General features: G+C 39.8%; 37 protein-coding genes and 2 pseudogenes (2 of these 39 cut by a window edge). 4 read left to right on the top strand and 35 right to left on the bottom strand.

The features are described 5' to 3' along the window. The 32 genes and pseudogenes from NXX38_RS18325 to NXX38_RS18165 form a co-directional block, all read right to left on the bottom strand. On the bottom strand, window positions 1–1,568 hold the 5' portion of the coding sequence (locus tag NXX38_RS18325; RefSeq protein WP_258980604.1) for a hypothetical protein. Its footprint begins 145 nt before the window's first position; 1,568 of the gene's 1,713 nt are visible here — the first part of the coding sequence; it begins with the start codon at window positions 1,566–1,568; the stop codon falls past the left edge of the window. A gap of 13 nt (window positions 1,569–1,581) precedes the next feature. After that, the gene (locus NXX38_RS18320; RefSeq protein WP_258980602.1) at window positions 1,582–3,264 is read right to left on the bottom strand and encodes a hypothetical protein; all 1,683 of its coding nucleotides are present in this window, start codon (window positions 3,262–3,264) and stop codon (window positions 1,582–1,584) included. Window positions 3,265–3,280: 16 nt separating this feature from the next. Next, window positions 3,281–5,029, bottom strand: coding sequence for a RagB/SusD family nutrient uptake outer membrane protein (locus NXX38_RS18315; RefSeq protein ID WP_258980601.1), 1,749 nt, complete (start codon window positions 5,027–5,029; stop codon window positions 3,281–3,283). A gap of 20 nt (window positions 5,030–5,049) precedes the next feature. Further along, entirely contained in the window at window positions 5,050–8,298 is a 3,249-nt protein-coding gene (locus tag NXX38_RS18310; RefSeq protein ID WP_258980599.1) for a TonB-dependent receptor, read from the bottom strand. 356 nt (window positions 8,299–8,654) lie between these two features. After that, window positions 8,655–9,410: a creatininase family protein gene (locus NXX38_RS18305; protein WP_258980597.1), complete on the bottom strand. Its 756-nt coding sequence runs from the start codon at window positions 9,408–9,410 to the stop codon at window positions 8,655–8,657. Window positions 9,411–9,436: 26 nt separating this feature from the next. After that, complete coding sequence (locus NXX38_RS18300; protein WP_258980595.1) at window positions 9,437–10,429, bottom strand: FecR family protein; 993 nt, start codon at window positions 10,427–10,429, stop codon at window positions 9,437–9,439. Window positions 10,430–10,434: 5 nt separating this feature from the next. Beyond that, entirely contained in the window at window positions 10,435–11,055 is a 621-nt protein-coding gene (locus NXX38_RS18295; RefSeq protein ID WP_195650314.1) for an RNA polymerase sigma factor, read from the bottom strand. Between the two features lie 193 nt (window positions 11,056–11,248). Beyond that, a complete protein-coding gene (locus NXX38_RS18290; RefSeq protein ID WP_258980593.1) occupies window positions 11,249–13,453 on the bottom strand; it encodes an alpha-L-rhamnosidase C-terminal domain-containing protein in 2,205 nt (734 codons plus the stop codon). A 143-nt stretch (window positions 13,454–13,596) separates the two neighbouring features. Beyond that, window positions 13,597–15,454 (bottom strand): annotated as a pseudogene (locus NXX38_RS18285) (right-handed parallel beta-helix repeat-containing protein). Between the two features lie 28 nt (window positions 15,455–15,482). Continuing rightward, window positions 15,483–17,579 (bottom strand): glycoside hydrolase family 127 protein, encoded by a 2,097-nt coding sequence (locus NXX38_RS18280; RefSeq protein ID WP_258980591.1) that lies wholly within the window; start codon window positions 17,577–17,579, stop codon window positions 15,483–15,485. 127 nt (window positions 17,580–17,706) lie between these two features. Further along, window positions 17,707–18,456 carry a DUF5131 family protein gene (locus NXX38_RS18275; RefSeq protein ID WP_148366746.1) on the bottom strand — a complete coding sequence of 250 codons (750 nt, stop codon included), beginning with the start codon at window positions 18,454–18,456 and terminating at the stop codon, window positions 17,707–17,709. 729 nt (window positions 18,457–19,185) lie between these two features. Beyond that, a complete protein-coding gene (locus NXX38_RS18265) occupies window positions 19,186–20,124 on the bottom strand; it encodes an N-acetylmuramoyl-L-alanine amidase (RefSeq protein ID WP_258980589.1) in 939 nt (312 codons plus the stop codon). Window positions 20,125–20,152: 28 nt separating this feature from the next. After that, window positions 20,153–20,503, bottom strand: coding sequence for a hypothetical protein (locus NXX38_RS18260; RefSeq protein WP_143260142.1), 351 nt, complete (start codon window positions 20,501–20,503; stop codon window positions 20,153–20,155). An 84-nt stretch (window positions 20,504–20,587) separates the two neighbouring features. Next, window positions 20,588–21,106: an HU family DNA-binding protein gene (locus NXX38_RS18255; RefSeq protein ID WP_258980584.1), complete on the bottom strand. Its 519-nt coding sequence runs from the start codon at window positions 21,104–21,106 to the stop codon at window positions 20,588–20,590. A gap of 310 nt (window positions 21,107–21,416) precedes the next feature. Beyond that, window positions 21,417–23,366 carry a cytochrome c biogenesis protein CcdA gene (locus tag NXX38_RS18250; RefSeq protein WP_234132188.1) on the bottom strand — a complete coding sequence of 650 codons (1,950 nt, stop codon included), beginning with the start codon at window positions 23,364–23,366 and terminating at the stop codon, window positions 21,417–21,419. Between the two features lie 58 nt (window positions 23,367–23,424). Continuing rightward, window positions 23,425–23,916, bottom strand: coding sequence for a hypothetical protein (locus tag NXX38_RS18245; RefSeq protein WP_032848910.1), 492 nt, complete (start codon window positions 23,914–23,916; stop codon window positions 23,425–23,427). A gap of 2 nt (window positions 23,917–23,918) precedes the next feature. Continuing rightward, on the bottom strand, window positions 23,919–25,103 hold the full coding sequence (locus tag NXX38_RS18240) for an RHS repeat domain-containing protein (RefSeq protein ID WP_258980582.1): 1,185 nt from the start codon (window positions 25,101–25,103) through the stop codon (window positions 23,919–23,921). Then, entirely contained in the window at window positions 25,081–26,358 is a 1,278-nt protein-coding gene (locus NXX38_RS18235; protein WP_258980580.1) for a hypothetical protein, read from the bottom strand. The genes NXX38_RS18240 and NXX38_RS18235 overlap by 23 nt, the downstream gene beginning before the upstream one ends. Beyond that, window positions 26,315–26,998, bottom strand: a complete 684-nt coding sequence (locus tag NXX38_RS18230; protein ID WP_258980579.1) for a hypothetical protein — start codon at window positions 26,996–26,998, stop codon at window positions 26,315–26,317. The genes NXX38_RS18235 and NXX38_RS18230 overlap by 44 nt, the downstream gene beginning before the upstream one ends. A 73-nt stretch (window positions 26,999–27,071) precedes the next feature. Then, on the bottom strand, window positions 27,072–29,951 hold the full coding sequence (locus NXX38_RS18225; protein ID WP_258980577.1) for an FG-GAP-like repeat-containing protein: 2,880 nt from the start codon (window positions 29,949–29,951) through the stop codon (window positions 27,072–27,074). 102 nt (window positions 29,952–30,053) lie between these two features. Continuing rightward, window positions 30,054–30,587 carry a hypothetical protein gene (locus NXX38_RS18220; protein WP_234132190.1) on the bottom strand — a complete coding sequence of 178 codons (534 nt, stop codon included), beginning with the start codon at window positions 30,585–30,587 and terminating at the stop codon, window positions 30,054–30,056. A gap of 121 nt (window positions 30,588–30,708) precedes the next feature. Continuing rightward, complete coding sequence (locus NXX38_RS18215) at window positions 30,709–32,553, bottom strand: S41 family peptidase (RefSeq protein ID WP_258980576.1); 1,845 nt, start codon at window positions 32,551–32,553, stop codon at window positions 30,709–30,711. Window positions 32,554–32,585: 32 nt separating this feature from the next. Beyond that, window positions 32,586–35,078, bottom strand: a complete 2,493-nt coding sequence (locus NXX38_RS18210; RefSeq protein WP_258980574.1) for a DUF4988 domain-containing protein — start codon at window positions 35,076–35,078, stop codon at window positions 32,586–32,588. Between the two features lie 129 nt (window positions 35,079–35,207). Next, window positions 35,208–37,424: a hypothetical protein gene (locus tag NXX38_RS18205; RefSeq protein WP_258980573.1), complete on the bottom strand. Its 2,217-nt coding sequence runs from the start codon at window positions 37,422–37,424 to the stop codon at window positions 35,208–35,210. Window positions 37,425–37,445: 21 nt separating this feature from the next. Next, on the bottom strand, window positions 37,446–38,510 hold the full coding sequence (locus NXX38_RS18200; RefSeq protein ID WP_234132194.1) for an Omp28-related outer membrane protein: 1,065 nt from the start codon (window positions 38,508–38,510) through the stop codon (window positions 37,446–37,448). A gap of 9 nt (window positions 38,511–38,519) precedes the next feature. Continuing rightward, the gene (locus NXX38_RS18195; RefSeq protein ID WP_258980571.1) at window positions 38,520–39,638 is read right to left on the bottom strand and encodes an Omp28-related outer membrane protein; all 1,119 of its coding nucleotides are present in this window, start codon (window positions 39,636–39,638) and stop codon (window positions 38,520–38,522) included. A gap of 5 nt (window positions 39,639–39,643) precedes the next feature. Then, on the bottom strand, window positions 39,644–40,738 hold the full coding sequence (locus tag NXX38_RS18190) for an Omp28-related outer membrane protein (protein WP_258980569.1): 1,095 nt from the start codon (window positions 40,736–40,738) through the stop codon (window positions 39,644–39,646). Between the two features lie 35 nt (window positions 40,739–40,773). Continuing rightward, on the bottom strand, window positions 40,774–42,378 hold the full coding sequence (locus NXX38_RS18185; RefSeq protein ID WP_234132197.1) for a DUF6029 family protein: 1,605 nt from the start codon (window positions 42,376–42,378) through the stop codon (window positions 40,774–40,776). A gap of 32 nt (window positions 42,379–42,410) precedes the next feature. Continuing rightward, window positions 42,411–42,899 (bottom strand): TlpA disulfide reductase family protein, encoded by a 489-nt coding sequence (locus tag NXX38_RS18180; protein ID WP_143260131.1) that lies wholly within the window; start codon window positions 42,897–42,899, stop codon window positions 42,411–42,413. A gap of 38 nt (window positions 42,900–42,937) precedes the next feature. Then, window positions 42,938–43,831, bottom strand: a complete 894-nt coding sequence (locus NXX38_RS18175) for a Calx-beta domain-containing protein (protein ID WP_234132198.1) — start codon at window positions 43,829–43,831, stop codon at window positions 42,938–42,940. A 38-nt stretch (window positions 43,832–43,869) separates the two neighbouring features. Continuing rightward, window positions 43,870–45,453 (bottom strand): RagB/SusD family nutrient uptake outer membrane protein, encoded by a 1,584-nt coding sequence (locus tag NXX38_RS18170; RefSeq protein WP_258980566.1) that lies wholly within the window; start codon window positions 45,451–45,453, stop codon window positions 43,870–43,872. Between the two features lie 20 nt (window positions 45,454–45,473). Beyond that, complete coding sequence (locus tag NXX38_RS18165) at window positions 45,474–48,443, bottom strand: TonB-dependent receptor (protein WP_258980564.1); 2,970 nt, start codon at window positions 48,441–48,443, stop codon at window positions 45,474–45,476. 940 nt (window positions 48,444–49,383) lie between these two features. On the opposite strand from NXX38_RS18165, the gene NXX38_RS18160 reads away from it, so the two are divergent. The 4 genes from NXX38_RS18160 to NXX38_RS18145 all read left to right on the top strand — a co-directional run bounded on the left by NXX38_RS18160 (window position 49,384) and on the right by NXX38_RS18145 (window position 54,248). Then, on the top strand, window positions 49,384–49,872 hold the full coding sequence (locus NXX38_RS18160; protein ID WP_234132201.1) for a hypothetical protein: 489 nt from the start codon (window positions 49,384–49,386) through the stop codon (window positions 49,870–49,872). Between the two features lie 68 nt (window positions 49,873–49,940). Beyond that, window positions 49,941–50,810 (top strand): PD-(D/E)XK nuclease family protein, encoded by an 870-nt coding sequence (locus NXX38_RS18155; protein ID WP_258980561.1) that lies wholly within the window; start codon window positions 49,941–49,943, stop codon window positions 50,808–50,810. A gap of 368 nt (window positions 50,811–51,178) precedes the next feature. Then, the gene (locus tag NXX38_RS18150) at window positions 51,179–52,801 is read left to right on the top strand and encodes a phospholipase D family protein (protein ID WP_258980556.1); all 1,623 of its coding nucleotides are present in this window, start codon (window positions 51,179–51,181) and stop codon (window positions 52,799–52,801) included. 7 nt (window positions 52,802–52,808) lie between these two features. Next, window positions 52,809–54,248: a hypothetical protein gene (locus NXX38_RS18145; RefSeq protein ID WP_258980554.1), complete on the top strand. Its 1,440-nt coding sequence runs from the start codon at window positions 52,809–52,811 to the stop codon at window positions 54,246–54,248. 54 nt (window positions 54,249–54,302) lie between these two features. On the opposite strand, the pseudogene NXX38_RS18140 reads toward NXX38_RS18145, so the two are convergent. The 3 genes and pseudogenes from NXX38_RS18140 to NXX38_RS18130 all read right to left on the bottom strand — a co-directional run. Continuing rightward, window positions 54,303–55,193, bottom strand: a pseudogene (locus NXX38_RS18140) (AAA family ATPase); the annotation flags it as partial. Window positions 55,194–55,406: 213 nt separating this feature from the next. Beyond that, window positions 55,407–57,170 (bottom strand): helix-turn-helix domain-containing protein, encoded by a 1,764-nt coding sequence (locus NXX38_RS18135; protein WP_258980552.1) that lies wholly within the window; start codon window positions 57,168–57,170, stop codon window positions 55,407–55,409. Between the two features lie 387 nt (window positions 57,171–57,557). After that, window positions 57,558–57,671 carry the 3' end of a DNA polymerase ligase N-terminal domain-containing protein gene (locus NXX38_RS18130; protein ID WP_217722579.1) on the bottom strand. It continues 501 nt past the right edge of the window, so the window shows 114 of its 615 coding nt (coding positions 502–615); its start codon lies off the right edge, out of view — the gene reads right to left on this strand; its stop codon occupies window positions 57,558–57,560.

The raw sequence follows: 57,671 nt of genomic DNA, 5'->3' as shown, positions 1-57,671 counted from the left end.
TCTTTAAGAGAGGCTAACGAAGTATTGCCGGTCCATTCGATCCTGGCTTTTACATTATCACCTTTAAAGACTTTGCAGTCGTCTTTGGAGAAGCCTTCGATTACTTTATTATCGGAGTCTAAAAGTTCAACTTTCATTTCTCCTGCAACGTTGGCATTCACAAAGAAGTAAGAACCATCAAATTTCAGTAAGGAGGTTTGCAACTCCCCTGTCCCCTTCATAGATGCAAATCCATCCCGGCGAAGCATAGCCAGTCCGGTGGTAGTGATTTCTTGTGTTCCTCTCAAACGTCGGCCACTCAAGTAGAAATAGAGCTTATCGCCCACAATCAACGGAGCTCCGGCCACAGATTGTAAGTTACCTTGATTCCAGGCATCCGATGCGGTCGTGTTCACTGCATGGAAAGGATTCATGTCTTCACGGAACCAACTATATCCATCCCGGCTATACCCTACCATTATCTGGTTTCTCTTAATCACATTATCAGATGCACAGACATCATTTTCCGGACCTTGCCAAACAGAGAAGAATCCCAGCATAATACTTTCATAAGGAGTGGCATCCTGATTGTATATTGCAGGGGCGATATCCGGATAGTCAGGATGACGTTGTTCATTGGCCCATGGACCGAACCAAAACGCACTCAATAGGGCTTCTGCTTTCTTTGTACCAGCCTGTGGATCGATATTTTCATTATAATCTCTGGCACGTACTAATTTGTTTGCATCTACCCGGACATTGTGCCGCATACTATATACCCATACGTTTCTGAACGGATTTTTATAGACTGTGGAACGGTCGGCAATCGGTTCCGATTGGGTTGCAGCACGCCACACTTTACCATCTGAAGAAGTTTTATAATTATATCTCCATTTTCCGGCTTCCCTCGCCACTAAAAACATTTTGTATCTTTTCGAAGCATTACTTTCCTGTTTGTCTACCCAAACAACAGATGCATCACGTTCCGAGTTATAATCAACAATATTGGTTCCGGGCACGACCGAAAGAACCGGTTTTGTCCAGTTAATACCATCCGTCGATTCGGCATAACAAGTCACTCCTGCTCCGCTGGTTGCATAGGAACCACCACCTGCCATATACCACATCTTGTATTTTCCCTCCTTTTCGTCATACCACACTCCATCGCTGAATGGAGCGGCAAAGGCGGCACCTTTTGTTCCGGTTTTCTCCCATTCCTGATCCGGTGTCAATATCGGATTGCCCGAATAATATTCAGGATAATAGAAAGTACGTTTCAGATTGGTGGATTCTATCAGGAAATTATCTACGAACAACTGGCGTCCTATCGAAATATGGATGACAGAAGGTTTGTCCGACAGATAAAAAGGAGACATCCCTTTTTCCAATTCGGACGAAGAGGAACGTACCGGAGGCCATTGCTCGGGTAAACGAATCCCATTGTATAGTAACCGTGGGTCGGTCGGTTCTTCGTCAGGCGGAACTACTACCGGCGGATTGTCATCTCCACCCGGAGTATCATCGCTACCACCACAGGCTATCAGCATACAGGGTAGCCAAAAGAGTAATGTATAAAATAAATATTTCATAGTCCTTTATCCTTTATTGATTCGCAGGGACATCTATACCACTGACAGACAGTCCGGGTCCGCCACCGCTTGTATATCCACGACTTTCACCTGTTTGCCATGGAGAAATCCAAAATGCGTAAATATCAGCATTATCCAAGTAGAACTTCAATCGGATGGGTTTCCCGATGAGCGATGCTATATCCTGGTGTTTCTTCCATGTAATCAGTTGTTTGGTTTTATCTGTCTTCTTCACGGGGACGCAGTCTTTCCGGGTAAATCCTTCCAATGGATTTCCATCTGCATCCAAGACTTCGACGAACATACTCCCTTTTACGTCTGCATTGACAAAGAGGTACTTGCCATCAAAACTAAGATTCTCGGTCAGCAGGTATCCGCCTTTGTCTCCATGCATGGAGACAAAACCATCCCTGCGCAAAGTTGCCAGTCCCGTAGAAGTATAGCTGTCCCACATAATCTCGTTTTTTTGTCGTCCACTGGAATAGAAATAGAGTGAATCCCCCACTACTAAAGGCACACCGTTGATAGACTGCATATTGCCCCAGTTCCACGCTCCATCCGTCTCATTCACTGCCATGAAAGGCTTGAAAGAGGGACGGTAGAAATGGAAACCGTCACGACTATAACCTAGGAAGATTTCGTTCTTCTTCTGGATACCCAGTTTGGCACAAACTCCATTTTCCGGGCCTTGCCATACACTGTACAGTCCCAGCATAATGCTTTCATAAGCGATGGCATCGAAATTATAGATGCCCGGATCTACTTCCGGAAACTCCGGGTGGCGTGGCTCCTTATCACTTGGAGTAAACCAGTAGACTATATTTTTATCGGGTACTCCTTTTCGGATACGATGTGCAAAACTTATTGCTTCTTCAGGGTTTTTGTTTTCCAGATAGCTACGCGAGCGGGAAGATACGTTGGTTCCATAACGCATACTTAATGCCCAGACATCACGGAAAGGATTGTAGAATACGGATGAACGGTCGTATAAATCACCGGATTGCGCCACTCCTTCTCCCCAATGAATTCCATCGGACGAATATTTCAGGACAAACTGCCACCGACGGTCAGTGGGACGGCGTTCTACATTGAACATTTTATATCGTTTAGACGGATCTCTTTCCCGTTTATCCAACCAAATAGTGGCTGCATCACGATTACAGGTGTCTACGATATTGGTTTGGTCCCAAATATCCAGTGTTGGTTTTGTCCAGTGTTTACCGTCTTTAGATTCGGCATATCCTGTATAGAATGTCTGATTGTCTCCTTTATGGAGAACACCCGCACCTGCCAGATACCACATTTTGAACTTCTGGTCTTTTTCATCATACCATATCCCGTCACTGAAGGGAGCTGCATAGAGTCCCCCTTCGGTTGTCTTCTCCCATTCTTTGTCTGGTCCGAGTACCGGGTTTCCTTCGTAGAACCGGGGAGTATGGATAATCCTTTCCAGGTTGGTTTCTGCAATCAGAAATGAGTCAACAAATAACTGTCTACCTACATTTACAGAGATAACTTCAGGTTTCTGCTTTAGATAAGGCACTGGCATATCTTGTGCCTTTTGTGGCTCCCCATAACGGGGAGGCCACTGTTCAGGCAAGTGTATACCATTGTAAAGTACTTCTGTTTGGGCAATAGTCAGGCCCGGTACTAACAAACTGAAGAGTAGTACCGCCATATTTTTTATATTTATCATGCTAGTTCTTTCTTATTTAATATCCCGGATTATTTTCTGTGATATAAGGGTTAGAATTCACTTCATTAATAGGAATCGGCAACCATTCATGTTTGTTGGTGACAAATCCTTTGAAATCATCTGCAGATACGAATTTCTTGAAGTTAGGATCGGATTCCTGCAACTCTGCAAAGCGGCGGGATAGTTTGCCCCAACGGAGTAAATCATAGAAGCGATGTCCTTCTAAAGCAAATTCAAGGATTCTTTCATTCTCAATATCAGTCATGGTTACAGAAGGCAAATCGCTAAGGTTGGCACGTCCGCGTACTTTATTCACTGCCTGCAAGGGAGTCATGTCCGACGCTTGTGCGCCACCGCTTACGACGGCTTCCGCATACATCATCAATACATCTGCATAACGGATATACCGCCAGTTCACACCGTGCGCGCGAGGCTGATTATAGACATATTCTTTGACACCCGCACCTACCCCTATCAGTTTGGGAGTACCATCCGCTTCTGTCTGTGTAGGCATGGAACAATCAATACCTTTCTTTATACCTGCTTTAAATGGATGTGCCAATGGATTGGATACGGTGGCAAACCCTTCTTTTCCGTTCTTTGCCGGGTAAAGTTCTTCCCATTTGTAGCCGCCGGGACCTTTCAGACGTACCGACTGTCCGCCGGCATCTTTTCTCAAATGTATATTCGCGTCCAAGTCATTGAATATCATTGTAGAGAACATACGGATATCAGTGTTACCGTCCTTATCTATGGAATTTACAAATGCATTGTAAAGCCAATTATGCACTACTCCTTCATAACCTACTCCTGCTCCCGGCAGCATCAAACCACGTGAATCGAATGCCAGACCGGAAGTGGCAAGTCCCGGATTGAATCCCGCATTGTCCACATCGCCCAGGAACTGGAATTCAAGAATGGATTCTTCGTTATTCTCGTGGGCAACATCGAAATTATCTGCATAATTATTGGTCAGGTCATAAGCTCCATACTTTCCATCTATAATATCGGCAAATTCTTTGGCGGCTTCACTGTAAAATGTAGTCTTATCTTCACCATAATATGATTCGATTCCACTACGATAGAGGTAGGCTTTTCCCAATAAAGCGGCTGCAGAAGCTTTTGTTACACGACCTGCATTTTTGCTGTCCCAGTATCCTTTTGCGGGTAGCAATTCTTTGGCATGTGACAGGTCTTCCTGAATAAAATTCCATACAGCGGCAGGTTTCTCCAACGGACGTACATAGTCATCACCATTTCGCGGCATCTGTCTGATCGGAGATATATTCCGGAAATTAATCAATAAGTAATAGTGCGCAAATGCTCTCCAAAAATAGGCTTCCCCCATGTATGCATTCCGTAGTTCCTCATTACCACTGAAGTCAACAGACGGAGCTGTTTCAATGATATATGACGCTTGAGATGCAGTAGTGTACATCAATGTATAAGGCTGTTCGATAGTGTAGTAACTGGCATTGAGGTCTGCCCCGAACATACCCGGTTTCCCATAATCCGAGTTGGATGATGCTTCATCAGAACGGATAATCGTTGTTTTGGAGCCGGAAGCTCCCAGGCAACGCTGCGTAGACATATACCCGTACATAGTCATCACTGCGTCATTTACAGCAGACGGACTGGTGAAATAAGCTCCCATACTCGGCTGATTCGGATTAATTGCCAGTTCATCGAAGATGCCATTACATCCGTGTAATATCAAGCCGCCTGCCAAGATTAATGCGGCATATACTTTCTTATAGTTTTTCATATAAATCATATTTTTAGTTATCAGAATGATGCGTTAAAACCAAAGGTAAATGTTCGGGCATTGGGATATGAACTGATGTCAATACCACGTGAAAACAATACGTTCGAACTAACTTCGGGGTCGTAACCTGAATATTTGGTAAGCGTAAACAGATTCTGTACGCCTGCATACACGCGCAGTTTGTTGAATCGAATCGCTTCCAACCACTTTTTAGGTAATGAATAACCCAACTGAAGGTTCTTCAAGCGTAAATAGGAACCGTCTTCCACATAAAATTCACTGGGCAATGAATTTCCGCCACTTGTATTTTGAGTTTTCATAATAGGTATACCTGTATTCTTATTTGTCTTTGTCCATCCATTCAAGGCATCCTTGACTACGTTGTTAGAGTAGTCGAAGTAATAGGTATACTTTTTCTGATTGAATATATCATTTCCTTGTACTCCCTGGAAAAAGACAGTCAAGTCAAAGTCTTTGTACTCCATATTGATATTCAGACCGTATGTGAAATCAGGGATAGGACTACCCAAAATCACTTTGTCATTGGCATTGACTACTCCATTCTTGTCCGTATCCGCAAAGATGAAGTTTCCTTCCGCATCAAAGCCTTCTATCTTGTAGCCATAAAATGAACCGATAGCTTCTCCCGGCATGGTAATGGAAGGTGCATCGCTGAAGTAACTGGACATTGCACCGGAAGTAATCGGCTGTACGTTTTCTCCCAATGACAACACCTTATTTTTCAACGTTGCGATGTTGAATGTTGCGTCTATATGAAAGTCTTTCGTCAACTGTTTCCTGTAATTCATCATAAACTCCCAACCTGTATTCTTTACGGAAGCTGTGTTTACATACGGTTTCTCACGGGAACTGTTAATCTCAAAGATTTGTCCGGAAGACAGGTTCAAGTCGATTTGTGCCAGCAAATCCACATTTTTCTTCACGAAATAGTCCAGAGATAAAGTCAGGTCATTATTGAAGAAGCCCAGTTCGATACCAATATCCGTAGTCTTTGCAGTTTCCCATTTCAGTTCTTTCGATTTCAGATAGGCAGCGCGTCCTGTCACATAGCGTTCTCCGCCCACAGTGTAAGGAATAGGTCCATAAGCTATGGCATCGAAATTATAAGGGTTGAGAAAATTAGCTCCCAATTCACCATAACTGGCTCTAATCTTTAATTTACTCATTACGGGATTTTGGAACCACTTTTCCTGATGCACATTCCATCCGGCAGAAACAGAGGGGAAGTAACCTACTCTATTATCTTTGTGGAACTTAGAAGACTCATCGCGACGAACGCTTAGAGACAACAGATACTTATTGTCATAGTCATAGTTCACACGGGCGAAGAAAGAAAGCAATGCCGCATTACTGTCACCTGCCGAAATTTTACCATCCTCATTCTGGAATCCGGTAATATCCGTTCCTCCCAAATCGTTAATCGTGGAGTTGGTCATGTAGCGATAATATTCTCTCATCCAACTTGTACCCAGTAAAGCGTCTATGGAGTGACGAGCTATTGTCTTATTGAAAGTCAGTAAGTTGTCAATCGTGTAAGTGAATTCTTCACCCCTTGTTTCGGATACGCTATTGCGTGTGTTTCCATAATCTTTATCAGGAGTTCCATCTGAATTCCATTTGGTGTAGTATTCAGGAGTATGCGTGTAATTATGCTTATTACTATAATTTCCACTTAATGATAATTTATATTTTAATCCTCCCCAAATATCCAGTTGGGCATTCAAAGAACCGATCAAATCCGTTACTTTATTAAATTGATCCGTATAATGCAATGGAGCTATTTTATTCTGCGCCTTGCCATCTTCAGGATTGATGTAATAATCGGGGCCACCGGAAGTAAATCGTCCCTGCTCGTCGTAAATAGGTAGCGTCGGCAATGCGATGTTGAAAGCCGTTGTAGGGGTCTTGTCCTTATGGGTTAATCCGAGAGTTTCGGTAAATGAGAACCGACCTTTTTTATAAGAGGTATTCAAGCGGAAGTTATAACGTTTGTAATCCGAATAGATTGTCATACCTGTTTGGTCAAGATATCCCAAGCTTGTGCTGAAAGTTGAATTATCACCACCGCCTGCAATACTGGCATTCAAGTTCCATACCGGAGCAAATTGAATCCATTCTTTTGACCAGTCAGTATTCAGGTTCGGATTCGTCGGATTGTCATTTTCCGGTGCATGGGGCAGACCGCTATTATCCGCTACCATATTCGCAAAATTTCTCCATTCTGCTGCATTCAGAAAATCCGGGATGTTGGTAGGCGTTTGGAATGCAAACGAGCCGTCTATCTGAATAACGGGTTTACCGGATTTTCCTTTCTTTGTAGTAATCAAAACTACACCATTGGCTGCACGTGAGCCGTAGATGGCAGCTGCCGCACCATCTTTCAGAACTTCGATGGATTCAATGTCATTGGGATTTAATGAGCTTAATCCGGCATTACTGAATGCACCGTCAATCACATACAACGGTTCGGTAGCACCAAAAGAAGCGGCACCACGAATCACTATATTTACATCTGCTCCTGCCACACCAGCTTGCTGCACGATGTCCACGCCCGGAGTACGTCCTTGCAAGGTCGAAGCAACATTGGAAGATACCTGTTTGCTGATTTCCTGGGAAGAGATGGAAGCGACGGCACCTGTCAGGCTCGATTTCTTCTGCACACCGTAACCAACTACCACCACTTCATCCAGCACTTCCGTATCGTCTTGCAACTGAATAGAATATGAATTCTTACTTCCTACCCTTACTTCCTGTGTTTTATAACCAATATAACTAACAGCTAAAAGTGCATCTGCCGGGGCATCTAGTGTAAAGTTACCGTCCACATCTGTCACAGTACCTGTCCCCATTCCTTTTATCAAAACACTGGCACCAATCACCGGTTCTCCTTTGGCGTCTGTCACTGTTCCTGTTATCTTCTTTTTTTTCTGATTTCCCACTGATGCAATGGAGGCTTCTTTTGCTTTCAGGTATATCTTCTTTTCCCCAATTTCATAAGCCACATTTGTACCCGCAAATAACTCATCTAAGACTTTAGAAAGGTCTTTGTCTTTTGCTTGGACGGAGACAATTCGTTCGGGATTGACAATCGTACGACTGTAAGCCACCGTAAGTCCTGTTTGTTTGGTAATGAGCGAAAATACTTTCTCCAACTTGACTTGCTGAAGATTCATTGTTATTTTTTGAGCTGATGCCGCAAGGCTTACAGCAAAGCTCAATAACAATACAAGCAATACTCTGTTCTTCATACTTAGTTTGTTTAAAGTTATAAATTGATTCTTAATCTCTTTGTATTTAGTGGACACACGAGATTAAGAAGCGGGTGAGGCAATATACGTTTTTTTTCGAAGTTTTTTTGTTTATCAAAAAGTTAATCTAGCTAGTTTGCTTATTTCCAATGAGATACCATTCATTATTTATGGATAAGAAAAAAAGAAATAGAAACAAAAAAGTCCTTCCGGTTTTCATTCGGAAGGACTTTTTATAATTATTAATTATTATCACTTGGGATGATGTCACTATCCCGATGATATAGTGACGCTATCAGTCGGCAATACTGACACTATCACAACAGGATAGCGTCACTATGTTTTTTCTCGGAAATCTAATAAATTTCCTTATGTACCAACTCGTCAAAAAGCTTTGCATACTTTTCTGCAACCGCTTCAGCGAATATCTTTCCTCTCTCGGCAGAAGCTCCTCTCGGGTCGCCTACACCAGTATCTTCAGATATCTTTTTCCAGTTTCTGGGAATCCATGCAACTTTTTCGTTCAAAGACTCCACGGCAAATGTTTTATATTCACCTGGTCCGGCTTCTTCCAAATTGACCAGTTCGGGATGATAATACATCATTACCGAAGTTTCGAGTTCGTCCGCATGGTCGCCCGGATTTTCAAAATAATCTTTGGCTTTCAATACGGTATACCATTCGCTCGATGCTATCAGGAAATCGGGATAGTCTACGGACAGGTCACGAATCATACTCTTGAATGTATTTCCGCCGTGGCCGTTGATAATCACTAATTTCCGGATACCTTGGGCGTAGAGGGAAGATACAATATCGGTCAGTATGGCTTTCTGAGTTTCATAACGGGTATGGATGCAGAATGGCAGTTCCCGTTGTCCCGGATTTTGAGAACCCATACCCACAGGTGGCATCACCATACAATTTACATTATACTTATTTTGAGCTATCAAGGCGGCATCTACTGCTACATCGTGAGAAAGAATACAATCCGTCATGTAGGGCAGATGCAAGTTATGAGGTTCAGTAGCTCCCCAAGGCAATGCCACGATGTCATATCTCCTGTCTTTTACTTTTCCATAACAAGATACGGACAAATCAACTTCTTTATTCATATTATCTTTTTATTTGAGTGTTTTTACTATTTCATTCTTACTATAACTTCTTTCTTATCTTCATTATAGTCGAACTTCACCGGAGCAATCTTTTCCAAATCCATCAATACTTTTTCCAGTAAAGTATTGTCGGATGTCAAAGTATACACATAGGTCAAGGCACGTTCATCTTCTATCTTAAAATCCACGTCATACCAGCGGTTCAACACTTTGATTACTTCCGGCAGCGGGGTGTCTTTAAATACGATCACATTCTGTTTCCACATTGACAAACGGCGCATATCATCCATTCTGGAAATAGTGCATTCATTGCTCTCCTTATTATAGATCAATCTTTCGCCGGGACGCACCGGATATTTCTTTTCAGTAGGAAGAGCCAGATTTATGTTTCCTTCATCCAGGCATACCACAATGTCTTTGTTTTCCGGATAATCCTGTACGTTGAAAGAGGTTCCCACTACCTGAATCGCAGGACCATTCAGATTGACAATGAAAGGACGGTTTTTATTCTTGGCTACCACAAAATAGGCTTCTCCTTCAAGAAAAACTTCGCGGGTGTTCAAAGCAAATTTCTTTGGATATTTCAGCTTCGAATCAGAATTGATATACACCCTTGTTCCATCCTGGAACATGATTTGTATCCGTTCTCCTTTGCCTACAACGACTTCTTCATATTCAGAAGTTCCGAACAGGTCAACTTTAGAGTTCAGTTGTATATAGAATCCGATAATAAATAGTACGGGTATCAACACTGCCGCCACTCTGAAGCAAATGCGTTTCAGTTTTTTCACCCGAATATTCTTTCGTATCTGTTCTAACATATGCCTGGAAGGAATATCATGATTCACATACAAATCTGCTACTTCATTTTTTATCAATTCCGAATCCCGTGTCATTGCAGCTTCCAGATAGTCACTGCCTTCTTCGGTGGTAAACCATTCGGCTACTAACTTTGCATCTTCCGGGGTAGCAATTCCTGCCAGTACTTCTTCTATTTGTTTATCTGTAGGTCTATTCATCTTTATCACTTTATTAAATGGACACTCAAAACAGTCATCAGAGTGGTAAATACAACAATTATTAACATCTTACTTAAATGAATACGGAGAAGTTTCAAGGCTTCCGAATAATGCGTTTTGATGGTATTTATGGATAAGTTCATCCGTTCCGCTATCTCCTGATTCGTCAGTTCCTCCTGAACTTTCATTAAACAGATTTCCCGTTTCTGTGCAGGAAGCATATCTACTGCCTTATAAAAGCTGGACATCAATTCTTTCTTCTCTAAATTCTCTATCAGATTATCTTCGTAAGGTGAAGCAGCTTGTGCCATCTCATAGTTCTTTGCAATCGCACTGTTTTCATTACGAATCAAGTTTAAGACATAATTTTTTGTCATAGTGAATAGGTAATTCTTCAGGCTGATTCCAACACGCAGTTCTGAACGGAATTCCCACAAACGGGTGAAGACATGCTGTACTGCATCTTCTGCCATATCGGAACTCATTAAATAACGGTAAGCCAATACATACAATAGTTTATGGTATCTTTCATAAGCTTGGGTGAAAGCTCTTTTATCGCCTTGTTCGATCAAGGCAAAGAGTTTTTCATCATCTGTATTAGTATATGGAACAATCTTGTTTTGCATTCTTCGGATTTTGTTTATTTGTTTCCAAAAGAACAAAAAGTGTATTACTTGCTGCTATCTTTATAAAGAGCAAATGTAGCAAATAACTTAGAAAACCTAAATGTATTTACGAAAAAAGTCCCTGATTAACAATCTCCACTATAAAAGAGGATCCGTTAATCAAGGACTACTCCACTAACTAATTAACAATGAATTATAAATGATAGGTAACAATTCTTTCTTCGGGTGAATCAATCCAGAGACGCCACACTCCTTCCGATACTTTCTCCGGTGTTCCGATATTTGCTTTGGGCGGACGACGACTATTGATTGTCAGATAGCCTTTCCCTTCTGTTGCTTTCACTTTCATCATTTTGCCATTCATATAGATATGGATATCGCCATTCGGAGTGGGTACAGTACCCTCCATCCATTTCAGTCCTCCCAATACAGGAGCGATAGTAAACTCCTTATATCCTTCTTTCACTGGTTTCACACCCAAATAATATTTGCCGAGCAGATAGATAGGACTTGCTCCCCAGGCATGACACAGACTCTTGCCATAAGGACGGCCGTACATGGCAAGATGTTGCGTTCCAGTTTCTTCAGGGTTGTATTTTTCCCAGAAAGAGGTAGCACCCTCCTTCAACATACCGCCCCAATAAGCTTTCATTTCCTTCATGACAGCCTCCTGTTCACCCAGAGCACAAAGAGCTTCCAATTCATAAAAACGCATATAAGGCGTTGTGATTTTCAGAATGCTGTCATTCAGAAGAACAGAGTTCTTGATGGCTTGCTGCTTATCTGCGTTCAGATACTGGAAGAATACAGAAAACATATTGGTATAACGCGTCACAGCATCACTTTGCTGACCATTCACACGATTATGTACAAATGCCTGTTTTTGATTGTTCCAGAAAGTAGGTTCTAACTTTGCTTTCAGAGCAGCAGCCAGCTTCTCATACTTCTGCTTCCCAATCTCATCCCCGACTAAATCAGCACACAAAGCCATTGTTTCCAGACTTCTGCAAAATAAAACTTGCTCAAAAGAAAGTTCTCCTTTTTTATCCAGATAGCCGTCCGCCCAGTCCACAAATACCCAGTCACCGGTCATACCTTCCACCATGCCATTTTTATTTGTACGTCCCAATACATAATCCATCATCGTTTGCATACGTGGATACAGTTGGTTGACAAAGTGGCGGTCGCCACTATACATATAATAATCATATACGCTAAGGAACCAATAGAAAGTATAGTCCATGATCGTATTGCTGTGGCTGGTCACAGGATCTTTGCCACGAAGCAGCCAGATCGTACGTTTCACGGATTCACTATCGAAGAAAAGATAATAATTCATCAGATAACTTTGGATAGCATCACCACTCCATACCCAGCGGTCACGTTTGATACCGTCAATAAAGAACTCGCGCGTAGTGAGATGCATAGTATAAGCCCCCACTTCCCAGATACGGTTCAATTCTTCATCATTGCAACGGAAACTTCCACGATACTCTTCAGGAAGATATTCATATTGCATGGATACTTCTCCTATTTGTACACCCGGTTCGTGGGTAACATAGACATATCGAAAAGCTTTACTGTTCTCCAACGTATATTCGTTATCAGAACTATTTAAAGGAGAAGTGCTGCGGATGGCGAGGTCAGTCACTTGTCCCGGCTCTAACAACAGTTTGTCCAAAGTTTCACAATATGCTTTATCTTTTGCTTCTTCCGGACTTTCACCATAATAAATCTCTATTTTTCCTTTTCCGGAAAGATTCTTCAATGTGATGAATCCGAATGTCTCTTTTCCAAAATCATAAAGAATACCTCCTTCAGCCTGTACTGTCTTCGCAACAGGTTGCTTCGGTTCACGCATCAGACTGAATTGGGAAGGAAGTTGGGTAGCCCCGTCAAAGTTCCAGCATCCGGCATCCATATAGATCGTAGCAGATGTGTCACTGGCTTTTCCGCTCTCATCAATCCATTCTTTATCTTCGTAAGTCACTCGCCAGGAGGAATCAGAATTCACCGTCTTCCCTTTCACATAAATGGTGGGAGGAGTAGCCTGATTCCAGACTTTGATGTTCAGGTTATGCTTACCGGCAGGAAGAGTCATCGTCTCCGGCATACCGAATTGAAGCTTTCCATCCAGCTTGACATTATACTTTCCTTCCGCAGCAATAAAAATCTCTTCCGGCTCGGAAAGATTCAGTTGCTTGCTGAATTCAACAACTACATAATGACTGTCCGTTTTCCAGAAAGGAGGGAAGAATGCACCCCGTTCCGTACGACGGTTGTTCATTTGATTTCCCAGCCAGATTTCATAATCTCCCGGATACCAAATCCAGGTCTGGGCAAATGTGCTACTTGCCAGAGACAAGACACCAAGCAATATCATATATTTCTTTTTCATTATTCTTTCTATTATTAACCGACTGTGTTATAAGAAGTAATTCGTTCCACAGTCGTTGTTGTTTAGTTCCACCTAGGTTGTCTTTTCGTTCGACCTAGGTGGAACGAACCGCATTTTACAATAAGATTATTTATTGACCGCTACTAATGATTCAGCAAATCCTTGTATTCTGCTTCCAATCCTGCACGTTCACGAATAGCATCATCCACATTCGGACCATTATTCTCCCATACATTTCCCGGACCATTGGCATTTTGCAGATACTTCTCTCCCTCCGTCCAATTGTCACGAACAGTGATGAAAGAAGAACCCTCATCCGTATAAAGATAGAACCAATGATTAGGATCGTGCACGTAACCCGGTTTATAGATACTATGCACACAATTCTCCGTTACATAGCTTTTAGGCTGTGAACCGAGCGTGTAAACACCCGCTACATCATACATGTGTTTCGCATAATGATGAATCAGATTTGCATGAACTCTGTTATTACGCATACAATTCACAGTTTGTGTCCATCCCCAACCAAGACTGATGCCACTATAAGGAACTTCACAGATTTCATTATGCTCGATATTAATATCACTCACATACCCCGCAGCAATGGCGAGACATCCCCAGTCCTCAATCCCAACTTCCGTGAAATAGCAATTATTGATTTGCTGGTGTGTGCATACTTCCCGGCGGTCAGCAGGATCATAAGGCAAATGCGTTTCGTGAGCAACCGGAGAAAAGCTACCGGCCAGCAAACCATTTCCTGCAATATCGCGAAAGAAACAACCACGAACAATACCGCCCTGCACCGCTTCCTCATAATCCAGTCCGGTAGAACCCAAATGTTCAAATCGGCAACGCTCAAAATCAATCTGCCTGGCAGCAGCTATCCGGACAGCAGCCGCAGGACGACCCAACCATCCTTGATTATCCAACGGATGATTCAGATAATCCCGTTGCATCTTCGGATCAATCCGGTACCCATCCGTCAGATACATACCTGCCTGAAGAGGCACATGTCCTTTCTCTGACGGACGCATCCACGTAGTATAAGAAAAAGTAATTTTCTCAAAACGAATATGACACACAGGACGAACCAAAGTACCTTCTACCTGCACTAACGTCTCAACGGCGGGTACCATCACTTCCGCCTCCTGCATCTTCTCTCCTTCCCGTGGATAATAATACACTTTGCGGGCATCCATATCGTGATACCATTCACCCGGTACATCCAATAGCTCACGGGCATTCGTCAGATAGAAAGCAGAATTATGTCCGTCCGTCGTCACCATTGGACGCGGCCAAGGATGTTCAAACTGAATCCGGCTTTCCGGCTGATGGAAACGTACTGCCGCACTATCTCCCTGCACCTCAATAGACCGAATCCGAAGATTGGCCACACACCACATCTGATGGATTACCATTTCGGCATATTCAGCCTTCATTTTTCCCTTATGATCCATAAGTCTGCGCACCGCAACCGCAGGAACATAAAGAATTTCATTCTTTTCATCCACGCTGCAAATACGGTTCATCTTTTTCGAAATCCTCTACATCACGGGCACGGACAGCCTTTTCTCCATTCACCCACAACTGACGAAAATCCAATGGACGCCCATTAAATGCCGGCACATCTGCCACCCAGAGCTTTCCTTGTCTCTTCCAATTCTTAATACGGATTCCTCCACTCAATACTACCTTTTCATCGACTGCCGAACGGATCACCGTTGGTGATTCCTTTGTCCCACTATCTTCCGGACGGATAAAAACCGGCTCATACAGAGCATACATTCCACCCTCCATATAAACTGTGATTCCTCCCTGCACACGGTCATCTTCCGTCCTCCGCCACTCACGCGCCTGCCGTAAAGCAGCAGTCAGCGTTGCTTTGGGAGACTGACGGGTTCCATCATTCAAGTCATTACCTTTGGGAGAAACCCATATCTCACCGGACCATAACCAATGACTGCACAAAATACATATAGCCGTTAAAAATAACTTTCTCATCCTCATTTCTTCATTTCTGTATCATGATTTATCTGGCAAGAGGCATCCATACGGTCATTTCTCCTTTTCCTCTATTTCCCCAGGCATAATAAGGAATCAAACGAATATCCACCGTCTTTTCAGCCTGAACTACCGGACGATAAAGTACTCCTTCCCAAGAAGTTGCAGATGCCAGACGCGCTTTACCTTCGAGCGCTACAACCGGACTGCCTTCAATCGTAATCTTCTTCGGAGTCAATTTTATATCAGCAGGGATCAATACATCATCAATCTTCTCTCCATTCGCTATGTCCATATTTTCCAGACAATAAACCAACGGTCCGCGCTTTACGACCACCTGATTACGAATCTCCTCTGCCAACGGATGAGCTTCAAGCAAGCACACAGGCATATCCATTGCCAGTTCCACTACATCTCCCTTCTTCCATGCACGATTTACTTCCGCATACGAATTTGCCCTCGCATTGATTTGCAGCGGCTGCCCATTCACCGTAAGCGTAGCCTTTTCGCACCATTCAGGGATACGTAAGAAAAGCGAGAAACTACCCGCCTTACGAGGAACTTTATTCAACGTTACACGTACATTTCCATCCCAGGGATAATCCGTCTCCTGCGTCAGAGCTACTTCTCCCTTCTCTTTCCAAGTCGTTGTCAATGTATTTGCTCCATACAGATTACAATAAATCCCTTCCGGACTCAATGTATATGCATAGTTTTGTGCCTGGCACAGTGTACGCAATGTGTTCGGAGGACAGCAGAAACAACTGATATATTCCGTCCGTTCCTTCGGCCAACGAAGCGTGTAAGGAAGATCGGCACTGATACGAAGCGGATTCGTGTAGAAATACTTCTTTCCATCCAGACTAATACCGCTCAATACACTATTATAAAGACAAGTCTCCACAAGATCGGCATATTTCGCATCTCCTGTCACCTCCAGCATCCGCCAGTTGAACAGCATATTACCGATATTGGCACACGTTTCATTGTGAGCAGTGCTATTCGGCAACTGATAGGGACGTCCATAACTCTGATGCACTTTCTGAATACTATCCGGCTCATAACACGTACCATCAGGCGATGTACCATCATAAAGAGCACCGCAAGCACCGGTCACATACATTTTCCGGGTCACGATATCATTCCAGATACTAGTCAGATTCTTCATTAATTGCTGCTCACCGGTTTCTGCATATACATCCGCTACTCCGGCATACAGATAGTTGGCGCGTACGGCATGTCCCATCGCACGATATTGATCGCGGAAAGGAATACGGTCCTGATTATCGTCTGTACCGTTCTCCACCATACCACGGATATCAATCAGATTCTTTGAAAGTTCCAGATAACGGGGATTTCCGGTAGCCCGGTACATTTCAACTACCCCCATATAATGAGAGGGACAAATAGCATTGCGAGCCAGTTCGGCAGAAGCCGTTTCATAAAAATGACAGAGGAAATCCGTCGCTTTCACAGCAGCATCGAAAAGAGTAGTCTTTCCAGTGGCACGACGATGCACAATACCCGCCATCATCAAGTGTCCCAGATTATAAGTCTCAAAGTTCAGCCGATTGGCAAAAGCTCCTTTTTCATTCTCGTCACCTACTTTCGTTCCAATGACCGTTTGTTTATGCTGATCTCCCAATGCATGAGAGTCAATCCCTTTATTCAGTTCTTCAATAACAACAGGCGTATGTATATAACCGTCTGCACGCTGGGCTTTTACGACACAAGTAATAAAGTTATCCATTAACTTGTCCAGCTCCGGATCTTTATTAACTGCATAGACAGAAGCCACACCTTCCATCCATTTATACATATCTCCGTCATGAAATGGAGGTCCCCAATGCTCTCCTTTGCATACCCCGGCAGCAATCTCAAAATTACGGAAACCGTGAGAGATCTCCGGCGCGTTCCAAGTGTTCCACATACTTTGCAGAGAAGTCCGGCTAAATACCTGAAAGCGATCTCCCCAGAATCCATCTGTCCAATGTACTGCGCCGATTCCGGTATTCGCCATCTTCGCAAAACGGCTCTGACTCATATCCGTCAATCCATTGCTTTGCGCAAGTGCTCCCGTAACGGAGGCGGAAGCTAAAAGAAGTAACAGTTTTATCTGTTTCATTAATATGGATAATTTAAAATTTACACAATATCTTTATAAAAAGACGTGATTATCCGTATTTTGTACTCAATAAAACAAAAAGCGAAGATTGCCAAGCAACCCTCGCTTTCAGTAAAAAATATCTGAACTAACCTTTTATTTCTTGTTTATCAGGCATATAATTCAATCCTGCCTTCCTCGCCTGCGAATGTTGAAACTGTCGGGCAATCTTGTATTCATGTCCCTCTTTCAGCAAATAACTCCCAGTCTGCTTGAACCAAAAGCCGACATTCGCATCTATACATTGCTGCCGGATATCCAGCACCCACTCATAGTCACACATCCGGGCTTCCTTCCCCGACTCCCCTCCGGCAACCACCTGTTCCACCCAATCTCCCAACTCGCCTCTGAAATCAATCCGGCTAAGAAGCGGTTCGCAGATAATGATTTTATGTTTAATAGGACTTTCTTTATAAATAGGCAGACGATAATCCACCCTATCCTGATTCTCCATTGTGCAGCAGATTGTTACGTTCTCATACCCATCACCCCAATCCGGAGGCAGACACTGTTGTAATCGATCGATTCGTTTGGTGATAAAAAGGAAATGCAAGTCCTGCCGTATCCGCATCATCTCCCATGCTTCGGCACGCCATTCGTCGGCATCTTCTATCAGAAAATCCGAAGTAAAACAAGTATATACCAGATTTCCCGAAGGTATCTTATACGTACCGTTCTTTTTTCGAAGCAAAGGTAAATCAAACTTCTCCGTCTTTGTCACCACCGAACTGTCTTTTCCATATTTACCATCCGTCCGATACACATAACAATGGCGGCAGCCCTCACTCAATTTGTGACAGCCGTGCCAGAGATTCCACATTGAAGCCTTTTCACCCATCTTCTTTTTTCTTCAAAGATATATTTAATCTATTATATAACCATAAAAAGAGTGCACCTTATTCTTCAACAGAATAAAGGTGCACCAAAACACAAACAAAACAAACAATAGAGCGACCTTCACAGGCAGCCGATCCACGAGGGATCTTTATCTTAGTCAGCCCATCTTGACGATGGCAGCTTTCTTTTACAACGATACTCCTACTGCCGGCACAAGTGTAGGCAAAAAGCATTCCGTGTATTGCCTTACATGAATCCGGTTTTCCATTTCCTCCCAAAATTCTAATTGCTTATAACGGGTAAAGTAGCACCCAAAAATCATAAAAGAATGTTTCTTTTTATCGAGAAGCCATTTTGCTAATCGACTATTATATATAATCATTAATCCCTAAATATTGTTTGTTAGTTACCTTCTGCAAAAGTCCGCATAATCACGAATATGGCAAATTGTATTCATGTCTAAGAGAACAATATCTGTTTACAAACAAGACTAATAGCAAATATTTTAAATAGCCTGTTTCGATATATGCAAAATTCAAACTCAAAAGCTACCACTTTTACGTTATTCACACATTTAGGGCTACACAATCAATTATCACAATAAAAAATTTCGCCCTCATTCTCATTGTATATCCCGATGATGAATATGAATATTATTGAACAATCACTCCATTAAGCCCGATATACCTCTACAAAGATAGTATTATTCTATATATTTCTATGCAAATCCTCAAAAAAGAATTCTCCTCTTTTTATAAATAAAGTAAAGTAACATCAATGCCGATATACTAATTATTAGCATCCAACTTATATTTTTCCTATAATATAAGCTATTCTCTTCCTCCTCACCAACCACTTTATGACGATTCGTGTCGATAAAGGATGATATTTGAGTATCTTCTTTCTCATCTATCCTCTCTTTCTTTTCAAAAACCTTATTCACCGTCTTTCTGCTACCTGAAATAAAACAGGTGGAAGAGAAATCCCCTGTCGCAGTATCTTTCCCCAATACTACCAATATTTGTTCGGTAGACTCCTCCATCCGTTCCAGCATCTTCCTTTCCTGATTAACATCATACGAAGCCACATGGGAAGAATGCCCGGAAAAACTTGAATCCATCTGCACCTCACTGCTCCTACTGATAACTTCCTTCTTAGTCCTACATCCCGAAAGCACCCCCGGAAGAACGAACCCCAATAATAAAACAAACAGCAGCTCTCCCCCACTCTTCATAAACTCCCTCACATCAAAACAAGGACACGCTTTCACATATTCATAAGGTTCGATCACCCCGTCTCCATTCAAATCCGGCGAAGTATCCCGGTGTCCCAATACCTGAAGAATAGTATATTCCCGTTGCAAATCCATTATTACTTGATAAAGCACCCGTTTTTGAACATTTGTCCGAGTATCTGCCGGATGTCCGTTCTCATCCAATCCCCCGATATAACAGAGCCCGATACTTCGCTCATTCCAACCTTTGCAATGTGCTCCAGGCAAATCAATTTCCCTTCCTTTCTCCAGTCTTCCGTCCAGACGGATAACATAATGATATCCGATGCCGTTGAACCCACGTTCCCGGTGCCAACGGTCAATATCTGCGGCGGTAAAGTCCTGTCCGGCTTTTGTTGCCGAGCAATGCACTATAATAGAATCTATCTTTCTCATGACATTTTATTTTTATCAACTAACCTCATTAATATTCCGAAGGAGGAATGCGCTTCACACACCCTCTGATCTCACACTTTTTCACCTCCGACTCTTTCTGTGCCAACTCCACCTCATGGCATTTATGTATCCAGTCGATCTTCTCTTCCTGCTCCTTGCGAAGCTCGATATAAAGCCCGTCTATTTTCTCGTCCCGCTGTGTCAGGCGATCTTCCAGCCAATCCACCTTTTTACGACGATTTTCTTCTTCCAGACTGCTCACGTCTGCCTCTTCTTTCCGTGCATCCGTTTTCCGGCAAGAGATATATCTCACCATCCATTTCACCGCTTCCAAACCACCCATAGCAGTAATAAAAGCAAGGATTGTAGTTATTTGCATATTGATCTATTTATGTAGTTATAAAGAAAGAATGAGGCCGAAGCCCCATTCCATACAAAGTCGCTAATTTTCATTTCCCGCTTATCAAGCTGCCGGATCGGGTGCTTCACCATTATCTCCCGAACCACCGTCAGGATTCGGTGTTTCCTCTCCTTCACCTGCCCCACCATCAATGATACTTGAGTCGTTGATATGATCCAAATCCTTAAACTTCAATCCATCCGAACGCGTCGAAGTTCCCGTAAAGAGACGGATATCCGAATTAGCACGAAAACAAACCCGCAGGCCGCTGATGTCAGATACAGTAAAGTCTTCTGCCTTTTCTGTTCCTTTGCTTTGAGCCGCAAGAAAAAAGTAACCCAATCCCTTAATGTTCACTGAACGGCCCGAAAGTAATGTCTTACGTAGAAGTGTACGAAAATCTTTCAATACACTAATCGTTTCACCCTCACTGACACCGGAAGTAGAAGAGATTTCTTTCGCAAACTCATCCAGTGTAGCGCTCGTATCGTATTGATAAGAAATTACTGGATACACTTTCTTTCCTGCCTCTTTGTTTGTCGGATCACACAGACGTTGAACCCTTTTAAATCTAATTGCCATAATACTTTTCTTTTTTAAATGAATACTGTTTAATTATTACTTCGCTAACGTTAACGATGCAAAGATGCGGCATATTCAACGGACATGAAACGACAAGCGATTATCGGCACTACAAGGCCTACAAACAATATTTATAGCAAATAATCAACCCAATACCTTGAAAAAAGCGACAAGCAGGGAGACAAGGGAGCATAAAAAAGACCGGCAAACAAAGTTACGCTTTGTACGCCGGCCCCACTACCTAAAAACAAATTCCTTTTCTAATCCTATCGATCACGAGTCCAGGTTAAAAGAGAATCAATGACTAAATTCATTTTACGTAATGTTCCAATCCTTTCTGTAAAAACTCAATATAAGAAGTAATATCTTCATTATATGCATACGACTTATTCAACGGATTCCCGTCATTATCCAGCAATACATAAAAAGGCTGTGCATTTGCTCCAAACTTCACACGTTGCAGATAGCTCCATTTATCCCCTACCGTGCGTAAGGTACGTTCCGTTCCATTTTCCGTTACTTTGAGCGGCTCATTCAATGGAGTCTTATCATCTACATACAACGAGATAAGCACATATTTATCATTGATGATACCGCCTACCTTACTATCTGTCCATACAGCCGCCTCCATCTTACGACAATTCACACAACCATATCCGGTAAAGTCGACCATCACAGGCATTCCCTGTTGCCGTGCATACTCCATCCCAATATCATAGTCCTTAAATTGGGGATGAACCTCATTCGAGTATAAATTGAAGTCCTGTGTCATCACAGGAGGAGCAAATGCACTGACAGCTTTCAAAGGTGCTCCCCAAAGTCCGGGGATCATATACACAGCAAACGCTAAAGAGACAAGTGCAAGAAAGAAGCGGGCTACGCCTACCCTACTTTCATCACCGTCATGCGGAAACTTGATCTTTCCTAACAGATATAACCCCATCAGTCCGAAAATCACAATCCATAATGCAAGGAAGGTTTCCCTATCCAGAATTCTCCAACCATAGGCTAAGTCCGCAACCGATAAGAATTTCAAGGCAAAAGCCAGTTCCAGAAAGCCCAATGTCACTTTAATTACATTCATCCACCCTCCTGACTTAGGCATTGATTTCAGCCACGAAGGAAAAAGAGCAAACAGTGTGAATGGTAAAGCCAAAGCGATGGCAAAGCCTAACATTCCGATAGCAGGAGCAATCACGCTACCAGTTGTAGAAACCTGTACGAGCAGAAAGCCGATAATCGGCCCTGTACAAGAGAAAGACACCAGAGATAACGTAAATGCCATCAGAAAAATACTTAGCAGCCCACTCGTCGCTTCCGCTTTGCTATCCACAGCATTACTCCATTTAGAAGGCAAAGTAAGTTCAAATGCCCCAAAGAAAGAAGCTGCAAAAACAACCAACATCAGGAAGAAAAGAATATTAAATACGGCATTTGTTGATAAAGCGTTCAATGCACTGGCACCAAATATTAAAGTAATTGCTAATCCCAGTGTTACATAAATCACGACAATTGAAGCACCATAAGTCCATGCATCCCGAATCCCTTTCTTCTTATCCTTGTTTCTTTTCAGGAAAAAACTCACAGTCATAGGAATAATCGGCCATACGCAGGGAGTGAACAAAGCCAATAATCCGCCAAGAAATCCAGTGACAAAGACATACAACCAAGATTTATCCTCTTGAGAATGTTCTTCACCTAACACTTGCAATTCATTGATTACCGGTTTCCAAAGATCACTTTCCGATTGCTTCTCTACCACATTTACCGGAGCCTCTTCCTCCCCTTTTGTAACTATTATATCTGCTTCTGCTTTTTTCCCATATTGAAAAGGAATTTGAGTCGGAGGTAAACAGCTCTCATCGTTACAAGCTCCAAACTCCAGAAACCCATCCATAAAGTAATCATTTCCTGTAAATCTCACTTTTTGGATAAACTGTACCGTATCTTCAAAATAACGCACGTTCATCTCGAACATCTTATCATAGATGCTGATTTCTTTTCCAACAGGTTGCAATTTACCCATTGTTTCTACATGATTACTCGCATTGATGTTGAAAGTAGCGGAAATAGGCCCATCATCCCCTAGCCCGGTCGAATACACATGCCATCCTTTCTCTATCGAAGCAGTAAACACGATTTCCGCTTCCGTTTCAGATGTCATTTTCAACTCATTTTTGAACTTTACAGGCTCTTTGATTTGTGCTTGTATATTTCCGATTGTGTACCAACCCAATAATAAAAATAAAATAATTCTCATTTTTCTAAGTTCTAAATTATAATCTATTATACAACAAATTTATTTCACTGTTTATATTCTATTGTGCTCGTCGGTCTCTTATATCTTTCAGCATCTCTATATATTCTGGAGAAGGATTCTTATTAGAGGTATCTGCATTTGATGGCGGGGGTATCACTTTGATGAATAAGAAGATGCAGAATATTACCCAAATAAGATTTATTGCTAAAAAAATCCAAACTTGCTTCATACGTTGTCGTTGTTTTTCTTTAGTTTCATTACGATATTTATCAGCAATAGACAAATATTGTCCATCGCTAATAAATAATCTATGAGCAACAAAAGTGAATATAACAGCCAAAAGTATACCTAACTCTTCATTGTTTGGTACTTCCAATGAATGTAATACTCCAACTATTGGGCCAACAAAAACAAAAGTAAACAATGAAGTCGGTAGTAATAACCCTGCCACTTCTGGCGACCGCTTTTCTCCCCACAATCTAAGCTGCCATATATATGTTCGATAAAACAGATATTCATATATCTCATATATTTGTTTAAGTATATTCATTCTCAATATATTTTTTTATATGGTTCAACATAAGTATTATCAGATGAACAGAAAGTCGGTTCTGTTATCGGACAAAATATAAATCCATGAGGAGCAAAAGTCATAGAATAATACATTGTTCCCACAATCATTCCAGGAGGTCCACCATAAGTAGAAATATATCCGAAAACAATATTTGCCGAAGATTGGAATATAAGTTCGTAATTATTTTCAGAAGCATTGTTCCAAATTATAACTCCATTAATTACAGCATCAAGACAGAACATATATTTACCAATTTTCTCTAAACGTAAAGCCTTTTTCATCACAGTGCTACGAGCCCCTGTATACTGATTACCTCCCCAAGATGTTTTGTACCATTTACCGTCCATTCCACGCCACATTCCATCATGTACATGCGAGTAAGCTTTTATTCCAGTATATGTCCCTACTGCATAATTTATCATAGAATAAGCATCACCTACACTAGGAAAGCCAGTTTCCTCTTTTTTCGGAAGCTTCCCATGAATTGTGATTTCCCCATCACTTACAGTCCCATAACTACTCAAGTCATAGCTACCATTGTAAGAAAATACAGCAACTCCATATACTGCATAGGCTCTAACAAACTCATCGTGAGTTAGATAAAACCAATCATTACTTACAGAATATGGTTTGCCAAACATATTCTGGCCATCCTTGTATAAATTAAACATCCGGTCTATCAAGTCAGGGTCAGACGTACTCCACATATCTTCTCCTGTTAAATCAATCCATTTTAATGGATTTCCATTACAATAAGTATAAGGATTAATTATATAATTCATGGCAGCGTGAGGATCAACACTAATAAAGCAACCAATTAAAGGATCATAGATTCTCGCATTCATATTAATCAGGTTCATTTCATCAATATGCTCATGAGTTGTAAATCCACGTCGCGTAATACGATAAGAATCTATCAATTCTATAGAAGTCAATTTCTCGCCAGTCAATGGATTGCGGCGTTGCCCCCATGCGTCATACCCCAACTGCTGTACTACATTCCCTTGAAAATCAGTCAAGCATCGAATAGAACCTAAATTATCAGAATAGACAAAATATATAGTCGCCTGATTTTCTGTAGTCTTTCTTAAAGCTACCAAATTTTCACCTGCATAAATATAATCAATATCAGTCGATTGGTTATCTGTACATTCTTTTTTCATAATTAGAAAAATAATATTTAGTTAATCGTACAATGCCATTTTCTTCCAACACCGCTTTTGCACGCATCTCATTCACATCATAATCATAAGTCCATATCTTATCTTTTTCTTGTATTGTAGCAATACGATTATTTGTTGAAAATGTTAATATCTGTGAAGGATAATAATCTCTTTCTGACACTGTGGATATGCTATGAATTCGAGATTTATCGCTAGTATATAAATAAGTCCCCATGTCGGATTTTGATGCAATCCGATAACCGGAAGAATATGAAACCTCTTGGCCTGTTTTTCCTTTTCTTTCAGATGCAATAAGCCTTTCATAAGTATCATAGCTGAAATACTCATCAAATCCTTTCCATAAATCATCCGTATAAAACTTTTCTTTACGTGAAAGCATCAAATCACGATGATCATATTGATATAAAAAATCAATAACTCCCGGAGAATAAATATGTGTATATTCTCCACGATTATTATACGTATAATCTACTGTTCGATTATCTCCATTAATAACCTGTGAAATATATCCCAAAGAATCGACCTTCGTGCGTTTCCATAGAATTTTTGAATCGCCTGTAGTTATATCACGAATCTCAACCAATTCACAAAATCTATCATCATATACATTCTTTTGCTTGAAACCAGACGGAGAAGTATACACTGATAAACGTCCAAAGTTGTCATACTGATATTTCTTGACCATCGGTATCCCTAATGTCGTTTTCTTTTCTTCAATAACCCGTCCTATATTATCATATAAATATTCCAGTTTATGTGACAAAGATTCAATTCCTTTTAGCCAACCAGTAACTGCGTCATAAATATAATGAACAGTATTTTCCCCTGTCGTTTTTGTTATTATTCTTCCCTCTTTATCGTAAGCATATTTAATCTTATTTCCTTGACTATCAACCTCTTTAGCTAATTCATTGAAATTGTTATATTCACATGTCGATTTACCTGTAGAATTATTGAAATGAGAAATTCTCAATCCATAATCTGTATATTTATCCTCTGTCGGATATCCTACCGTTTGTACCTTTATTAAGTTATCAGCACTATCATATTGGTAAACTATTGAATCACTATTTTCGATTCTTAATACAGGTAAAGCAGTACGATTATATATCATTATTGTAACAATAGAATCAGTGGTAGATGCATTAGTTATTACAGTTTTTACCTTTTTCCCTCTCCTGACATTTGGATCATAATAAACATAGTCTATAGTTTTTCCATTTTTTGCCCACATCTACTGGAGATGATATTTTCTCTTGTATAATGCGATTCTTATTATCATAATACATTTCTTTCGAATTTACTAAAACTTTCCCTCTATATGAATACAACTTTTCTGACAACCCTTTTTTGTTATAATAAATATCAACATGTTCGCATATTCCATTTAATAGAACTTTTTCTTTTCGAATTTCTCTCCCCAGACAATCGTAGTGTATGGCATTATTAAAAATAATACTTTTTTCTGTATTTCCATTCAATATAACATAATTCGCAACATAGAATCCTTGTTTATCACGTCCCCCTCTTATTGCTTTCCGGACTGAAACAGTACCATCGGGAGCCTTAATTTTATAAGGTCTGAATAAATCATCATAAGTATAATATGTTTTCAGATTTCCCGGTCCGGTATGAATAAGAATATTGCCATAGACATCAGTTGTATAAGTTGAGATTAAACCTGTCGGAGATATAGTCTTACTTCGATGTAGAAAGTTAGTATCATATTCATAAATAAACTGTTTTTTAGTGATAGAATCTTCTATACTCTCCGCAACCAAAAGCCCACAAACATTATATTGGTATCTTTTAAAATATGAATTAAATGATTCTAAAGAAATTTTTCCTTGTGGTGTATAATCGTATCTTTTCACCTGAGTGATACTATTAGCTTCATCTCTTGTGTAGACAGTTGTAATTTTTGAAGGTTTCTTCTTATATAATAGATTATCCGGACGTACATATTGATAATTGGTTAAAACTCTTTTTTTCTGGTATATTATTTACCCTAGCAAATCCTTGATAACTAACATCAGAAATTATGATATTATCTACTTCATCATAAGTATATTGCTCCACTTTTTCACATTGCTTATCCAAGTCTGTTTCAAAAACGGATGTATGTCTCAAATAATAGCTCCCTGACAAATCATGTAATTCAGCTCCATAGTTAGTAGACGAAACGATTTCATGTCCAACACGATACTCGCTTTTGGCAAGATATAATATACAGGGAGATCCTAATACATTATAAGTATTAACCGTGATAGTATTTAAAAGAGAATCTGTTATTATTTGTTTTTCAAATCCAACAAAATTACCTTTATCCTTTCTATAAAAAGGAGTAGTATATGAATATGACTTCTTACCAATATGAATGTTTTTATGCAAATCGGATGTTAGTACATAATTTACATTTCGAATTAATGCATATTGCTTATTCCAATGAGTATATAATCCTTTTATTAGCGGATTCTTACTCACACGTGATTGTACATGACTATTATATTCAATAGAGCGCCTACCCGCATTACCATCTATGATATCAATCACCACATCAGAAGAACATTGTTCATCAAAAGTTACCAAACTGTATTTTACGTCACGAAAACGTGTAATCACCCCTGGCCCTGTTACTCTGGATTGAGAAATGGCTAATACATCAGCTCTACCATCCCCTGTAAAATCACCGGCAAAAAGATCGTGTTTTATAGGATAAACATAAGATTTTCCCTTATATGAATACACATCATCTAATCTTGTAGTTCCAGGAGAGATATCAGGAGATAGAAATAAATCCGTAACATCAATATTGTAGGTATTACTCGTAAAATGACATCCAGGATAACTAACAGTCGCAGCTTTGGTCTCTTTATCTTGGTCAATTGTATAATAACAAGACATTAACTCTGATATACCATCATTATTAAAATCTGCAACTAAGAAAGATAAATTAGGATGTGATTCCGTAATTTCTCCCTTAACAAATTCATTTCCGTTGTAATAATATATAAATTGTTTATATTGTTCCCCGGATTTACAATAAAAAAAGATATCCGCATATTGATCATTATTGAAATACCCGAATTTAATATCCTCGATTTCCCCCTCATTACAGGTAAAATGTGTCAATTTACGAAGATTCCCACTATAATCAATAATAGCATAAGCTGTAAATTCTTTCTTCTTTTTATCATATACAACAATATCATCGTATTTATCTCCATCAACATCTATGACTGCATAACTCCCATTATCTGGTAAAGTTTCTATATTTAGAGAAGTATATTTAACTAATTCATCATCAAAAGAGTAGTATTTATTTCCGATTAGAAGTTGATCTTTTCTATTTCCCTCAAAATGCCCAACTAATACAGGACTAGCAACTCCCCCCAACCTGGTCGTTGTTTTATAACCTAATTTTCCTTCCTCATTCAGATACGCTTTCATAATTGTGAAATGCGTATCATCCTTAGTTAACATAGCTAAATCCAATAAACCATCTCCATTAAAATCCCCGGGAATTACAGTAAAAGAATAGTTTTGGTCATAAATGGTTGTAGTCCATACTTTTTCACGATTTCCTTTTTTATCTATTGTTTGGACTTCTAATACAATATTTATAGAATCCATATATTCTGGAGGTCTCATTATATATTGTTTATCTATTGTCAGAAAATCCTCTATTCCATCACCGTTAAAGTCTCCTTGAATCACATCTGTCGGACGATGTTCAAACGCATATTTTTGCAAACATTTCTCACCTTGATGATTTCCCCAACCTATTATAATAGGATTATAAGCAACATTATTCTTTCCAAACTCTTGTATGCTATTAAGTTTTGGATATATATCTTTCTCATCTTTTATATACTTCATTTTATAGGTACGTACCTGTTCACTTCCTGCAAAAACGGAAATTTCTTTCAATATCTTATCACGTTTAATCCTGAAACCATTCAGGAAACCAGTTGGAACATCTTTCACACGATTATATAAAAAATCAATTCGATTGGTTTGTGTATAATTACATGAATTATTAAATGTATATTCAATTGACTTTAACCATATATCTGCATTTTCAATATCTTGTTGATAATTATACAATATATAATTTCCATAAGGATCTTCTTGACAAGCCAAATACCAGGAAATAATAGTAGTCTGGTCAGCATTAGATAATTGGTATGCTTTGGTATCTTTGTAATCACCATAATAATATTTCATTCCATCTTGAGTGGTCAATACAAAGTAACGTGTAGAGTTATCTCTGGTTATTAAGGAATAATCATTATTTTCTTTATAATAGACTATTTTTCCATCCACCCATTTCTCTATTAGAGGTATACCGTCCAGATAATATTTATTCCAAGAATGTAATTCATTAAATCTAGACTCTTCATTACTACGAGTAATTGAAGATAAACATGACAAATTTATTCCTGTACCTAAAACTCCATCTCCACTATAACTATTGTATACAATTTCCAAATTAGGTCCTATTCCACCATTGCCAACAGGCAACGAGAGAGGAATTGAAAAATTAGAAGCACCATTTGCTGCTATATCAAAAAAATAAGGAGTAGATCCTACTGCTAAAAGTGTATCAAGAGTATGATTATTTACATCAACAGCTACATCATATTCCAAATATGGAATATCAACAGAAGCAGCAATCATTATTCGACGATCTTTACTCTCAATATTATTTGTCCGTGAAATTCGATTTCCATTATTATCATAGTCATAAAACAATCGATTATTCTGTGATAAAACCGAATTGTTTCCTAATAATAGACTTACTAGTGCAATTTTCCAGAATCCCATAATATGTCATAATTATTATATGTGATTTGTATCATACCCATGAGCTGCTAATATTGCTTTATCAGCCTCAAGAATAGAAGAGTACCCATTCTTTTTAGTTAATTAATTATTTACCTGCGTAATAGAACGAAACCACTTATACTCCCCCTCTACTCCTTCTCTCCATACTTTCAATTGATATGGCTTGGTTACAAAATATTTGTTTAAAGTAGGATTGTAAATTCTTACAGCAAAATTATATGTTCCTTCACCACCATATAGTACTACAACAGTCGTATACCAATCAGAATTAAATATTTCCTTCATAGACCCATCGGCAGGTACAGGTCTATATATCCAATGTCCATATTCATAGTATTGATAGACCCCTCTCGGTATGACTATCGGATATTCAGAATCATAATTGACTATTGATATGTATGTATTAGATAAAGGACATTTATCACTCTCCCCAATACATAACAATTCGCTTGAAGGTACTGTTTTTTCGTAATGAGAGGGTGAATACCAACTAGTCACCACATTATCCACCACTTCATATTGTGATTTACTTTCAGAATCATCATCCGAACAACTGCTTATTAATCCTAACATTCCAATGAATATGATTAATTTATATAACGATTTATTCATCATAATATTCCATTTTATTTCTATTCATTTATAGAGCAAAATGGGGATGCCCTCACTAACACCTTACCGAGAAGCATCCCCTTAAACTTAAGAGAAAATTTATTTTACAAGAGATTTAGTCTTACTAATATAAGTTTTCTACTTCCGGCTTGTTATAAATGAGCGAGCCAAAAGTTCCCACAGGGCGTTTCAACGGTACAGACGGTACTCTAATGATTTCATCTTGTTGCGAACGGGTCATTCCTGATCTTCCGCTACGTTTCACCGGTTCACCTGTCGTCGGATCCACCCCTTGAACATCACATAGTGCCCAATATAATGGATAATTGAAATCAAAGTTATCCCAATCTCCGAAAGCATAAGGAAATACGTTATCAATATCATCCTCGTAATCTGAGTTTTGATTGTTCAGCATGACATCCGGATCCATGCCAGTAGCATAATCTCCCCAATCTTTTGCATTGAAAGAACGGAAAGTAATCGGAGCAAATTCATAATATTTATTTCCATATTTATACTCTTGCACTTCCATTCCCACGTTCTTTCCCTCCGTGCGGCTACCAAATAATTTCACAGGAAAATCTATTCCTCTTAGTCCATTAATTATCAATTCACTGGCAGAAGCCGTTTCTTCCGAACAGATGATTCTTACAGAATTAAGATTTAGATCATCACCATCTCCAAAACGGATATACTCATCCGCACCGGAATTACGTTGCATTTTCATAAATACATCCGAACGATGTGATGTACCGGCGATAGAAGCGGCTAAATAACGAGCTAACTCAACTGAACCTCCATTGTTGAAACGTAAATCTAAAATCAAATCTGTAATACCTTCCGCCTTGAACTGCTGAATCACATATTTCAAGTCTTCTTCAAAATTCAAATCAAAACTTAGATAAACTAAATAACCGATATTGAATTTATTCTCTTTTTTATCTTTTATAAACATTGAATTCAAGATAGGGCTATTCTTATAACTACCGGTAGTTAATGTAGTAGCTCCATCCACTAAATCGTAGCCGCCCTGTTTTTCATCAAAGATTTTACGCCTATAGCCGATCTTAAAAGTTTCACCTCCACCTGCATAAAACAAAGTGCTCATGTATTGCTGATAATTATTCTTGTTCAAAGTAACCCCATCAACAGAAACAATCACGTCGCCCCGTCTCAATCCGGCTTTGGCAGCCGGAGATTCCAAATACACATAACCAATGGATAGTCCAATAGTTGTTCTATCCGGCATATAAGAAGAGAAAAACGTACCAAGTCCCGATCCTACAACACTTGTTGCACGAGTATTCGCACGGGTTCTACTGGAACCTGTTTCCATAATATAAGAATAGATATAGCGCTTGCCTGCATTGGCCGAAAATGCACGATAAGTTCCACCATCTTCCATATTGGTTTTCATCGGTAAAAGATAAGTCGGCAGGAAATTTTCATAAGATACTGATGCATAATCTATATCCAACGTATTATATTCCTCATTGAACAAATAATGTTCCTTCAAATATTTATCCATATACTCATTCAAAGCCAAGTCCACTGCCGTTCCGGAGCCTGCTCCTTGTGTGATAGTACATACTGTAACGGGAACCTTATATCCCTCCACTTGCACAGCTACAGTCAAGACCCGTTCTTTTCCGGATTCATTTTTATCAACCTTTACCTTTAATCCGCCTTTACCTGCTGTAGCATTACCACTGGTATTAGTGATGGAAGCCCAATCCGCTCCTGCAGAATATTGTAAAGAAGGAGACCATTTTCCTGCCGCAGTAAATGAAATCTCGACAGTTTCCCCATAAAGAGACACGGTCATTTCTGTTGCACTGGCAATCGCAGTGATTCCATTATCCGCACCACCTACTTCTCCGCCGTCATCACCATCCGAACAGTTACTGAAAGCAACCAGACACAAAGCAAGTAATACTACACTATAAAAACTATTAAATAAATTTTTCATCTATCATTTTATTAAATTAGAAAATTAAAAGATTATTGCGCAGGAACGTTTACCACAGTTTTAGAAAGCTCATAAAGCCGTCCCTCCGCATCTACCCAAGTTACATTGATATTAGTTGGCAACGGTCCGTAAATACTTCCAGAATAAGTGGTTGTTTGTTTGACTCCATATTTCATCACATACTTGATTTGTTCATCAAACATACCCGTCAGGTAGTCTGCAGATCCGGCAAATACATAAAACTGTTTGCAACCGGCTTTAGGCTTCACGGTGTACGTAACCGTATAGAACTTATCCTTTTCTATCTTGTCAATCGTTACCTCCGGCTCACCGGCTTTCCACAAATCCGCATCTTTCTCTATTCTGACGAAAGTCGGTTTTGCACTGGTATACTCCTTCTTTGTCATAGTTGTAGAAGGATTACCGTCTGCATCAACTGCTATCATGAATAATACATAGTCAGCTTTAAACTCTATGTCCTCAATAACCAGTTGATTCTTTTTCAAATCAGCAACGGTAACCTCTGTTACATCCTGATTCATTACCAAAGCCTGCTTTACCATTTCATCATCCCCCCAATATGGATAGTTTCTGAAATCATTCAATGGCATATGGACATAACGGTATTTTACCGGACTACCGGTCGGGGTCAACGTCAACGTCGTGGATAAAGCGCCAGGTTCTATCGATACATCGACCGAAATAGAAGAATTATAGGATATTTCCTTAGAATCAGCCTGCACTTTAACCAACGAACCGAGCTGCCCTTTTTTATCCAAAGCTACTGCAACAAGAAAACCTTTCGTGCCTGGTTCCAAAGAAGCCCTTTCAAAATTTTCAGCCTCTTTGGCAGACTTGCCGTTTTTGATAAGATAGGATATCACATCTCTGTCGGTAGCATAATTAGCCAGAGCCGTTTCCTTCATGTAAGAATAATAATACTTATAGCAATCCGTTCCGGGAGTAAGAGGCGCACTTACACTTGTAACCGTAGCAACCACATTACCCACATTTACCGTTGCCGTTCCGTCATATGTCAGCGCAGGAACAGGAATTTCAACCGACACCAGTTCTTCTGTCTTATACTTTCCTTCTTCATTATAAGGAATAGCCCAAAGCACATACGTTGTTCCCGGCACAACTGTCGGAAGGAAATCCAGCACCTTACCCTCCAGCGGTCCGTTATAATCCGAATACTGTTTGGTTCCGCCATCATAAAAAGACACGTCTTCGATGACTGCATCAGGTGAATAATTAGACTTATCCGTGATTCCTGTATAATAAATGTCACACCCCTTTCTTGTTGCAGAAACCGTTGCACCTTCAAATGTAATATCCGAAACCTTCAATTCCACAGTCGCAGCAGTCTTAATTGCAGCAGCAATTACATCATCAGACTGATACTTGTCGCCTGTTTCAGATGGAGGTACCGCCCAAATCATATACGTCTTTCCGGGTTCTGGATCCTTGCCCAACAATTCCGCCAAGGGCATTTTTTCAAGAGCGGCTGTTTTCATGTACATACGGGCAGAATATCCATTTACTAATTCAGCTACCATTTCTGCGCTGTATTGATCTATTTCCATCACTCCCAAATAATACATTTCTATTCCATTTTTCAAAGTGGTAGAAACCATCTGCCCTTCAACGGATATAGCCACAGGAGCTTCCCCTATTACTACCGGAATCTCCGAAATAAGACTCTGCCCGTTAGATGCAACAGCTACTATAGCGACCTTACCACCTGCCTCTGCATACTGATTTTCTGCAACAGGAGCAATAATAGTCAACCCCTTTCCAGTCAATGAAACTTTCCAGCCGTCAGGTTTGGTCACGGTATATTTCGAAATACCACTCATTTCAACCGGAAGCAATTTCTCCTCACCGTTCGCAAAATACTGTTTTCCTGTCAATATCTCACATTTCAGTTCTTTGGATTTTACAACCTTCAATATCGTACCATCTTTCAGAGTAAAATAAGCATAATCATCATCCTGGCTTACTCCGCTGAAAAGTGAAGTGTCCCCCGTCCCTTCTCCGGAAGCGTAAACACCGGTCGGTTCCCAGTTTTTTCCATTATCGGTAGAGATTTCCCATTCTTTCGTGTTCGTATTAATACGAACCTTAGGAGCGGCAGCCGTCACAGGCATCATATTCCCTTCTCCATCTTTCAAGAGTGTTTTCTTACCGTCCGTACCGGTGATTCCCCAATAATAAATACCATCTTCTTCATTCTTTATAACGGTTATTTGTGGAGCATCCTCTCCATCTTCACCATTATGAATGGTCACTTCTGTCTGGTCTGAAAATTTGATAGTATAACTTCCATCTTCGTTCTCCAGCACAGAAGCGATCGATTTATTTTGAGACAGGGCATCGGTCAATGTCTTTAATGTAGAAATATCACTTTGTATACTCTGCAATGAAGCCTCCAATTTAGCCATACGATCTTCCAGACCGGAAATCGAATTCTTTAAATCATCGTCATTATAACATGACGAAAACATCACAACACATACTGCCATTAGGAAAAATGTACATTTTCCCATGCTACATAAAAATTGATTTCTTCTCATATCTAAAAAAATTAATGATTAGAGAAAACCGCACGATAGATAACACACTATCGTGCGGAAAAATAGTTCTGCCGATATTTATTTGGCGTGAGGATGTTTTCCTAATCTCTTCAAATCAAGATAAATAGTACTTTCACTTTTCATAGCTCCCGGAACATTCTTTTCCACCTGTTCATTAACAATCAGGTTTGCAGGTATCCGGCTATCTTTCTTCACTACTTGAGACTTAGTCATTCCCATTATTCTCTTCTGCGATTTCGGGGCATCCGGGAATAACACGGAAGGATCGGTAACAATACCCTTGTCTTTATCCCAGAATACAGCATAGAGGTCACCAATCACTTCATTGCCGTCAGCATCAGCACCAATAGGTACACATAAAGCAACCAGACGTTTGGCTTCACTTGTCTTATCATATGATTGAATTGTAGAATTAACAGTAGTCAAACCAGACTCTAAACATTTTTCTTTCCATACTTTCATACAATCCTCATAGCTATAATCGCCACTTGCCGAATACTCATCCTCCACTATCATATGAAAGATCTTGGCTACATCCTTTACCATTGAGAACTGAACAGTAAAATTCCCCAACTCACTCATATAAGCACTCAGTTGCATAGTCGGGTCAGGACCTGCTATAATAGCTTCGGTTGAAGCTTTCACTATTTTCACATCAGTCAGTACACCGTCCCAGTCTTCTGCCATATAAGCAAATATATATTCAGTAGCAGGGTCCAAACCGGTAAACGTATAATCTTCAACCCCTCCGTTTGCATTTGCAGGCCACGTATTTGAATCCTCTGATAACAGATATTGAATCAATTCAGCTTTATTAGCCTCTTCCAGCAAATCAGGCGTCATGATATACTGATGATAAAATACTGCCGCTTCCTGATTATATTTATAATTCAACTTCAGACTTGTCCTTCCCGGATCGGAAATAGTAATATCTATTGTAGCCTTGGATGCTCCCGGATTATCAGTCACACGTTCCTGTGTTGAAAAACGGCTTGTTTTCACTTTTGACAACTCCCCATATTCATTACGACCAATATAAGCGACAACATAGGAACCATTCGGAGCAAGATCATATTGGAATTCGGACTTTGTATACGAACCTTCCTGACCGATATTTAGATTCTTAATACCCCATCCTTCCTGATCCAGTGCCTGTGCCAATGCTGTCATCGTAGCCTCGTCCGCATTTTCATAAGGGGCATAGTCTGACTCACTGAAGATACGATAGAACATGGCATAACAGGTTTTTTCCAGAGTTACATCCATATTAACAATAGAAGCACCCGTTTTAGTGATTGTCATTGCACATTCTGCTTCGGGCGCATTATCAGGAATCTGTTTTAATTGAAAGTCCTGACGTACATAATCCCCTTTATTCTTGTTTGCATCCAAGCCGATAGTCGTAGCCGTAATTTTTCTTGTTGCATCGGCAGTATAACCAAAGTCTACGACATAGTACATTTCTTCTTCAGGCACCTGTGCATCTCCTGCCGTCTGCGTCCAATGTCTCATAAAGTCAATATACATATCCTTTCCGTAAGCTTCGATAAACGCATCGATAGGTTCAGCATCTCCGCAAAACTGATAGAAATACTTACAGTCCTCATTCGGAAGGTATTGTATGCCAACCGCCTGATAACTGGGATCAACATCAATATCCACACGAGGATGACCTACTACATCTCCGGAAGGAGTCTTGAGATGACAGATTTTCATATCGGCCGGATTTTGTCCGCCTTCATCATTACAGCCTACCGTTATAATCAGATATTCTGCTCCCGGCACAATCTCCGATTGGGAATACTTGGAATTCGCCCAGTCAAATTCCGCATTCGGATAACTATCCCCTAATGTACTCCTGCTGAAAGTGTAAGCACCGGCACCTTCCGAATTATAAAGAGCTTCCAGAATCAAATCTTCAATTTCTTCTTCGCTTGCACCTACACCTCCACTTTCAAATAAGTAGTTATACATACGGCATAAAGGATAAACATCCAAACGGTAAGATTGCACCTTATCCCCCGGAGTACATTCAAACACAAAATTGTTGGCAGTTCTGCTGGTCACCTTGATGCCCACTCCACGTTCACCGCCATCCACTTCGTTTTCCACCCATTTGATAGGGGTCGGTACAGGAGGAAGCGGAGTATCCGGCTCTTCAGGAGGCGCGGGATCAACTCCCTGTTCATCCTTATCCGAACATGAAATCATCATAGGGCTTATAACTAAAAACAGCCCTAGCAAAAGTAATAAACTAACTAATTTCTTCTTCATAATTAAAAGTGATAAATGTGATTAATCATTTACATATTCATAATCGGCATTGCCGTTTATAGCTTCGCAAACAGCCAGGTTATTCACATAGCCGTTTTCGTCCGTTACTAATGCATAGAAAGAAAGTTTTTCAGCTTTCCATGCATTATCCAATATCACTGTATACTCTTTCATTACTTCCTTATCCTCCGGAAGCTGCCCCAGCTTGTCACCATCAACCGAAGCAGAAAGTAATTTCCTCACTACATGATTGTGCGTATAGTCACGATAGTTGCCACCATCATTCTGTTCATACTTCAAACCGTCTTCCACAGCATATACTATCAGACGATAGTCAGCCGTTTTCTCCGGAGTCACCCTCACCGTAACTTTAGCTTCGGAACCGGCTTCATTATAAAGAGAGCTGATAGCTACCCCACAATGGACAGGATATTTTTCCAAAGACTCATTGAATATTGACCGCATGACAGTATAGTTTTCGGATAATCCCATTTCCTTACGCATATCGACAACACATGAAGGGTAACCGGGGATAGCAAACTTTTTGGAAAGAATTGAGGACTGTTCGATTGCCATCGGATCAGCACTCGTTCCATTTACATGAAAGGACATCAGATAAACAATCCCTTCATAATCCGAATTTATCAGGTAATTCAGGCGAGTCATTCCTGCCGGACACATGGCGCACCATGTTCCGGTAAACTCCATCGCACAAATACGCCTTACAAATCTGGATAGTGTGCCCGACGTACTTTTCGCAACCACTGTCATCAATTTGGATACGTACTTGTCGTAAGATGCTTCAAAAGCATAGGTTCCTGCTTTAGAAGTAGAAAAGGTGCTTCCATCCAAGGTTTGCCCGTCCATCACGGAACGGATGACTGCATCGGCAGTTACATCTATTCCTGCATACATGACCGTAAAAGTTATAACATCCTTTCCGTCGGCAATCAAGGAGTTTTTGCTAACGCTCAAAATCACTTCCGTCTGTTCCGAATCATCGGTATTGCCCGAACAGGAAATCCCGAAAATCCCAATGCCGCAAATGCAGACCAGCAATGCTATTTTATAAATATTTATATACATAAGCCCTCTTTATTCATTATACAGATAATCTACCGATTCTCCAAGCTTGCACTCATTTACGTTATTACACGTATAAGTCTTTCCGCCGTCCAATGTTGTCAGCATCGATACAATCACACGCATATTTTCCACATTCCATCCCGGTTCCAACTGATAAGAACGCTGCATGGTAGACTCTACTCCTGCATTTATTTCACCAGTGAAGCGGTCACCGTTCAACGATGTGGAAAGTACTGCGCGAACTACATTGTTATGGGTATAATCATTTCCACCGTTCGTCTGGAAATATTTGATTCCGTCCTCCACCAGATAGATCAGGCAACGGTAAGTGTTTGCTACATTAGAGGTTAATTTGCCTGTAACTGTCACCGTACGGTCAGAAGCATTATATACAGATTCAATGGCTACCCCACATGACGCAGGATAGTTCTTCAGTTCATTCTGAAGTTCCTCTTCAATCTGACTTTTTATACTGATCATATCTTTAGTACCTTTACGCAGATTGTAAAATAAACGGGGCAATCCCGTGAAATTACCAAGAATATTGGTCCGGTAGTTATTGGTGGCCGCGATAGTCATAGGGTCTGTCATTCCCCCGAAATCCATGTGAAAAGAAGCTACCGCCAATCGTCCCGGCTGTTCTGTCTGGATGGCCTTCAATGTAGTACTAAGTGCCGGACAAGCCTGACACCCGATAGAAGTGAACTGCATCCCCAGCAACTTATGATAATAACTTACCCCGCCTGATGTCGAATTAGCCTGAATAGTCACTTCATTTTCACTGACTATCGACTTACCCTCATAATAACGGGCTTTAAAAACATAAGTACCCGGCACCGAAGTACTGAAAGCACGGATACCATAATCCAGGTTTTCCTCCCCTGATTCTTTTACCAGAATCAGGTTCATCGTACTTTCTTCACTTACATCTTTAGCACCTAGTCTGACTGTAAAAGTCACCCTCTCCACACCGTCTGCCTGCATGACTGTCTTATCAGCAGTAATACGCAGAATACCGTCATCCGCCCCTCCGTTCTCTGTTTCGTCCGAACTTCCGGAACAGGATGACAGCATTGCTAAACAAAGGATCATTACAATTGGTAGAATTGTCAGGTATAATTTCTTCATAAGCCTTAGTCATTATAAATATAATCTACGCTACCGTCGATAGAACATTGGGTTATATTATCCACCATATATGCGTCATCAACCTTACGTAATGCATAAACCACTACACGTGACGTTGAAGAGTTCAGGTTCGTTGCTCCGGAAATCATAAAAGTACCGGCAGTATGTTCTTCATTCGCTTTTACAGTAAATCTTCTATCGGTTGACATCGCCATGTAATTGTTGGAAATAGCTCTGACCGTATAATCATACGAGGTTTCATTTCCTCCGGATGCGGTCAAGCCATCAGTAACCAAGACATAAACCAGATCATATTCTCCTCCCTGGCTCGACTTTAACGCTGCATTTACCGTAATCTCACCACTTGAAGAATTATAAGACGTATTCACTTTGATGCCGCAAGTGGCCGGATATTTTCTGATCTGGTCTTTCAAGGTTTGTTTGATGGCACTTACATTTCTGTCTATCGACATCACCTTCAAATCATAGATACAGGTAGGAAAACCGGTTGCTCCAAAACGGGTCATAATAGTGCTTGTCTGCGACAAATGGAACGGGTCGGTAGCAGAACTGCTGGAAGCATGAAAAGCCATTTTCACCATACGATCCGGCATTATCTCTTCTACTTTCTTCAATGCCGAAGTCATAGCAGGACAATAAGTACACCAAGTTCCGGTCATTTTGAAAACACCCACCTTACGGTAAAAAAGTTCATAGTTTTTCCGATTCTGTACAGTCACGGAGACTTCTTCCGACTCCCAGTCCAGATAATAGGCCTTAAAACGATGTGATCCGTTTTCTACAGCCGAAAATGTGTTGGTTCGTCTATCTAAATAATCACCGGTATTAACATCTTCAAAATACACATTTTTAATATATTCAGAAGTTGTCAGCACTTTTCCATTCGCATCGGTCACCGTGAAAGTTGCCATATCGGTTCCATTGGCTTCAATCTTAGCTTTATCCACAGTCAAAGTAATAGGTCCCGTCACTTCACCGCTATCCGGCACCTCAGTGTCGTCAGAATTGCCGCTGCATGACACCAAACATCCGCACAGGCACATCAGGCCCGGCATAAAAAACATTGCAAATTTTCTCATATTCTATATTCTAATTAATAAATGATTCACTGACCTCAAAACGAAGTGGTAATAGTCAGGTTAGCACCTGTGTATTTAGGAATCGTCCGGCAAACTCCCCCGGAACATACATATCCTTCCCTGTTACGACCATAACTCAACGCAATACGCGTACGTGATTTTGCATAGCTGGCCCCCACATTGTAATAATGGATTTTATCTTTGCCATGATTATACATATCACTTCCGTAAATGCTCCATGCCGGAGCAAAATTCAGTTCCAGCAGAGCTGCCATCCAGTCCTTTTGATCTTCTTTTGTATTAAGGTATTGTAACTCCATACGAGTGGAAAAAGAAGGAGTGAATTTATATTGCAAATCTGCTACAAAAATATTCGACAGCGAGGTCGTTTTTTTCGCTCCGTAAGAAGGACTATATTCCTGCATGGAATAAAGCAGGTTCATTTTGAATGACTTTGTCCACTGCTTTTCTACATCGAAACTAAAATCACGGAACGCCAAGTTACCCATCTGGGCTGTGCCTTCTTTTTCTAAAGCGTAATAGGTAGAGAAGTTAGCATGTAATTTCAGACCGCGCTTACCTCCAATCACCGTTCCTCTTTTGAAATGATAAAAGACATCCAGTTGTCCCCCCATCTCACCGCTGATTGTATTCGTCACATCTCCCACTTGTGGAGTATGAGGATGTAAATTGGTCAGCATATAGGTATATTGCGTACTCATCGCCGGGACGTAATTCAACAAATTCGAAGTAGAACCATTACCAGCAATAATTTCACTGTTCATCCATTCCAGACGACGTCCAGTCAGATTCACACCTAATCCGCTGCCACTATAGCCCAGTTCCAGCAATTGTGCATTGGCACGTTTCCTTACAAAAGCCTTGTCATCGTGGATGAATCCATAATATTTATCACCGCCATCTACATATTCCCCCTTCATTGTAAACCCGGAACGTTCAAAATTCACCCGCCCCGAGAAGCCATTCGAATAAGGCTTTCCTCCTTCTTCTTCGAGGTCGATACTGATCTTCTCATACCGGTTCAATGCCCCTCCTTCGATACTCAAGGAGGTATTTTGCCATTTAAGCATTTCAGACAGGGAGAAACTTACATCTACACCACGTACTTGTGTATCAGAAAAATCCATACCAAAACGTGGAGTTCCCCAAATAGCCTTCAACCCTACAATATTCTTGTAATTGTAGGTAAAACGTGCTCCCATCACCGCATTATTTAAACCAAGCATACGGTCCTCCCAGCTACGGAATAGCAGTCCACTACCGAACTGCTCATAAAACGTACCCGCTGTTATGGAGAAATCCTTGTCGGCCCAAGATACGTAATAGTTGGTCAGCTTTGCCTTTTCCAATTCTTTCGGGTATCCCACCAGTACCGGTTCATAGGCTTCCAACTGTACGCCTACGGCAAACTTGCCCTGATAGTAATCCAATTTCAGATAATTATTCGAACCGAAATGATCTTCCGGAGATTCTGCTTCTGTTTTACTATCATCCTTATAGTAAGTCGTATTTGTTTCAAAGCTCCCCGTCAGATAACCCTTCTTGTTATCTTCCTGTGCATAGGTCAGAGTTGATGCTAACGCTAATAAAGCAAACATCCGAAATCTTATTCTAGTCATGTCATTGCGTTTATCTATGAATAATAACAGATTTACTTCTGTAATTTTTTAATCGCTTTCAATAGTTCCAGTTCACTTCCCGGAGCATAGCCGGTATGTGAATAGACAATTTTTCCCTCCGCATTTACCACATATACCTGCGGGGTCAGGCTCACATTCATAGCTCGCATGAACTCCTGATTCTTATCATACAACATGATAAAATCATCCCATCCATGCCCCTCCGCCAGCGCACGCGCTTTGGCTGTAGAACGGCTGTCATCTGTTGAGACAGCTACCACACGAAACTTGGCTTCTTCCAACCAGTCGGGCAACAGTTCATTAATAGCATCCAACTCACGAATACAGGGTTTGCACGTTGTTGCCCAAAAAGAAATAATCATAGGCGTCTTGTGATTAACCAGGGAAGCGGTGTTCACCTGCGTTCCTTTGGAATCTTCAACCTTGACTGACGGTATTTGTGCCATAGCACAAGTTAGAAAAGCAAACAACAGGGTAATGCAGACAATTAATGCTCTCATAAATTCTTTTATTAGTGATGTTTATAATTTTGTTTTTTTTATCTGATAAGTTCCATCTTACAACCAAAAAGCCTGAATTTTTGTATCTGTATCTCACCTTCTTTATACATATCGCCTATCAGGTTAGCATTCTCGAAAGTGACCGTTTGTGTTTCAGCATCGTATTCTCCCCGGTAAACATCGGAAGAACTTCCATCCAGAGCAAGTCTCCTGAAACGAATGGTATATAAGCCATAGGAAGCAACATCTTCGTCCGTCACGATAGACAGATAGGTTTTCTGCTTAGCTGCATCATATTCATAGTGCAACCGCCAGTTAAATTCCCACTCAATATCATTATCCGGATCAAACCCATTCTTATTTGAACAAACCATATAGTGTCCGTAAGCCTCCGTACCTTCTTCCGCCGTATTTACTTTTACAGAGAAGCCTATCGGCACATTGGACACATTGGTGGCAGATGCCGTTCCGGTAAATACCCAAGTTCCTGAAAGAGTTTCATAAAGACTGGAATCATTGTCTTCAATAATCACCGTCAACCGCTTGTTTTCACCAATGGACGCCCCTTCCGCACTAGCTATTTCAATATCAAAGGAACGGTCATCATTGACTATTTTGTCATCTACAGTTTTAAACTCAAAATTTATAGTCTCCTGTCCGGCAGGAATAAGTAGTGTTTTGGTGGTGACGATGTAATTTTCATCTTCTTTTGCACTATGATCCTTTAACTCGAATGTCACACGGATAGTTCCGGTATGTTCACCTGTCACTACGACAGGTACAGTGCACAAACCTGCAGATTCTTTCACTGTCATCGCTGTCTCCTGCAAGTTTACCGTAGCCGCTCCGGAGTTAAGCTGTTCCTCGTCATCCGAACAGGCAGTTATTAGAACAGCACACAGAAGAAATGCATATATTTTCAGATAGTTCATTTTACTCAAGTGTTTGATAATTTACTTTATTCAATTTATTAATATCCCGGATTCTGTTGACCTGCCAGTTGAGGATTGGCGTCCATTTCAGCTTTAGGAATAGGCCAAAGCATCCGCTGGTCATCAGCAGGTTTATCCAGTCCGTCAGTGCTTGCCTGTCCCGGGAAAAGTATCAACCCTTTGCTTTGTGCTTTTCCGCGTTTCACACCTTCTCCCCAACGTTTCAGGTCCATCAGCCGGTAGCCCTCACCCACCAGTTCACGTTCGCGTTCGTTCATGACTTCATTAAGCAAAGCCTCCTGATCGTAGGTCGCATCAGCCAGTCCCTCGATTCGTGCTTTCTTTAGTGCATTCAGAGCATCATTCGCTTTTTGCACAGATGCCGCAGTTCCGATCCTTGCATTGGCTTCAGTGGCAATCAGATACATTTCAGCAATGCGGAATGGTTTCGGCTGATTCAAATACCGTGTTTCACTTCCTAATGCATTGTAATACTCATTACCCGGATATTTATTAAAGAAATATATATCCGCTGCATTACCGGACGATACGGTTAAATGATACTTCCCGAAATAAGTGGCCAACCGGATATCTTTCTCATTATATAAGTCAATCAGTCTTTGTGTAGGAATATAATCCTTCTTTGTGGTCGGATAACCGATAAAAATAGTTCCTAAAGGGACACCGGCGTCATCAGCACTGGTCATGGCAATCTGCCAGATGGTTTCCGTTCCTTTGTCATCCTTCCATATACTTTCAAAATCCTTCGCTGTATTCGACAATGGATATCTGTTTGAATTAACCAGGTCACCCGCATACTTCGCAGCATTTTCATAGTCATCCATCTGCAGGGCAACGCGTGCTTTCAGAGCCGCCACCACATCTATCGTAATATAATTTCCGCAATTCTTGGGAGCTGTATTCACGGTCACATATCCGCCGTTGATATATCTGTCATAATCAGCAATACCATTTTTGGCCGTTTCTATGCGCTCTTCAGCTTCTTCCAGATCATTTAATATCTGTTTATAAGTATCCTCCAGTGAAGAACGTCCCGGATATTGGGTAGCAGAAAGTTTGGGTTCATATTTCACTTGAAGCGGCAGTCCCTGAGTGCTGCTTGCAGTAGCCACATTGTAATCACGACAAAATAATGTTGCCAGATAAAAGTAGCAGTATGCTCTTGTGAAATAAGCTTCCCCCTCGTAGACATTAATCTGCTTTCTTTGGATTTCAGTCAACTCAATCTCCGGATTCTCATCTATCTTGTCTACTCCGTCGATAAAGAAATTGGCACGTCCGATAGCAGCGTAACAGTTTGCCCAAATTGTTTCTATAGCAGAGTTGGTACTCTCGAAGGTCCAACGGTGCAACTCACCATATTTATTAGAGAAATCCGCCACTGCATTAAAGGCATCCGCCTGAACTTCGGGCACCAGCACATAGCTGCCGCCAGTCAGTCCCAGATATACAGAATAGATACCGGCACGCGCTTCTTCAAAACCGACTATGGTTGTCAATGCTTCCTCTGTCGGAATAGCATCATATGGCATTTTATCCATATCACAGGAAGTCATTCCAAGTGTCAGTACAGTCAATGCTATTATAGATATTTTCTTCATATTCACCATTCTTTATGTTTTTAGAAAGTTAGTTCGACGCCAAAAGAGTATTGCTTGGTATTGGGGTAGTTACCCAACTGGATATTACTGTCCACTTCCGGATCATATCCTTTATATTTAGTCACAGTTAGCAAATTACGTCCTACAAAATAGATTCTGGCATTACTGATTACTCCGGTTTTCTGAATCAGCTTGGTAGGTAAAGTATATCCGACAGTCAGATTTTTCATACGCATAAATGAGGCATTTTCCAACAAATGCGTGTCAAACTGCATCGGAGAATCCGGAGTAGAGATTCTGGTTACGTCTCCCGGTTTCTGCCACATATTAAGCATTTCCACGGTTTGATTGTCCGAACCCGCGAAGGTCGGATTTTCTGTAAAGAAGCGTTCATTATTCAACATATACTGGCCAAGCATAAAGGAAAAGTCCGCGCTGACGGAAATCCCTTTCCATCCGAATTGGGTGCCAAAACCACCTGACCAAGGTGCGTAACGTTGCTTACCGATAAAAACGGCATCTTCTTCGGAATAACTTTTCGTCAGATTTCCATTTTTATCATACCACATATTATATCCGTCACGCGGATCGACTCCCGCCCACTTTACATAGTAATATTCTCCCCAAGGTTTACCGACTTTCATTTTCAAACCGGTATCGGGTAAGGTATATTCATCCAACCCGTTAAACAGTTTGGTTATTTCATTCTTATTATAATTCAAATTTCCGGAAACACTCCATGAAAAGTCTCTTGTTTTCAGAATATCCACTCCCAGTGTAATATCAAAGCCACGATTACGCATACTCGCCACATTTTCCACACTACTGCCATGTCCGGTAGTGTATGACAACGGATACGCCATCAGCATATCTTCTGTCTGACGGTTATAGAATTCCAAATCCACAGAAAAACGGTCAAACACCCTTGTGCTGATTCCTATATTCAGTGTTTTCATACTTTCCCATGTCAGGTTATCATTCCCAACGGTGGAAGGAGCAATACCTGCCTGCCCGTTATACAGCAAACCGGAGCCAACCAATGCCAAAGCGTTATAGGCACTGATACCGGAATTACCTGTTGTTCCATAGCTCGCTTTCAACTGCAAGCTGTTCAACCATGAGATATTCTGCATAAAATCTTCTTTTCTCATATCCCACATGGCTCCTAATGAATAGAAGTTTGCCCATTGGTTGTTTTTGGCAAACAAAGAAGAACCGTCACGTCGTGCTGCCAAATCAATATAGTATCGGTCAGCAAAGCTATAGCTGATTGTACCGAAATAGGAATTGAATACTTTATCATACATTGAGTGTATGGGTACTTCTGATTCGGCTCCTGCTGCCATCAGCATCATCCGGCTGTCTACCATTTTTTTAGAAGTCGCCGAGAAATTCTCATTTTTGGTTATGATGGATTCCTGTCCCGCCAATACCGTAAAATGATGTGCACCCGACAAACTGAACTTATATTCTGCCGTATTGGTAAAAGTAAATGAATAATAACGTTCAAAAGACTCGGATGCTACTCCTGCTCCCTCAAATGGTCCTTCCGGATATGCTTTATGAGAGTTGCGGTAATCAAAAGCATCTACTGCCTGTGAAGTACGGATATTCAATCCTTTTATCGGGTTTATATTAAAGAAGGTATTACCGTTGATACGTACCGTACTCCGGTCGTTAGGCTGAAGCTCTGACAGATAATACGGATTATAGTATCCCATATCGTCTAAATGATCCAGTCGCTTGCCATAACCTGTAAAATTACCTTCTTCATCGGTCAATATTTCATTCATCGTCTGATCGGGACGATAAATGCGGGCAGCATATGCTTTATTATAAACGCTATTGGCTTCCGTACCGAAAGTGGTTGTATTATATTTCTGATAGGAAAGGTTCACATTAATTCCTGCCTTCAGCCAATCGGTCACCTTCACTTCTACATTACTACGCAAAGTCTCACGACGCAGGGATGAATCATCCATAATTCCATCCGTATCATAGTGACCGAATGAGACATAATAGTTGATACCTTCAGAGCCACCGACCACATTTACATCATATTGCTGGGTAGGAGCTGCATCTCCGAAAAAGACGTCCGACCAGTCTGTCGATATACCATTATCTACATAGAACTTTTTCCGTTTTTGGAATGTCGTATCATATACTTTCCCCGGGTCCAACATTTCCTGCAGAGTGAGCCATTGTTCGCTGTTCATCATCTCGATATTGTCTCCCGTCATTTTAGACCAGCCATATTGCGCATTAACGGTTACACGGGCTTTCTGTCCCATTTTACCTTTCTTACTAGTCATTATTACCACTCCGTTAGCAGCACGGGATCCATAAATGGCTGTTGAGGACGCATCTTTCAATACAGTCATGCTTTCGATGTCATTCGGATTTAATGCAGTAAATGCACCGGAGGAGATAGGTGAACCGTCGAGAATAAAAAGAGGTTCTGTATTTGAGTTGATCGAACTTACTCCACGCAATCTCATTACGACAGTTCCGCTCGGTTCCCCACTAGGAGTAAAAACCTGCAAACCGGCAACCTGTCCTTGCAATGCATCCCCGGCATTGGCCACAGGTTTATTGGCTATCTTACTATTATTTACTGTTGTTACAGAACCTACTACCGAACCAAGTTTCTTTGCCGAACCGTAGCCCACCACCACAACTTCGTCCATCAGTTGTGCATCAGATTTCAAAATAACTTTAATAGTCGGCTGTACAGAAACCGACTCCGTTTTCATACCTATATAAGAGATTTGTATTATTTTTGCTGAATTTGGTACATTTAGCAAAGTAAAACGACCATCCACGTCTGTTATTGTACCTAAATTTGTGCCTTTTATGACAATCGAAGCCCCTACAACAGGCTGTTTGTCATCATCGGAAATCACAGTCCCCGTGACTTTCTGCGTTTGAGCTGTTATCAGCCCGATACCTATAAAAAGGTATCCAAATAGCAGCGCTAATTTTTTCTTCATAAATCTCTTTTTAAGTTATTAAATAGCCCTAAAACAATTAAACTCACTTTTCACACTTTATTAAGTTCTATCAGAACTTAATAAAGATTCATTGCTTTTGTTGTGTTTTTTACATCAAATATGTTATCTAGGGGAGAAATGTTGCTTGATTTTACTTTTTCGATCAATCCATATAACGATTTCGCAAAAAAAATATGTCTTTTCGTTGTTTTTTGCAAAAAGAATATATACTTTTGTTCCATTAAACGATACCAAAAAGGAATTGTTAATAAATACAACTTGAGAAAGATTGATAATTTACATTTTAATAACTTATACACTTATTTTAATATAAATAGGGTATGAAAAATCACCAAGTTCTGATAGAACTTGGTGATTTTTCTTTTAATGAAGTACGCTATAGCCATTTTAGCTCAATTAACCTCCTATCAAACCTTTCATCAATATTATAATTAAATTTCAAATTGATCTTAAACATAAAATAAAATCAGAATTATAAAAGAGTCTCGTTTAAACTATGTTAAATAGGTACTATCTGAAAATTCTCCATATATGACACTCGGTATATTTCTTTATACAAATAAAAACACTCAAACACATAGCGATACAATTTCTTTACATTGAAATAGATTAGATTATTTCACGATTTCAATTTTTTGAGAGATTTACTATAGTTTTATCTCTTGATTTTAAGGAGCGCCTCGTTGCTTTAAAACCAACGGGGTATTCCTCGGTGTCGAACGGGTCGTTCCTTTTAAAGGAACGACCCGTTGGTTTTAAACCAAAAATCACTTATGTAACCACCTGAAATCCAAATCATTACACAAGCATTCTCTCGTACCTTCCTTTTATAAGAAAATTCTCAACACAATAATGCAAATGCCAATATTAAAAATGGTACTACTCTGATAAATATTTTACAAATAAAATCTAAAAAACAATGATTACAGTTACTTTCCAAATCAAGCCCTATCTAGCGGCTTACATGTACGTGCGCTATAAAAATCACCTCGACGTACCTCCAGACCGCTTTTCCTCCTCGCCTTCCGCCATCCATCTTCTTGACACCCAGCCTCTTTACCACTTCCTCCACCAACTTTCCATCCCACACCCTCCCAATGCCTCATGGCACGAAACCGGAAATATCACCTTTACTCTCCCCCACCCAAGAAACGGAAAAAATCCAAATGTATATAATTATATAGGTCACGACAGTGCACTTATCATTGAAAAAGCAATGGAAGTAGAAATGAAGGCCGAACTTTATGAATTTCTTCTGGAAAATAAATACTGCCACGGCATCATGTTCAAAAAATCAATGGAAACTTTCGTCGCACATTATAATATGGTAGAGTTAGTGGAAGAAGAAAGTTTAATGAGGGCGTTTCAGAGGTGGAGAAAGATAGTGAAGGAGGAGAAAAACATGTGATAATTTATAGGTTCCATATAAAATGGACCGTTTTTTATTATTTTTGTGTGCAACAAAATGTCTAAAGTATGAAATTGAATAATTTTTTAATCGAAATAGGCAAAGTTTGTCTTGTCGAGCAAGAACGGATGAAACAGAAGCAACGAAATGGAGATTACTTCAACGTTTTCAACACGCTTGGACTATGGTCTGATGAGGTAAGATTACATTCCGCATTTCTTGCAGAATTGTTAAATCCTAACGGAAGTCATGGACTGAAAGATGCTCTACTTAAAGAATTCCTTGCAGTTATTGGCTTAAACAAAGATTATATTTCCAATTGTAAAAGCAATATAGTCGAACGATATATTGGTGAGCGAACAGAGTCCACTGGTGGGCGCATTGATATAATCTTAGAGGATGGCGAACATGCAGTTATCATTGAGAATAAAATATATGCTATTGATCAACACCATCAGTTATTGCGATACAACAACTATGGAAAACAACACTTTCCAAAAGGGTTCAAACTGATTTATCTTACACTTGACGGTCATGAGGCAAGTAAAGATTCATTGGGAAACGAAGAGATGGACTATCATTGTATCTCATACGATGAGCATATTCTCCATTGGCTGTCGCAGTGTGTAATGTTAGCATACGACAAACCGTTGGCAAGAGAGACTATTTCCCAGTACATAACACTTATTAAACAAATAACCGGACAAGATATGAATAAAGATAGTAGTGATAAAATAGTAAATTTAGCCATCAATAATATAGAGGCTGTTGTGGCCTTGATGGATAACAGAGCTGAAATTAGCAATAGATTAAGGAATGAATTCGTATTTAAACCGTTAGGTAAATTTGCGTCCCAAATGGGATTGTTTTTTGAAGTCAAAAAGGGAATGAAGGTCCGGCTATATTATTCAAAAAGCCAAATTGGTCTCACTATATAACGATAACGAGAGATGATGGGAGAGATTCGGATTGGAAGAATCTTTATATTGGTGTCTCAAAATCTTATAACTCTGATGGTAAAGATCGGCCTTTGCCTCGTGTTCAGCTATCATGTTTTTCCGGACCGGATTCAGCAAACAATGAATGGTGGCCTTATGGCTCTGAATGGCTTCCTTGTAAAGATTGGCACTCCACTAGTAGTTACTTACCCATGCAAACTGGTGAGGTCGCAAATTGGATTATTAACAAAGTTACGCAGATAACAGAAGAGATAGAATCCAGAGACTTACCCATGTAGTAATTCAAAAAATGGAAGATTGTATGAAAGCTCATGCAAAATAGACGATTATGAAAGTATACACTCAATATGATACGACGAACCATATTATACCTTAAAGACATAAAACAGAATAAGTATTACAATATACTTACTGTTATTGAGAATATTTTGGATGATATGCAGGATTACAATCCATCAATGTCAAGAAAAAGTTTCCTCGATCGTGGTAAAGATGATGCTCCATTCCGTACCGGACTACTAATTGAGGATATTGATACCGACATTCTACCTCAAGCTCCTATGGATGAAATTACTATATACGGAATGCCTCTTTATTTTTTGAATGATTCTTTTGGGCAATACCCCTCTGGTAATCCCCTAGGAAAGCTATTTATAGAATTGGAGAAAAAAGACTTGATTACTTTACCGGATATATTACCTAAACGCAAATGTTCTTTCAGACTGAAAGGTTTCTTTGATCCTAATTCTCAAATGCTGAAGGAACTTCAGTTGAAAGGTTTGCTCCCAAAACTCTCATATCTCACAAAGAAACATTTAGGATATGACATTATGGAATATACCAGCCATATCGGTAATGTATATATCCTACATAATAATGAGATATTTCGGAATATTGACTTTCGGGTATCTGAAAAACCAAATGGACTTTACATGCAAATGAAATTCAGGAAACCATATGTAGATTCTTTAAAGGTGAGAATAACGCAGTATGATAATGAAAGTAACATCATAACCGAAACGGATACAGTTATTGATTGCAGATCTGCGAATATATTTATTCCGCTACCATTCTTCTCACTGCAAGTTGGCATAAAGATATTCAATAACAATGGTGAACTGATTTGGATGAATAAACGTGTCATTTTTCTAGGCAAAGAATTCAGTTATGAAACTTTTTCATCTAAAGAAATAGAACTGGAGAAAAGTGAATCAGATGGCAGCAAAAGAACTGTAACTGTGACAAAAATCGTCTTGAATGGTAAGAAAAAAAGGAAGTCAAATAAAAAATTAAAGGATAATCTCGCTAATGATGAGTCACGTTGTTTAGCTGAATTGAATGAAAAACACATGGAGTTTGTATTTTTTAGTGCAGATACTAATCAGAATAAAGAAAATAAAGAAAAGGCAAGAGAATATGTCATGCAACTACTCAACTCTGCAGAAAACGAATGTCTCATTTGTGATCCTTATTTCAAGAAAGAAGATTTCGAAAAGTACATATTCTTTATGAAAAAACTTGACGTAAAAGTAAAAATTATCAATAGCGAGAAACAGCTAGGTAATATAAGTTCACCGGATTCCGAAGACTATCTATTGAAACTGAACGATTGCATCAACTATTACAATAGAAAAGTGGGAAGAGAGGTGGCAGAATGTCGTTCGCTTACGAAGAATCTGTCTATTCACGATCGTTTCATTATCATTGATGATTGTGGCTGGCTTATTGGTTCTTCATTAAATGAGTTCGGTAACAGAGCATCTTCTATTTGTAAGATACCACAAGGTAGTTTAGAATATATGCGTAAGAACTTCGAACGATGGTGGAATGACACAGAAAACTCGGAGTCACTTGACGGCTATATCCAACGCAAAGTTAAGCTCAATGCAAGCCCGAAAGGGAAACTATTAAAACATATTGCTCATTTGACCAGAGTTTTGAACTCACTGAAATCTCAATTAGCTAAATAAAAACATTATGAATCTGGATATTGAAATTCCGAATAGAAACTTCCATGAATTATGTAATGTCATAAAATGGAAGGAAACCCCACATACATATAATAAAGAAGAGTTGCAAGCAAAATCAATAGCAGATGTACTTTACAATAACATGACATTCGATTCTGACGATGTACTCAAACATTCCTATTCTTGTGCTCATGGCAAAGAAGGAACGTTCAATTATCTATTATCAGGAAAAAGTGACGAAGAACTGCAAAATGATGTTTCACAAATATATCATTGTTACTCCTGCTATATACTTTTACCTAGTGAATATTATATACTTTCCAACAGGTTACTACGAGAAGGCAACTATTTGCAATGGCTCACTCTACTACAAAACTTAAAACATTTATTTCTGCAATCAGTACTTATTATGGAACTTAAAGCAGAGCAACATTTTCTTGCAATACTTCATAATCTTGAAAAATACCATTTCGAATATCCTAAAACGATGGCTGCCTTGATAAGAGAATATTGGTTCGAATGGAGTCAACAAGTGTCTGTAAATCTCCATTCTTATACACTGAATGAAGACAATGATTATGATAAGAGATTTCTTCAAATTCAAAGACAAGGTGAGCTCAAATACAATGATTGGAAGGCTCATTTAAAAGATCATATAAAAGTGATGTTTGAAAAGTTACAAATATGTTTCACGGAACAGGAACTAACCAGATGGGCAGCAACACTGAAACTGAAACAAAGAGAAAGCAGGAAAGATGTGCATTATGAAGCATATAATAAGTTAACTGAATTAATAAAGGATTATATTATTAATAAGTATAATGCAACCTATTGGGATATAGATACGGGAGACTTTGACTACTTGGTACTCGTGATAGATATACTCCTCAATGATGAAGAGCCAAATGTATCTAAGTTAGAATCGGCTATAAAGACTATCATTAATAATATAAAGAATAATACATATAAATGGTATCCAACACTGGATTCTAACAGTATTGCTAATCTCAATACAATAACCAATGCAATAACACATATGGGAAATTCTGGCAAATTATTATTAGAAAAGGAATCGAAATTATGCCATATTGTGTATGAGGGATGGAATGCGACGTCAGAGAATAATCTTTATGACAAGTTACAATCAGAATGTTTCATCTTCTGCTGCCAACTACTGCTTGTTAGTGCTTCTGAAGCTTTCAATGATGAAATAGAACGAGAGTTATTTTGGAATAAAGTCACAGAAAGTCTATTTCGCCAAATACATGTCTGCGATAATAAACATTTTATAGAACGATATTACAAACATGTACTGATACTAGCTGCCCTTATCATCAATCAGAAACACAAGGAAGGAGAAATGGAATTCCTGAACAAAGTAAAAATGGAAATCATTGATGAGAATATACAAAAAGAAATCATATCGCAAGTTTTACATAAGAAATAGGATTTTCATTTTTTCTGTTTAAAGTTCCTTCTTCTTTCCCATAGTTACAAAAGATTATTCAATAGTACTTAAATAAGGAACGGCACCATAACGTCCTTTTATATAATTACGTTCAAGATTACCATCTCCTCTCGGCTTCGTTCCGTCAGGTAACACTATATGCATCAAACTGTACAAATCTGTAGATTCAGCCTTATCTTTCTCTGTAAACCATATTTGATCACGACGTAACAAATGCGAAGAAAGCAGATTGGTATCATGTGTAGTAAACAAGAGTTGTGCATGATGCTGATTTGTCTTTTCACTACTGAACAGTTTGATTATATGTTGAGAAATCAATGGGTGCATTTTAGCATCCAATTCATCCATCACCAACAACCGACCATGACGTAAAGCTTCAAACAACGGTCCTGCCAGTTCGAAAAGTTTCTGTGTACCTTGTGATTCACAATAATCAAAACGAAAAAGTTGTTTACCTGTTATTTCTCCATCTTTATTATATATATTATGCACAGTAAAAACATCTATCGCTTTTCTGCCTTTTTCTATCTCATGCTCATCGGTTTCTATATCGATGAAACCTAGCTGCAAATCTTTGAAGAATTGTAAAGCATCAACTGATTCTGCTTCTTTATTCAAAAATTGTCTTTCCGTCAAGCCCTCATAACCTTGGCTATTCAATCCAGATATAACATTGTATCCGGAATTAAAAAAATTTAAAACATTTTTGCTGATAGTTCCACCAAGCTGAGCTACCAATGACAGGAACAAACGATTATCATTTGTTCGTTCTTCCCAACCTATACCTTCTGCAAAAAGCATTTCATCAACGCCAATACCTTCTTCATCACGTACGAAATAAGGCAATTCTTTCTTATTCTTTTTACTGATAAACAACCACTCGCGCTCTATTTGTCGCAATGTATAATCAAAGCCATACCTTACACGAGTCTCATCTTATTGGATTTAGAAGCCAAATAATCTCTTAATAAGGCCAGACGTTCATGACACAAAAGCCTGTTGAATTGGGTAGATATCTAATCAGAAAACCCGGGGGGATATCATTCTGTATAAAACAAGATTTGCAGTCAAAGAGAAAAAGCGTAAAAAGGTATAAAGAAAAGAGGGTGTACAAGCACCCTCTTTTTCTATACTCTTTTATCCTACAATACTCTTTATATAATCAGACGGACATACATGATAGAAGTCTTTGAACTTCTTTCCAAAGTATTTGGCATCGCAATAGCCCAGTATACCTGCAATATCCGAAATATTGTACTGCTGGGAGGCCAGCAATTTAAGTGCTTTGTCCATTTTGAATGAATTGATATAGTTTTCGGGAGGGTTGCCCGTAATCTCTCTTATCTTATTATAAAAAGCAGTGCGGCTCATGCCTATATCAACGCTTAATTTATCTATTGTATATTTATCAGTAGAGAGATTTTTCTCCAGGATTTCATTGACTTTATCCATAAATTTCCGGTCGGCATTTTCTGTTTCTATTTCGGCTTTTGTGGAAATCATCGGAGAAATGGCATCTGACAGAAACAGCCTGATCCGTTCGCGTAAGACCATGCGGTTTTCGACAAGCATACGTATGTCTGCTCTAAGTTTACAAATGCTTTCCGTACGCAATCCCAGACGGTCTGCCCCACTCCCTAAATGTGACAAATAGCTTTCGTTATCAAAGGCTCTTAATAGAAGAATGATTGGTATGTATCCTATCGTTTTATCTTCCTTAATTTGAGTGCTAAGTATATCTCCGCTTATTCCATTCACATTGTCGTCAATAATGATAGCATCAGGATTTTGACTGATAGCCGTATCCATTAACAGCTCCGGATTATCAAGAACTGAAACTTGAAAATAGCGTGATAAGGTTTTCTTTAAATAATCACTGAATAACTTATCTGCCATTACTAATAGGATATGGGAAGTTTCTCTCGCTTTAGTGTTTTGTTTATTGCTCTTAGGACTCTCGCAGGAGTCATTTGTTGGAGCCTTCGTTTTTGTAGAAGAATGTCTCAATACCGGGCATGACTGATTCTGACAACGGCAGTCTGTCGGAATGACGATTTGAAAAGTAGCTGCTTTACCATGTCTGCATCCGGTTATTTTTCCGCCATGCAGACGGATGATTTTTCTTACCGTCCATAAATCACTATATCCATACACGGGAAATATAATAGGAATAAAGGGAAACATTTTCTCTGTTCTTTGCCCGGCTATTTCGTTATTGCTAATCTGCAACTGCCAAGAATTTATTGTGTGGGTTACGTTGATTGATATGCAACAGCCTGGCTCGGAAATCAAAATCATCTTGTTGATAAGGTGTTGAAGTGCTGCAGTCATTATGTTTTCGTTTATCCTGCAACTGACGCAATCCGAACATTCACCAACAGTCAGCTGTATCTGGCGGGAGTTGGCATAAGCCCGGCATTGATTGACAATGGAAGTAACATAAGTGGAAAGTTCCAAATTTACCGTTGACGTTTTAGGAGGAATTCTCTTATTTACTTTATTTAGAGTTGCAATATTCTGGTTACAATATATGATACATTCGGCATATCCCAGTGCTTCTTCCACTTGTTGGGAAAGAGGTTCAGGGAGGTTGCCTGTTTTGAGTTCTTCCAATTGATTCCGCAGCAATATTAACGGTGTATGTGCTGTATGGAGCATGTTCATGGCAATCTTAAATTTTTCATGCGATAATAACTGCACATTGTATTCTATTATAAGATACGCAAATAGAATCACAAACAGTCCAATACCGAGACTTTCCACAGGGACCGCATATCCAAGCAACGACAAATCGGGTAAAATGATGCCAATAGTTTGTTTGCTGTTTACTAAATTGGCTCCAGGATCTGAAGAGGATAAAGCTCGGAAGCTTACTAATAAATTCAGGTAACAATCATTCATACTAATATCGGATTTGATTAATATTCTACACCTTTCGTAAAACACGCCTGATAATCTTTTAACGTGCTTAAAATCCGATGCAAGTATAAACTTTTCAACGTTCACACAGGAGGTGGTTTCCAACAAAAACAATGGGTGTTTTCTATCAAAAATGGTAACAATGTCTTTTGTTACCGAAATATTAAGAGGGGTATACTATCAAGTCTTCGTTTTACCCCAATAGCCTCTGTTAGTTAATTATTTTCATCATAATAATACGCTCATAATATCATGAAAAAATTAATTGAATCATCAAAACAATAGATTCTATTGAGTCATAAAGCTACGTATATAATTAGAAAATTATATATGTAAGTGAGTATCATTTAACCATAAGGAACATATATATCACAGAAATACCTCATCATACAATGGAATATTCTTCGCATCGTAGACATGAGTGACTGCAAATATATCGTCTTTCTTGATTAGTAACCAGTCTCTGTCCTGATCGTCCATATT

The sequence above is a fragment of the Bacteroides sp. BFG-637 genome (assembly GCF_024793605.1).
In the GTDB taxonomy this organism is placed as follows: domain Bacteria; phylum Bacteroidota; class Bacteroidia; order Bacteroidales; family Bacteroidaceae; genus Bacteroides; species Bacteroides vicugnae.
The sequence above is the reverse complement of the archived record's forward strand: the minus strand, read 5'-3'. Positions and strand labels throughout refer to the sequence as shown.

Bases quoted from the DNA above. Each gene is read 5' to 3' on its own strand.
- NXX38_RS18320 (WP_258980602.1), bottom strand. From the start codon at position 3,264: ATGATAAATATAAAAAATATGGCGGTACTACTCTTCAGTTTGTTAGTA.
- NXX38_RS18315 (WP_258980601.1), bottom strand. From the start codon at position 5,029: ATGAAAAACTATAAGAAAGTATATGCCGCATTAATCTTGGCAGGCGGC.
- NXX38_RS18310 (WP_258980599.1), bottom strand. From the start codon at position 8,298: ATGAAGAACAGAGTATTGCTTGTATTGTTATTGAGCTTTGCTGTAAGC.
- NXX38_RS18305 (WP_258980597.1), bottom strand. From the start codon at position 9,410: ATGAATAAAGAAGTTGATTTGTCCGTATCTTGTTATGGAAAAGTAAAA.
- NXX38_RS18300 (WP_258980595.1), bottom strand. From the start codon at position 10,429: ATGAATAGACCTACAGATAAACAAATAGAAGAAGTACTGGCAGGAATT.
- NXX38_RS18295 (WP_195650314.1), bottom strand. From the start codon at position 11,055: ATGCAAAACAAGATTGTTCCATATACTAATACAGATGATGAAAAACTC.
- NXX38_RS18290 (WP_258980593.1), bottom strand. From the start codon at position 13,453: ATGAAAAAGAAATATATGATATTGCTTGGTGTCTTGTCTCTGGCAAGT.
- NXX38_RS18280 (WP_258980591.1), bottom strand. From the start codon at position 17,579: ATGAAACAGATAAAACTGTTACTTCTTTTAGCTTCCGCCTCCGTTACG.
- NXX38_RS18275 (WP_148366746.1), bottom strand. From the start codon at position 18,456: ATGGGTGAAAAGGCTTCAATGTGGAATCTCTGGCACGGCTGTCACAAA.
- NXX38_RS18265 (WP_258980589.1), bottom strand. From the start codon at position 20,124: ATGAGAAAGATAGATTCTATTATAGTGCATTGCTCGGCAACAAAAGCC.
- NXX38_RS18260 (WP_143260142.1), bottom strand. From the start codon at position 20,503: ATGCAAATAACTACAATCCTTGCTTTTATTACTGCTATGGGTGGTTTG.
- NXX38_RS18255 (WP_258980584.1), bottom strand. From the start codon at position 21,106: ATGGCAATTAGATTTAAAAGGGTTCAACGTCTGTGTGATCCGACAAAC.
- NXX38_RS18250 (WP_234132188.1), bottom strand. From the start codon at position 23,366: ATGAGAATTATTTTATTTTTATTATTGGGTTGGTACACAATCGGAAAT.
- NXX38_RS18245 (WP_032848910.1), bottom strand. From the start codon at position 23,916: ATGAATATACTTAAACAAATATATGAGATATATGAATATCTGTTTTAT.
- NXX38_RS18240 (WP_258980582.1), bottom strand. From the start codon at position 25,103: ATGAAAAAAGAATGTACAGATAACCAATCGACTGATATTGATTATATT.
- NXX38_RS18235 (WP_258980580.1), bottom strand. From the start codon at position 26,358: ATGTGGGCAAAAAATGGAAAAACTATAGACTATGTTTATTATGATCCA.
- NXX38_RS18225 (WP_258980577.1), bottom strand. From the start codon at position 29,951: ATGGGATTCTGGAAAATTGCACTAGTAAGTCTATTATTAGGAAACAAT.
- NXX38_RS18220 (WP_234132190.1), bottom strand. From the start codon at position 30,587: ATGATGAATAAATCGTTATATAAATTAATCATATTCATTGGAATGTTA.
- NXX38_RS18215 (WP_258980576.1), bottom strand. From the start codon at position 32,553: ATGAAAAATTTATTTAATAGTTTTTATAGTGTAGTATTACTTGCTTTG.
- NXX38_RS18210 (WP_258980574.1), bottom strand. From the start codon at position 35,078: ATGGCAGTATGTGTTGTGATGTTTTCGTCATGTTATAATGACGATGAT.
- NXX38_RS18205 (WP_258980573.1), bottom strand. From the start codon at position 37,424: ATGAAGAAGAAATTAGTTAGTTTATTACTTTTGCTAGGGCTGTTTTTA.
- NXX38_RS18200 (WP_234132194.1), bottom strand. From the start codon at position 38,510: ATGTATATAAATATTTATAAAATAGCATTGCTGGTCTGCATTTGCGGC.
- NXX38_RS18195 (WP_258980571.1), bottom strand. From the start codon at position 39,638: ATGAAGAAATTATACCTGACAATTCTACCAATTGTAATGATCCTTTGT.
- NXX38_RS18190 (WP_258980569.1), bottom strand. From the start codon at position 40,738: ATGAGAAAATTTGCAATGTTTTTTATGCCGGGCCTGATGTGCCTGTGC.
- NXX38_RS18185 (WP_234132197.1), bottom strand. From the start codon at position 42,378: ATGACTAGAATAAGATTTCGGATGTTTGCTTTATTAGCGTTAGCATCA.
- NXX38_RS18180 (WP_143260131.1), bottom strand. From the start codon at position 42,899: ATGAGAGCATTAATTGTCTGCATTACCCTGTTGTTTGCTTTTCTAACT.
- NXX38_RS18175 (WP_234132198.1), bottom strand. From the start codon at position 43,831: ATGAACTATCTGAAAATATATGCATTTCTTCTGTGTGCTGTTCTAATA.
- NXX38_RS18170 (WP_258980566.1), bottom strand. From the start codon at position 45,453: ATGAAGAAAATATCTATAATAGCATTGACTGTACTGACACTTGGAATG.
- NXX38_RS18165 (WP_258980564.1), bottom strand. From the start codon at position 48,443: ATGAAGAAAAAATTAGCGCTGCTATTTGGATACCTTTTTATAGGTATC.
- NXX38_RS18160 (WP_234132201.1), top strand. From the start codon at position 49,384: ATGATTACAGTTACTTTCCAAATCAAGCCCTATCTAGCGGCTTACATG.
- NXX38_RS18155 (WP_258980561.1), top strand. From the start codon at position 49,941: ATGAAATTGAATAATTTTTTAATCGAAATAGGCAAAGTTTGTCTTGTC.
- NXX38_RS18150 (WP_258980556.1), top strand. From the start codon at position 51,179: ATGATACGACGAACCATATTATACCTTAAAGACATAAAACAGAATAAG.
- NXX38_RS18145 (WP_258980554.1), top strand. From the start codon at position 52,809: ATGAATCTGGATATTGAAATTCCGAATAGAAACTTCCATGAATTATGT.
- NXX38_RS18135 (WP_258980552.1), bottom strand. From the start codon at position 57,170: ATGAATGATTGTTACCTGAATTTATTAGTAAGCTTCCGAGCTTTATCC.